The organism is Endozoicomonas arenosclerae (assembly GCF_001562015.1).
In the GTDB taxonomy this organism is placed as follows: domain Bacteria; phylum Pseudomonadota; class Gammaproteobacteria; order Pseudomonadales; family Endozoicomonadaceae; genus Endozoicomonas_A; species Endozoicomonas_A arenosclerae.
The window spans coordinates 1-49353 of sequence record NZ_LASA01000091.1 but is presented as its reverse complement, the minus strand read 5'-3'; the positions used below and the strand labels follow the sequence as shown (position 1 = coordinate 49353).

Genomic DNA, 49353 nt, shown 5'->3' with positions numbered 1-49353 from the left:
GAGGATAAGGAGGTCTTCCGTTGCCACGCTTAGGGTAATAGGGCTCGATTACGGCCTCTAAGCGTTTCCATGGAATCAGAACCTCCATTCTTTCAAGAAAAATTTCCCTACGAGTTCTGCGTCGCTTCTGGCTGAATTCACTGTCGGAAAAAGAGAGTTGTTGGTCCATGACTACCTCTGATCAAGCTGCTGAGATTATTATCTCATGATCAGGGACTTATTCGCAGGTTCCCTATCTGGTTTCCCTTTGTTTTTAGGCATTATTAATTCAGGTGGCTCTACGCAACCTGATAACTCATTTCTTTTTGAGCAAACATCATAGCCAGAGTAGTAAATAGCAAGGATTATTTCATTACCAAAATTCGTTGTTTCAAACCTGATGCTTGCTGAAGACTGACCTGGTTCGCCAGCCCACTCATACGATACATTCGAAATACCTTCAACCGGGCTGTAAGTGTTATTTAATGCAATATAAAAACACTCTTGAACTGTATTTCCATATGTATTTCTAATATTTGATTTTGAATATTCACACTTAAAAGGTTTATCATTAGCCAAAAGATCAAGAGTCAGAAGCCCTAAGACCAGAATTAAAAACACTTGTTTTGAAAATCTAGACCTATTGAAAAGCACATAATTTATTTTCTTATCGGAAAACCAAGACAGACGCAATAAATTTAGAATATTCATAATTCAGTCCATTGCTTATGAAGCATATCTGATAATTATCCAGCAAAATTATTGTATTAATCCAGTTAAAACCCCCTACAATCCTGAACATTAGTCTAATTCGATTCTTGCAAATCTTATAGTGCCTCCCCCCCCATATCATAAACATTTATTACTCAGGAAATATATTACATGGGCTTTGATGGAAGCTCTCGTTAAAACTCTCTAACCCAATTCTTATAAGTTCACCCAACACCTGATACAAAAAAGCCGCTGAATAACAGCGGCCTCCTTTAAGGTCTTAATTTGGAATTAACTCAAGCCCACATTATTCTTCTGTAGCACCTGTTCTGCACGGTAGCTGGAACGAACCAGTGCACCGGCTACTACTTCTACGAAGCCTCTTTCCAGACCCCATTGACGGTACTTTTCGAACTCTTCAGGTGTCACGTAGCGATCGATAGGCAAGTGGTTTTTGGTAGGCTGCAGGTACTGACCCAGGGTCAGAATGTCACAACCTATAGCCCGGAGATCATCCATGGTTTCAATGATCTCGTCTTCGGTTTCACCCAGACCGAGCATCAGGCTGGTTTTGGTTAACACGTCAGGACGATACTTCTTGGAGTGAGCCAGAACATCCAGAGTCTGCTCGTAGCTGGCACGAGGATCACGAACCGGGTGTGTCAGTCGTTTAACAGTTTCCACGTTTTGGGCAAAGACTGCGATACCACTGTCGACAACCGTTTCTACATCGGCCAGTACACCCAGAAAGTCTGGAGTCAGAGCCTCAACGTCGGTTTCAGGATTGACTTCCTTCACACGTTGAACCACTGCCGCATAGTGACCGGCACCACCGTCTTCCAGATCGTCACGGTTAACAGAGGTCAGAACCAGATATTTCAGGTTCATCAACTTAACGCTGTTGGCGGTATGGTCTGGCTCATCCTTATCAAGCCAGCCCTTCGGGTTTCCTGTATTCACGGCACAGAAGCGGCAGGCTCGGGTGCAAACATCGCCCATCAGCATGATGGTGGCGGTACCGGAACTCCAGCACTCATTAATGTTCGGACACATGGCTTCTTCACAAACCGTACTCAGTTTGTGTTCATGGACTGTACCTTTGACCTCTTTGAACTTGCTGCCGTATTTGGGCTTGATCCTCAACCATTCAGGCTTGCGCATAAAAGGCTGAACCGCTTCTTCCGAGCGATTGCTGGCCTTGATGCCATTCTTGATGGCCGTTATGCCTTTTTCATTGACGAATTTCTCGCCGCTTTGAATATTAACAGCAGGAATCTGAACAGTTGGAATCAGGTTGCTATCGGTCATAGAGTCACAGCCATGTTGATCAGTTGTACCGGTTTGTGAATCAGTGCGTTCACTACCTTGTATTAGAGTATGAAGACAGGTTTCTCAGGCCTCTTGAGCCAGAGGAAACTCCGTTTCTTCCTTTACCGTTTGAGCCTCATTATACCCAAGTTCAGCCATAAGGCACTCAAGTAAGCGATTACTCACTTCATCCCATTGTACAGGATTTTTATAATCCCTGAGCTGGGTCACTTGCAGGCCTTCGTAGCCGCAGGGATTGATGCGGGCAAACGGTTCCAGATCCATATCCAGATTGAAACTCAGCCCATGGTAACTTTTCATCTGCCTGAACCTCAGCCCCAAAGCTGCGATCTTGGCACCATCAATATAAACACCTGGAGCATCCGGTCTGGCGTAAGACTCTACCCCATAACTGGAGAGCACTTTAATAATGGCATTCTCAATAGCCGACACCACTTTTCTCGGCCCACTGCCTGAACGGCGCACATCCAGCAGCAAATAGACGACCAGCTGGCCGGGCCCATGATAGGTAACCTGCCCACCACGGTCTACCTTAACCACCGGAATGTCGCCCGGAGCCAAAACGTGCTCAGGCTTGCCCGCCTGGCCCAGAGTGAATACCGGGTCGTGTTCAACGAACCAGAGTTCATCCACCGTTTGCTCATCTCTGCTTGCAGAGAATTGTTTCATAGCCTCAAAAACGGGCTCATAGGGCTGCCTGCCCAGATAGCGGAGATTCAGCTTCATTGGAGCCTTCAGCTCTGATGCTTTTTCGCTCATTGGAGCCCTCAGCCCCGATGCTTTTTCACTCATCAGAGAACCATCTGGACTCGGCCGGTGGCTTTCAGGTCTTCGAAGATAGCCTTCAATTGAGGCTCTCCGGTGGCCCTGATGGTCACCATCACAGAAGTGTATTTGCCAGTACGGCTCTCTTTCAGTCGGAAGTTGCCATCATAATCCGGTGCATGCTGTTTGACGATAGTGCAGACAGCTTCCTGAAAATCCGGAGCGGCATTACCCACGATACGGATCTCGTAATCGCAGGGAAACTCAATCTTGGGTGCTTCTTGATCGGTCATTTTTATCCACTGACAATAAATGAAATACCTTCAGACTCACCAGAGTCTGAAGGTATTTTTGTTTCGCACTCCAGCAAAGTACCCGACAGGCACTCTTACTGGTTGATCAGAACAATCCTTTAAAGAACAGTCTGACGCTATCCCACAGACGCTTGAAGAAACCGCCACGCTCAACCGCAGCCTCAGCTCTCAGTGGCACTTCCTTGATAACTTCGTCATTGATGGTCACTTTCAAAGTACCCAGCTGTTGGCCAGCTTCCACAGGCGCTTCAATCATTGGGTCAATTTCCAGGGTCGCCTTCAGATCTTTACCGGTACCTCTGGGTACGGTCACAATCAGATCTTTGTCGATGGCCACATTCACCTTATCCTGCTTGCCTTTCCAGACAGGCACGGTCTCAAGTGTTACGCCACCTTTTTTGACGTCCACATTCTCAAAGAAACGGAAACCGTAGGTCAGCAATTTCTGCGCTTCTTCCGCACGCTGCTTTTCGCTCCTGGCTCCCAGAATAACCGTAATCAGACGACGTCCATCACGATCAGCAGTAGCGGCCAAACCGAACCCGCTGGCTTCGGTATGACCGGTCTTCAGGCCATCTACATAAGGGTTGGTCCACAGCAAACGATTTCTGTTTGCCTGACGACGCAATGGCTTGCCGGTCTTCTTGTCGGTACCGTACTGATAATACTTCTGAGCGTACAGCTCGTAATATTCCGGGTAGTCCTTAACGATATGGCGAGACAATATCGCAAGATCCCTTGCGGTGGAATAGTGGTCACTCGCGGGCCAGCCAGAAGCATTGACAAAATGGGAGTTAATCATCCCGAGTCTTTTGGCGGTATTGTTCATCAGCTGAGCAAAGGCGTCTTCACTGCCTGCAATGTGCTCAGACATAGCAACACTGGCATCGTTACCAGAAACAATAATGATCCCCTTCAGCAGCTCCTGAACAGGGACTCGCTCACCCACTTCCACGAACATGGTGGAGCCGCCCATTTTCCAGGCTTTTTCGCTGATCAGTACCTCATCATCACGCTGAATGTTACCAGCAGCCAGTTCGACTTCACCAATATAGGCGGTCATCATTTTCGTCAGACTGGCAGGGTGACGGGTTTCATCCGGATTCTCGGAAGCCAGAATTTCGCCACTGTCGGCATCCATCAGGATAAAACTGCTGGCAGAAATCTTGGGCGCGGCAGGAATCAGGGCTCCTGTCTTCGCCTGAGCCACCGGGGCCGCAAGAATAAACAGCATGGACGCCCATCCAACCAGCTTGCGGACAGGACTCAATCGTTTGGTCATTTAGAAATTAGCTCTGAAATTCTCTGTTGCCGGTCATTATAATGTTACCGACCGATGAGTTTAAGGGAAGCATTGAAAATAGAATGTAATATGTTCACATCCTGACCACAAGGAGCTCGCCTGACAGAGCTACATCCTCTCTGCCAGACGGGAAAGAACTATTACAGGCAATTACTCAGCATTCGCATCTTCGTATACCAGAAAAGGCACATCAAAGTTGCCTTCATCCAGCTTGTCCAGCAGTTCTTCCAAATGTTCCGGAGTTTGCACAGGGCCAATGCGAACACGGTAATAAGGGTCTGGCACATCATTGCCTTTCACAACCTTGATATTGCTACCAATGGTTTCAGATATCTGCCGACGCAGCACCTGAGCGTTGTGATAGTTTTTTAACGCTGCAAGCTGAACATAGAGTTCCTGATCGTCCGCTTCTTCTTCACTGGTATTTTCAGCGCTTTTGGCCGCAGCAAAGGATTTAACATCAATGCCTTCCACCAGCACATCGGTGACACCAACATTGGCAAACCCCAACTTAACCGCTGCCGCATAAGACAGATCAATCAGGCGATCGCCATGAAAAGGGCCACGATCATTCACCCGTAGCACCACTGACTTGCCATTCCGGCTGTTGGTCACTTTCACGTAAGAAGGCAAAGGCAGGGTTTTATGAGCCGCCGTCATACCATAGAGGTCATACACCTCACCATTGGCCGTCTGCTTGCCATGAAACTTGGTGCCATACCAGGACGCTGTACCTTCTTCCTGATAACCCTTGGCACTTTTCATGGGTGTATAGGTCACCCCGTTAAGGTCGTATGGGGAGTCCTTGAACTTGCCATCATGAGTGACAGGAACAGCATCAGGAATCTGACTGACGTCTCTTTTCTGCTTGGGAGGACCATCCTGAACGGTGACGCAGCCACCCAGTAGAAGGAGGGTCAGCCCCAGGATGCTCCCTGCAATGGTTTTTGTTCTGATCATGAATCTCATACGATTAGGCGCTTTAAAATTATTCAGTCAATGGCACAAAAGCCAGCCCTGGCGGTGCATTAATAGATACCGGTGTGAAACTGTTTAAGAATGATAAAAAAATCATCTTCTACATAATAGAAAACCGCTTTAACGCCTGATGCGAAAAAGCGGCACTTTAGCCCGGAATCGTCATATTACTCTCAGTGAATCGGAACCGAATCACTGAGAATGGCTACTCAGATTATAGAGGTTTCTTTTCGGCAACCGTCTTCCCAGACTTTGGCACTGATGTTTTATAGCTGGATTTTACATCTCTTGCCAGCTGATAAACGGCCATAGCATAGAGTTTGCTGCGGTTATAGGTGGTGATGACATAAAAGTTATGCATTCCCAACCAGTACTCTGCTCCCTTGTCACCCTCCAGCTTGAACGCTGCAGCCTTGGAAGCCTCAGGCAACACAGCTACAGGCCGCCAGCCAGAACCTTCCAGCTGTTTCAGGGTTTTCTTGGGTCTGACAGAGTCAGAAACTGCTTTCTCATACTTGGTTCCGGTCACTTTCGCCTTGCTGGCAATAGGCTTGCCGGCTTTCCAGCCATTCTCCCGCAGGTAGTTGGCAACACTGGCAATAGCGTCTTCTTCCTGCTTCCAAATGTTGGATTGTCCGTCACCGGTATAGTCCACGGCATAAGCCCGATAGCTTGATGGCATGAACTGGGGAATCCCCATAGCGCCGGCATAGGAACCGGTCAGTTCAGAGACATCCAGTTTCTGCTCACGTGCCAGGATCAGGAACTCTTTCAACTGTTTAGTGAAAAACTTGCTGCGAGGAGGGTAATCAAAGCTCAGAGTGGACAACGCATCCAGAACCTTGAACCCACCGGTCTGTCGGCCATAGTAGGTTTCTACACCGATAATAGCGACGATGATATGAGCCGGTACACCGTACTCTTTTTCAACTCTCGACAAAGTCTTCTCGTGAGCACCCCAAAAGGTCACTCCTCGATCGATCCGCTCCTGGGTCATGAAAATCTTGCGATAGCCTTTCCATTCCAGACGCTTCTCTGCGGGTCGGCTGATTAACTCCAGCACCCGGTCAGACTTGTTAGCCTTACCCAGAACGTCCTGCAGCTCCTGACGAGAAAACTTTTCATTCTTTACCAGATCATCGATAAACGCCTTCACTTCAGGCTGAAGAGCATAATCCGGTTTTTTGCTTACGGTTTTTTCAGCGTCAGCAGCTATAGCTGAGCCTGCCATAAGACAGCCGCTGATTACCGCGCCTGCAGCCATAAGCCGAAGCGACTGCAGTTTTAAAAATCTTTTTTCCATTAAAGCCATATTCATCCCCCTGCTACTACTCTGGATATCCGTTTTCCTGAATGCCGATAGCTCATAAAACGCCATACGGGATAATGCTTACTCTACAGCAGACAAAAAGAGACAACTAGCGTGCCTGTGTAATAAGTTTGTCAGGAGAGAACTCAAGCACACTGATGACCCACTCAATGCCAACCGTCATCTCTGAAACTGCATACACATACAATATGAGAAAGCTGCCATTCGATGGAACTCACAACCAAGCATTCCATCGATTCAATCATGAAAATAGCGCAAGAGATCCGGGGTCGCACTTTCATGATGACAGCTACGGCTTGAGAAGCCTTCTTTCCAGAACTGAAAAGAAGGCTTCAACAAGATTTATCGGCTTTGCCCCAGAAATGTTTTGTGGGTATGAATGGACATCAGAATACCAAAACCTGCCATCAGGGTTGCCAGTGAAGTACCTCCCCGGCTGACCAGTGGTAGTGGAACCCCCACGACCGGAAGTAGCCCGCTCACCATACCAATGTTGACGAAGATATAGACAAAAAACGTCAGAGTAATACTACCTGCCAGAAGCCTGCCAAACAGGGTCTGTGCTTTGAGGGTAATAAACAAGCCTCGACCTAAGATCAGAGCATAAAGTGCCAACAGGACTAGACAGCCCATAAGCCCAAACTCTTCGGCCAGAACGGCAATAATAAAGTCGGTATGACTTTCAGGTAGAAAGTCCAGATGCGACTGAGTCCCCAGCAACCAGCCTTTTCCGTATAACCCACCGGAGCCAATAGCAATTTTCGACTGAATGATATTCCAGCCAGCTCCCCATGGATCACTCTCAGGATTGAGAAAAGTAAGTACCCGTTGTTTCTGATAATTCAACATTACAAAATGCCAGAAGCCCCAGATGGAGGGAACCGCCAGCATAATGGCAGAAAAGATCAGTCGTTTGCGCAAACCTGCCAGCAGCAATACAAACATTCCTGACGCACCAATCAAAAGTGAGGTGCCCAGGTCAGGCTGCTTGGCAATGAGGACTACCGGAATACCAATCATGACCAATACAACAACAATATCTTTCAAGGAAGGCGGCAACTGCCGTCTGGAAAGATAGGTAGCCACAACAATCGGCATAATCAGCTTAATGATTTCAGAAGGCTGAAAGCGAATAAAAGGTAATTGAATCCAGCGTTGGGCCCCCTTGGAGTGGATTCCCATGACCAGAACGGCAACCAGAAGAATGACACCTCCGATATAAATCCAGGGCGACAATCGCATCAAAAGACGGGGAGAGAACTGGGCAATGATAATCATGCCGACAAAGCCAATGAGCATATAAACCGCTTGTCGAATGACAATGCTCATATCCTGCCCACTGGCGCTGTAGAGAACAAACAGGCCTGCCCCACAGACAATGGCCAGAAAGCCAATGAGCATAAAGTCGATATGCAAACGCTCCGACCAGTCCGGAGCCTTGTGGAAGCCCTGTCCTTCATCAAGCTGGCGAACAAAATCCTGGCCGGTCATTGCGCAGTCCTCTTGTTTTCAGCACGGGCTGTTTCCTGCTTAGCTTTTTCCAATTTTGGAAGAAGGTAGTAATCCATAATGTCTCGGGCAACGTTGGCAGCACCATTATTGTTTTCCAGTACCACGGCTACCGCTATCTGCGGGTCTTCGATGGGAGCAAAGGCCACAAACAAACTGTGGTCCCGCTGGAACTCCTTGAGTTTCTCAGCGTCGTACTCTTCGCCCTGTGGAATACTGACAACCTGAGCCGTACCCGTCTTGCCTGCCGTCCGATATTTCAAACCACGACCAATCCGCCAGTAGGCTGTTCCCCGGTTGTAGCTGACCACCTTCTCCATTCCGTCGATCACAAAGTCCCAGTCACGATCATCCAGTTCAATGTCATGACCCCATTCCGGACTCTGAAACTCAGGGATGTCTTCTTTCACCAAACGAGGCTGAACATGCTTGCCCCGGTTAGCAATCAAAGTGACTGATTCGGCAAGCTGCATCGGAGTAGTCAGCATGTAGCCCTGACCAATGATGGCAATTACGGTTTCACCGGGATACCAGGGCTGACCATAAGCACCACGCTTCCACTCTCTTGAAGGAAGAAGCCCAATTCTTTCCTCGTGTATATCAATTCCGGTCTTGCGACCCATTCCGAATTGACTGAGAAAATCATGGAGGCGATCAATCCCTATTTTTCCCGCCATGTTATAGAAAAAAGTATCGTTGGATCGCATAATAGCCTGCTTCAAGTCAATCCAGCCATCACCCCGGCGATTCCAGTTACGGAAACGGTGATCACTGCCAGGCAGCTGGAACCAACCTTTGTCGTAAATTTTGTCATCTCTCTCAACAACATCATTAGACAAAAGCCCCAGTGCTACCAGCGGCTTGATGGTGGAAGCCGGCGGATACTCACCCAACGTCGCACGGTTATAAAGAGGTCTTTCAATATCCGTATTGAGATCATTAAAGGTGGCGTAATCAATACCGGTGACAAACAGGTTAGGATCAAATGCGGGGTTGCTGACCATAGCCATAACACCACCAGTCTTGGGATCCAGTGCAACAACAGAGCCTCTTCGCCCTTTCATAGCCTTGATGGCTGCGTTTTGCAGGTCGGTATCGATATAAAGGTGCAGATCCTTGCCCGGAGAAGGGTTAACCCGACTCAACACACGGGTCACACGTCCGCGAGCATTGACTTCAACTTCCTGATAGCCCGGCTTACCCAAGAGTATGCGCTCGTAAAAGCGCTCCAGACCAATCTTACCTATGGTGTAGGTGCCGGTATAAAGTGCCGGGTCAAGGTTTTTCAATTCCCGATCATTAATACGCCCTACATAGCCCACGCTATGGGCAAAGGAACTGCCTTCCGGATATTCACGAACCAGCTCGGCATTAATCTCAACACCCGGCAGACGAAACTGGTTTACAGCGACCAGAGCTACTTGCTCATCATTCAAACGGAATTTGAGCGGCACTGACTCAAAGGGCCTGCGTCGTTTGATTTGCTGAAGGAAGCGATTGTGTTCGTACTCAGAGATAGGAATCAGCCGGGCAATATCCTCAAGCAGCTGATCAATATCCTCTACACGCTCACGAACAATTGCCAGAGTTTTACTGGAACGGTTAGTGGCTAACAAGTTGCCATTGCGATCATAAATCAGTCCACGTACCGGAGGGACAGTCTGCAGAAGGACACGATTTTCTTCAGACTGGGTGGCCAGCTCATCGTATTTGACCACCTGGAGATAAAAAAGTCTGGATACCAGCACCATGACCAACAGGATCATGAAGACCAGTGCCAACCAGACCCGAATACTGACAATCCGTTGCTCTGCTTTATGGTCCTTTAGGGTATTCACCGGCATCTGTTTTACCGAGAAAGCATTGCTTTCTTCACTTATTCAATTCTTTATCATGAAAATACAGCTTTACCAGGGACAACAACTATTTTCATAGTGAGTGTTGAGGCTGTATTTCGACTTATGGCTGTTTACTGTGAAAACGATATTGTTTGGCCTTTATTCTGATCAAGACCGCCAAAGGCTTTTTTCTTTCACTTTACTCTGTAAATACAGTTATCTTAGATTTCGAAGGCCGCTCCCATAACCTGGATGAACAGCCCCAGCGTATGGCTGTCGGGATATTCATCCGTAGCCATAAACTGGAAAGGGTTCCCACCACCACATCAAGATACTTCTCACTGAGCTGTGCAGAGAGATTTCCAGTGCATCTAAACAGACACTACCTGTCGTTCATAGCAGTGTCTATTTATGATAGGGGTGATTCTTGAGAATACTCCAGGCTCTGTATACCTGTTCAGCAACGACCACCCGGACCAGGGGGTGCGGCAATGTTAATGGCGACAAAGACCAGCGAAGGTCGGCCTGAGCCATAACACTGGCATGAAGACCTTCCGGCCCCCCTACCATAAGGCTGACATTACGGCCTGAGTGCATCCACTCTCCCATATTGTCTGCCAGTTTTTCAGTGGACCAGGGTTTCCCCTTGATCTCCATAGTCACCACCAGGTCTCCCTGGCCTACCGCTGCCAACATCTGCCCCGCTTCTTTTTCCTGAAGACGGTTAACATCAGCGCCTTTGCTGCGTCGATTCAAAGGAATCTCAACCAGATCCAGCTTCAGATCTGAACCCAGACGACGGCTGTATTCCTTATAACCTTCATCCACCCAGCCTGGCATTTTAGAGCCAACGGAGATCAGACGAACACGCATCAGGACTGCTCGGTAGCCTGCTGTTCCTCGCTGGGCTCCCACAGACGTTCAAGATCGTAGAACGCACGGGTAGCTGGCAGCATAACGTGAATCACAACGTCGCCCAGATCGACCAGAACCCAATCGGACTTTTCCTGACCTTCAGTACCCAGAGGGCGAACACCGCTCTTCTTGCACTTATCAATCACATTGTCGGCTACAGATTTTACGTGGCGGTTGGAAGTACCGCTGGCAATGATCATGTAGTCGGTTACGCTGGTCAGCTCAGAAACATCCAGGCAGGAGATATCGTTGCCTTTCATTTCTTCAATTGCATCAATGACCAGTTGTTTCAGTTGTTCAGATTGCATATATCTATTTAGATCTCGATAAAAACCAAAAGCCTGAACATGAATTGTACAGGCTTTTGTTAGAATTGCTTCCTGATTGGGTACTTAGGTACTCATGCAGGGATTTGGGGTGAGATCATTGATCAGCACCCGGCGCTTGGCAATCCGTTATTTCCGGATATGACCGTCGCCCAATACTACATATTTCTGGGACGTCAGCCCTTCAAGCCCCACGGGGCCACGGGCATGAATCTTGTCTGTAGAAATACCTATCTCAGCCCCCAAGCCATACTCAAAGCCATCCGCAAAGCGGGTTGAAGCATTGATCATCACCGAGCTGGAATCCACTTCCCTCAGGAAATCCCGACCCCGGGTGTAGCTCTCGGTAATGATCGAGTCGGTATGATGAGAACCATAACGATTAATGTGACTGATTGCCTCAGCCATATCTTCAACCACCTTGATGGCCAGAATCGGCGCCAGATACTCTGTCTGCCAGTCTTCTTCAGTCGCGGCCAGAGCACCGGAGACAATATCACAGACCTCAGGGCAGCCTCTGAGTTCAACGCCAATTTCCTGATACCTGGAAGCCAGCTCAGGCAGCAGCTCTTTTGCGACTTTTCTGTTAACCAGTAACGTTTCCATGGCATTACAAACGCCGTAGCGATGCGTTTTGGCATTGACTGCGATGGCAATAGCTTTTTCACGATCCGCCAGATCATCAATATAGACATGGCAAATACCATCCAGATGCTTGATCACTGGCACCCTGGCGTCACGACTGATGCGTTCAATCAGGCCTTTGCCGCCTCTTGGAACAATGACATCCACATACTCTGGCATGCTGATAAGAGCGCCTACGGCTTCACGATCCGTAGTTTCTACAACCTGCACGGCGGCTTCCGGCAATCCTTCAGAGGCAAGACCTTTCTGGATACACCGGGCAATAGCCTGATTAGAAGCAATAGACTCACTGCCTCCACGAAGAATGACGGCATTTCCTGATTTCAGGCAGAGACTGGCCGCTTCAATAGTCACATTGGGACGTGACTCGTAAATGATGCCAATCACCCCCAAAGGCACTCGCATTTTGCCTACCTGAATACCACTGGGAACGTATTTCATGTCATCAATAGTGCCCACTGGATCCGGCAGAGTAGCCACCTGATTGAGATTTTCAATCATGGTATCAATCCGGGCATCAGTCAGCTCCAGACGATCCAGAAGAGCGGCATCCAGACCACGACTGCGACCGTTTTCCAGATCAACAGCATTGGCTTCACGCAGTGCCGGTCGAGTCGCTTCCAGCTCAGCGGCAATGGCCAGCAGAGCCTTGTTTTTCAGACCTGTATCCGCTTTTGCCACCCATGCACTGGCTTCCCGGGCTTTCTTGCCCAGCTGATGCATGTACTCTGTTACCTGTTCAGTCACTGCGTGCTCCTTGTACCTGGCCTGCAACAGAATGGTTATTCTGCTAGAGCAAGCCTTCTGAATGCCCCGATCAATAGCTTTTCATGAAAATAGTGACTCATGGTCTTCGCTCTATTTCCTGAGCGCGGCATTATAACCCGCATCCTGCAATACAGGAACGTTGGCCTATTTACAGAAATACCAACGCCTCCGCCCTGACAAGAAAATAATACGCATTATTTTGCAGAAAAATGCATTTACAAGCAGGAAAATGCAAACTAATATGCAACCAGAAATTGAACCCGGAATCTTTTATGTCTGGACAAATTGATCTGAACAGTCCTGATACCCGTCAGGCGCTCATCACAGAAAGACTCAATACGGAAAGGGTGCTGGTCGCAAAAACCATTGCCCTTGAACTCGGGGTTTCTCTGGATACCGTCCGCAGAGATCTTATGGCACTTGAGGATGCGGGGATTCTCAAGAGAGTCAAAGGCGGTGCCGTGCCCATAACCAAAAAACACGCACCGGTTTCAGAACGCATAAAAGACAAAACAAGCTGGATACCCAGAGTAAATGACTGGCTCCCTTCCTTACTTCAAGGTGTGAACACACTATACCTGGATGGAGGCAGTGCCACATTTCACTTGGTAAACAGTGCTGAGTTTCAGTTTGCAGGGCAAGTCATCACCCCTTCTCCCCTGATTGCCACATCCCTTCTGGAGCTCGATATTTCGACCACGCTCATTGGAGGAAAGTTATCTCAATCAGGAGGCATTGCCACAGGAGCAAAAGCGGTAATGGATATTTCAGATTGCCATGCCGACCTTGCCATTTTGGGTACCTGTGGGCTGGAGCTGGCATTTGGCCTTTCAGCAGAAAACCAGCATGAAGCAGAAGTCAAAAGGGCCATGACACAGAACTCAGACAAAACGGCTGTATTGGTCCACCATGAAAAAATGAATATCAGAGCCCCCTTTAAAGTCATTGAGACTCAATCGATCGATCTGATTATTACCAACGCCTCAGCCACTGCGGCCTATCGGGAGTTGGAAATAGAGATTCTAGACGCCTGACGAAAACGTTGTCAGCCAAAAATACCAGTGAGAAGCAGTATGAAAATCGAGCATGTAGCCATCTGGTCCAAAGACCTTGAAAAGCACAAACAGTTTTTTGAAACCTATTTCAATGCCCAGGCATCAGACAAGTACATCAATGAGCACAAAGGTTTTAGCTCATACTTTCTGACTTTTAGTGAAGGCGCCCGTCTTGAGCTGATGAATATGCCCTGCATTCCGGAGTCAAAGGATAATATTTACGAACAGTTCACCGGCTTGATTCACCTTGCCATGTCACTGGGTTCCAAAGAAAAGGTAGACACTTTGACCAAAAAACTGGCAACAGACGGGTTTGAAGTGCTCGATGGCCCAAGAACAACCGGTGACGGATATTACGAAAGCGTTGTATTGGACCCTGAAGGCAACCGACTGGAACTCACAGAGTAAGCATTCTTGGGCGTAGCCCTGAACCCGTTCGGGCTGAGCCTGTCGAAGCCCAACACCACATCCTTTCAACAAGCTCAGGGTGAACGGAATCCGTAGTTAATCGGGAAGTTATTTCGAGACAAATCCTTAGCGATGAGACGGGGCTATTCAGCCCCTGTCTCATGCACTCACCTCAGGCAATAGGCATGGTAAACTCGAAGACAGTGCCACCCTCAGGGTGACGCAGGAAGGTAAGTCGACCACCGTGAGACTGTATGATCGAATGACATACTGTCAGGCCAATCCCCATACCATCGGATTTGGTGGTGTAGAAAGGAGTGAACAGTTTTTCTTCCGCGTCATCAGCCAGACCATAACCGCGGTCGATCACTGAAACTTTCACGAACTGATCGTCCACCTGCTCAGCTTTAACCCAAACACCAATATCACGGGTATCCTGATCTCTCATGGCCTCCATACCATTACGAATCAGGTTCAGGGCTACCTGCTGAATCTGTACCGGATCGACTTTCACCTCTGGCAGGTCTTCCGCCACTTCCGTATGGATTTCCATACTGTTGTTACGGGCATCCACTTCTGCCAGCTTGACGGTGTCGCTGATCAGCTTGATCGGATCAACCCGACCCAGAACATGATCAGGCTTCTTAACAAAAGAGCGAATGCGAGCAATGATCTCACCGGCACGACGAGCCTGGATATTGATCTTATCCATGGCTTCATAAAGAGAGTCATAAATATCGTCATCTTTATGCTCCAGTCTGGCCATCATTCGTTTGGCTACCTGGGCATAGTTGGAAATAGCCGTCAGCGGCTGATTAACCTCATGGGCAAACCCTGCCGCCATCTCTCCCATAATACTGAGACGGGAAACATGGGTAAGCTTTTCTTTCTGGGTTTCCAGCTCATCCAGAGCCTTTTGCAGAGCAGCCTGTCCACGCTTTTTACTGGTAATGTCGGTGAACACAACCACCGCACCATTGGGCTGACCTTCTTCCATGATCGGCGTGCAGGAATAGCTCACCGGAAAAGAAGTCCCATCCTTGTGCCAGAAAAACGCATCGTCCACTCGTTTGCTGACGCCTTTATTCAGAGCAACCTGAATAGGTTCAAGATGCTGGCTGCGTGCTTCATCACCCGCCTCATCGAGCATCAGTTCAATCAGACTTCGGTTGATCAGGCTGTCCATTGGCCAGCCTGTCATAATGGAAGCCGCAGCATTTGCAAAGGTAATATGCCCCCGGCTGTCCAAGCCGAAGATACCTTCGTTCATGCTTTCAAGAATGCGAGCCTTGTCTGCTTCCAGCTGACGGTTACGGGCCGAAAGCGCCTGTTCCAGTCGATGAATCTTGAGCTGGGTCTCCACCCTGGCAATGACTTCCTCGGCCTGGAAGGGCTTGGAGATAAAGTCCACCGCACCGGTCTCAAGACCACGCACCTTGTCCTTGGTGTCATCCAGGGCTGACAGAAAGATCACGGTAATATTGCTGGTATCCGGATCTTCTTTCAGCTGACGGCACACTTCATAGCCGTCCATACCGGGCATCATGATATCCAGCAAAACCAGCGCCGGCTTGGCCTTGTGGGCAATCCTAAGGGCACTTTCACCGTTTTTCGCAATAAGAAGCTTGTAGCCCCGTCCACTGAGGGTCTGCAGCAGCACCTGCAAGTTGGTGGGGTTATCATCCACCAGAAGAATGCGTTCTACATCATCAACCGTTTCCGGAGGAGTGTCTGCCACGTACATATTGTTCGCCAATTCGTTAGTCACAGCTGGAAAAAGCATAGTCGAAGAAACGCGTCATTCTGCCAGAATTTCCCCTGCAGAGCATGGGGTCTTTACATATTTCGCCCGTTACCTTTGCGTGTTTTTACTGCTCTCTCTGCGAAACAGGTGATTCTGGCTAACAATCAGTCTTTTATATCGCTCCAGGAACCTGTCGGACTTAAGAGGCTGTTTGAAAAGTAATAGATCGGTTGAAAACCAGTAGAGTGAGTCCGACTCTGTTCATACCCTGACAGTCATGCTTCAATAGCCAGTTATGAATTAACCGCCCGAGATATTGGAACCCAAGTATGAAAGTACTGGTCATCGGTCAAACCGGCCAGGTCGGCTATGAAGTCTGCAGAATCCTGGAGGAGAAAGGCATCTCCTGGCACGCTCCGGACAGAGAAGAACTGGATCTCGCCGAACCAGAACAGATACAGACCTGTCTGAACCGCCACCAGCCCGATCTGGTCATCAATGCTGCTGCTTACAACAACCCGGTCAAGGCAGAAAATGAGCCTTCCCGCTGTTTCAGTATCAACCGGGATGCGGTGGCCGAACTGGCAGACTGCTGCCAGCGACAGGGCATTATCCTGTTTCAACTCTCCAGCTACCGGGTGTTTGATGGCACCAAGCAGGAACCCTATAACGAGAAAGACCCAACCAATCCGATCGGTGTTCTGGGCAACAGCCGACTTCAGGCGGAACAACAAATCCGTGAACGTTGTGAGCGCCACATTATTCTCAGACTCTCATGGATCATCAGTGAACGTAGACCCAATATTCTGAGAAGGCTGGCGGAGCAGATGCTGGTCGAGAAAGAAGTCTATGTGACACCGGACCAGCTGGGCTGCCCAACTCCCGCTGATGATGTGGCTCGAGTTATCGTCGCGATGGTCCAGCAGCTGGATTGTGGCGCTGAGTCTTGGGGCACTTATCATTACTCTACGACAGAGTCAGTATCTGAAAGCAACTTTGCCGAAGTTCTCATTGCCGAAGCGTCTCAACATAAGGAACTGAAAGTTCGCAAGTTGATCATGGCCAAGATTGACTCAAGGGAAGGCATTAAACCACCTGCAAATGGCACACTGTCGTCCAATAAAGTACTGAATACTTTCGGAGTACACGCCCGCCCATGGAGAAGTGCGGTTGCCCGGATCATCCGGGAAGTCTACAACGTAAGCAAGCCCTCTAAATAAGTGAAACCTGCGCACCCGATGATGCCGTTAGACCTTCCTTCCCTTCCTGTTACCGAGATTCTGCCAGAGCTGGCTGACCGATTGACCCGGCATGACCGGGTCATTCTGCAAGCCCCCACCGGCGCCGGAAAAACGACTCTGGTTCCTCTATATCTGCTCCACCAGATGAATTTGCCAGGCAAGATTCTGATGCTGGAACCCCGACGACTGGCTGCGTCTGCTGCTGCTATCAGAATGGCGGACCTGCTTTCTGAGCCTGTTGGCAAAACTGTGGGTTATCGAATGCAGCTGGAGAATAAAGTCAGTAAAGACACCCGGATTGAAGTGGTCACTGAGGGCATCCTGACTCGCATGCTGCAGGATGACCCCGAACTCTCCGGTGTTTCACTGGTGATTTTTGACGAATTTCACGAGCGCTCACTTCAGGCCGATCTTGGTCTGTCTCTGTCGTTGCAATGTCAGGAGTTTTTCCGTGATTCACCTCTGAAGTTGTTAATTATGTCAGCAACGCTTCAAACAGAAGCTCTGACCAAGGCTCTGGATGCACCGTTAGTTATCAGCCAGGGCTTCAGTCACCCGGTAGAAATCATTTATCGCGACCAGCTCATCAGGGATCGCAGTTTTTTTGCTCTTTGCCAGGAAGTTTGTCAGTCCATTCTCAACGCCCTCAATGAACAGGAAGGGTCGCTGTTGGTCTTTCTTCCCGGTGCAGGTGAAATCCGGCAGGTGAATACCTTACTAAACGACAAAAACCTGCCACCTGAAGCTGAAATACTCCCACTGTTTGGTGATATGAACCTGGCCAACCAACGGAAAGTGATTCAGCCAGCAAAAGCTGGAACACGGAAGATCGTTCTGGCGACTAACATTGCTGAGACCAGCTTAACCATTGAAGGCATTCGTATTGTCATTGATGCCGGGCAAGTTCGAAAAGCGGTTTTTGACCCTGCCAGCGGAATGACCCGACTTGAAACACGGCGTACCAGCAAAAGCAGCGCTGACCAGAGAAAAGGTCGTGCCGGGCGACTGGAGTCAGGTGTCTGTTATCGGCTCTGGACTGAATCTGAGCAGGAACGACTGGCAGCTGCCGACACGCCTGAAATAGAGGAAGCTGACCTTTCTCAACTGGCTCTTGAATTGGCCGCCTGGGGAGCATCTCCCGAAGAATTATTCTGGCTGAACACACCGCCGGATAGACGTTATCAGGAAGCAGTCTCTCTTCTGGAAAATCTGGGCGCACTCTCCAAATCATCAGGTGGACTTACTGCGACGAAGCATGGTCAGGAAATGTCCAGACTCGGAGCTCATCCTCGCATTTCCCACATGCTCATTGTTTCTGCTGAAAAAGGCTTGCTGGAAGCAGGTTGCCAGTTAGCGGCTGTCCTTTCTGAGAGAGATTTGTTAAGAGGCGATAGAGACCGCTCTGTTGATATTTCCCAGCGACTCAGACTTATCACAGGAGAGTCATCAAGCAACAACAATCACTCCGTCCGAAAAGCCAGACAGCTGACACGACAATGGTTTCAGAGACTTAAAAGCAGAGAGGTTAAATCCAGTTCTGACAATACTGATGCCTACCCCCGACTCTTGCTGGCTGCTTATCCGGATCGAATAGCTCAACGAAGAGGGCAGTCCAACCAATACCTTCTGAGCAGTAGTCAAGGCGTAGAGTTAGATCCGCAAGATCCTCTCACTTCTTTTAGATACCTTGTTATTCCTACGCTCGGCGGTGCAGGAGGGCAACGTAATGCCAAGGCGTTTCTTGCCAGCCCTGTCGATCTGCATACTCTTTACGACGAATTGCCAGAACTGATTCTGGAACAGAAAACCGTGACCTGGAGTTCTGAAAAGGAGCGGGTTATAGCTGTTCAGCAGGCGAAACTGGGGGCATTGGTACTGGAAGAAAAGCGTCTAACGTCGCCTGATCCTGAATTAATTCAGGCCGGTTTGATGGCCGGTATTCGTCATAAGGGCCTGAATTGTCTGCCATGGGACAAGGACTCACTGCAACTCAGGGAAAGAATGCAGTTTCTCGCCCACTTCCAACAAGCCAGCGAAACCGGCTGGCCAGCAATGACAGAATCTGCGTTGCTGAATGAACTGGAGGAATGGTTAGGTCCCTATTTGACGGATATGTCGAAACTGGACCACCTGAAAAAATTATCCTTGACCAACATACTCTTAAGCAGGCTGGACTGGCCCCAGCAACAGCTGCTTGAGTCAGAAGCCCCTGAGCGGTGGCAAGCCCCCAGCGGATCCAGGATTCGTATTGACTATTCCACCCCTGAAGAGCCCAAAATATCACTTCGACTTCAGGAACTGTTTGGTGCCCTGGAAACACCCGTCATTGGTTTTGGTCAGCAACCCCTGACCATTGAGATGCTTTCTCCCGCTCAAAGACCTGTTCAGATCACCCGTGACCTGCACAGTTTCTGGGAAAGCACCTATCAAGAGGTCAAGAAAGATCTCAAAGGCCGATACCCCAAACATTACTGGCCGGATAATCCTCTGGAAGCCGAAGCCACCCGATTTGTCCGGCCCAGAAAGTAAAGACGACTAAACTGCTGAGAACCTTATTGAAGGAGTTCAAAATGCCTCGTCCACTCTACCCTGCAACGTTAATGGCCAAACAACAGATCAGCCAGAATACGGTTCAGCTGGACTTCAGGGTAGAGGGTGATTTTGATTATCAGCCCGGGCAGTTTGTTCAGCTGCATTTCACTTTTCAGGGGCAGGAGTACAAAAGAAGTTACAGCATTGCCAACTCCCCGGAATCTTTCCAAAAAAACCAGCAGATTGAGATTGCCATCAGCTTTGTTGAAGGGGGAATAGCTTCTTCCCTGTTCAGTGAGGCAGAAGCCGGTCTGGCACTGTCTGTGGGTGGCCCATTCGGTATTCTGACAGCGCCTGAGCACTATGATGGTCGCATTATTCTGGCAGGAACAGGCACAGGACTGGCGCCGTACCGAGCCATGATCCCGGCACTGAAGAAGTTGGCTGACGAAGGTACCCAAATTCTAGTCATGATGGGTGTAAGACACAGGGCCGACATGATTTACGAACAGGATTTTCGTGAGTTTGCCCAAACATCGGACGCCATAGAATATCGCGCCTGCTACAGCCGTGAGGCATCACTGGATGAGTCTGATCATGAATACTCGGGTTATATCCAGAACCAGTTTCCATTGCTCAACCTCTCTGTAGAAAAAGATCTGATTTACCTGTGTGGTAATCCGTCCATGATTGACGACGCTGCGGCAGAACTCAAAGAGCTGGGTTTTGGTCCAAGACAGGTGAAACGTGAGAAGTACGTTTTTTCAAGCTGAAAAGCCTGGTCACTGAACTGATTAACCAAAGGTCTATTGTCGGTTATTAAAGCCCAATCCTCTCTACCCTTCCTTAAGTCATGCGCTGATCAGTGACCTCTTGTTGCTTTATAAACAAAGCTCGAACAAGTTAATACACACTCACTTTAAACTTATGTATGCTTAGAGACGACTCTTTTGAAGGGCACCTGACATTCCTACTTCAATTGAGATCAATCCAATAAAAATAAAAACAGGAAATCCTATGTCTCACTTTCGAATCTCTCACCTGATTCTCTACCTGTCGTTGTCTCTTTTCCCGGTACTTTCACAGGCCAACATCAAACCGTTATTTCAGTTTGCTGCTGGGTTGCTGAATAAAGGGCAGTTCCCGGAATCGGACCGCTATACCACGGACGATGATATCGTCATCCTGACAAACGACGGAGTGGAGTTAACGGCTAATATTTTTGTACCCACAAACCTCAATGGCCCGGCACCGGCTGTAGTATTTATAAACAGCTGGGGGCTTAATGAATATCAATATTTGCAGCAAGCCGCTGACCTCGCAGAAAAAGGATACATAGTCCTGAGCTATGCGACACGAGGCTTTGGTAGTTCTACCGGGCAAGTAGGTACAGCGGGTCCAAAAGACATTTCTGACTACAGTCAGGCCATCGATTATCTGCTGAATAATTACCCCGTAGACCCAAACGCCATCGGTACCGCTGGCATTTCTTACGGCTCAGGTATCAGCCTTCTGGGAGCTGCTCAGGATGAGCGGGTGAAAGCGGTTGCCGCTATGAGTAGCTGGGGCAGTCTGGTTGACGCCCTGTATGGAAACCAAACCCCCAGACTCGCATGGGCCGAAATACTAACCCTGACAGCTGAACTCAGAGGCAACCCTGATCCTGTGATTGCTGAAAACTGGGACATCATCAAAAATCAGCAATTGTCCCGGATTCCGGAAGTTCTGGAGTGGGCTGAGGTTCGCTCACCTATCAATTATGTAGAGCAACTGAACCAGAATAATACTGCCATTTATTTTGCCAAAGCCTATGGAGATAACCTCTTCCAGCCCAACTCCCTGTTGAAGATGTACAGCCAGTTAACCACTCCCAAACATATGGACCTGCTAACTGGCACCCACGCAACTGCAGAATTACTGCCATCTCTTTTAGGCATCGGAGAAGATCGGGTCTGGAATAACGTGTACCAATGGTTCGACATTCATCTGAAAGGAGAAAGTAATGAGCTAAGCCAGTCCAGTCCATTGCAGATGAAAGTGAAGTTCCAGGACCGTTACGAAGGCTTCAGCAGTTTCCCCATTCCATCGGCTTCAGCAGATACTTTCTACCTGCACCCAAGAGGTGCTTTTGATAATGGAGACCTGGAAAAGTCGCCCTACAGCCCGCCTTTCGGGATTCCAAAAGACAATACTATCAACGCTTGGTCCGGCACCCTGTTCAGCACTCAGATACCCGTTCTTTCTCAAATACTGGAACAGCTTGAGATTCCGGTAATGACTAATATTTATGCTGCGTCCGATTTCAGAGGTATCTATTTCAATACTGGCAAGTTAAGCAGCACCATGCAGATTCGAGGCAACCCTGAAGTCAATCTTCAGGTCCAGCCTCATTACGAAAAGGTTCAACTGGTGGGTTATCTCTATGACATGGATCGTTTTGGCAATGCCAGACTGATCACTCACGGAGTCACTACATTGCCTGACGCCAAAAGGGGAGAGAAAATAGCCTTGTCTTTTGAGCTGGTCACAACCGCCTACGACGTGTCAGAAGGTCATCGTCTTGTATTAGCGATTGATACTATGGACCCTCAGTACAAGAGGCCGACAAAAGCCAACTACTTCCTCGACTTCGAATTCAGTAGACAGAATCAATCCACTTTGTCTGTCCCGACCCTTTAAACCTGAAAGCGCTTGAAAAAAGCAGCTTGGGAGAATCCCGGGCTGTTTTCAGCCTGAAGCAAGAAAGCGAAAACCTCTGCCATTGGCATAAACTCTTTCTGCAATCACTGCTGCACTGTACCAGATGCTCCCCAGCAACAAGCCTGCCAGAACATCCCCAAACCAGTGGGCTTCAAGCACCAGGCGAGAAAGCGCCACCATCATAGCTATCAGCATGGCGCAGCTGTAGGCACAGAATTTCACCACCCTTCTTTGTCCGCTGACCAGGTATAACGTTACCAGCAACCAGACAAAAGTTGCCTGCGTAGTATGACCAGAAGGAAAGGAGAACTGTTCAAGTCCGTCGTAATTAGCCGGTCTGGGCTTCTCTATACCCCACTTCATCAACCAGAGCGTAACTTCCATACCAGCTACACAGGCACACATGATCAAAAACTGTTTATAGCGTTTGATCCAAAGGAAGTAGATGCCACACAACAGCAAGGGAAACCATAAATCCACGACACTGCCCAGCCAGGTCACCAGAGCCAGAATATGTTTAACAATCGGCACCGAAAAACTGACAACAAAAGCCTGAATTGCTGCATTGTGATCATCCAGTTGACCACTGACGTCCATAACGGTAAGCAGAAGCAAACTGATATGACCCACCACAACAAAAGCGACAGGAAGCACCAGCAGCATTTTCTTTCGACAGAGCGCTCGATCCAGAATCAAGCCAGTATAGGGAATCAGCAAGGCAACAACCGTTATGCCTGCCAACAATAAATAAAAAGTCTCAGGCACCTCTATCTTAAGGGCTGCTCCGGTCAGGTATCCTGGCATCAGATAAGCTACAGCCCAGGGAACCGATGAAATCAGATTGATGGTATAAAAGCGCAGGGGAGACATATCCATCATTCCCGCTACGGCAGGTATAACCGGTCGAATAGGTCCTATAAAGCGTCCCAGAGCGACGCTGAAACCACCAAATTTTTCAAAAAACTGTTCGCCTTTTTCCAACCAGCCCGGATGTTTAGAGAAAGGCCAGTAACCACGAATTCGGGCATGCAGGTGGTGGCCCACCTGAAAGCTGATACCATCTCCCAGAGCAGCACCTGCAAAAGCCCAGATCAACATAGGCAAAGGCTCCATCAAGCCACTGCCAGCCAGCGCACCCAGAGCAAACAGCACAGCAACACCGGGTATAATAAAACCGATTGCAACCAGCGACTCCACAAAAGCTGCAAGAGCAATAAACGGGCCCAACCAATGCCCATGTTGTTGAAGCCATGCATGTACTGCTACAAAGCTGTCAAATTCCACAGAAGGCCTCTTTCAGAGTCATCATAGTTTTTTACCATGAAAAACATTTCAGAAAACACAATTGCAACGGTCTGAACTCTGTTGAAGTTATGGCAATGTCGGCCTAATTTCCAGAAAGACTGAAGCTACAATTTATAGAAAACCGCCAAGACTCTCATAAAAGTCACGGTGCCTGCGACCAGATCTACAAAACTTTACCTGAGCATATACGCCAGAAGGCCTGCGACAGTACGAAGAAAGCAGATCAAGTCATGTGGATAACGGTAATTTGCGTCATATTCTCAGTCTGACACTTTCTTCGGTGTAGAATGAACCCAATAAAATTCTCACATCATGTCGTATTCAGAGAACCATCATGACACCGGAACGTTACCAAAAATTTAAAGACTTGCTGGATCGTCGCCAACCTGACCTGACTGTACTGACCGATCAGGTCCATAAACCCCATAACCTTTCAGCGATCATTCGTACCTGTGATGCAGTCGGCATCCCTGACATTCACCTCAGCCAGCCCAAGACGGGATATCGAAACTTTCGCGGCCGGGCTGTTGGCAGCCATAAATACGTCAATGTCCACCACCACAACAGTGTTGAAGCGGGCATCTCAAAACTGAAAAGTGACGGCTTTAAAGTGTATGCAGCTCATTTTTCTGATGAAGCCATTCCGTATTCAGACGTGGATTACACGATTCCTGTGGCTGTTATGATGGGGGCAGAGAAAAAAGGCATCAGCGCTGAAGCAGCAGAGCTTGCCGACCAGCACATCATCATCCCCATGCAGGGCATTGTTGCTTCATTTAATGTTTCTGTGGCTGCGGCTGTCATTCTGGTTGAAGCCCAGCGTCAGCGCCTGTTGAAAGGCATGTATGACCATCCCAGCCTGCCTGAAGAGATCTACACTCCAACCCTGTTTCGCTGGGGCTACCCGGAACTGGCCAGGTATTGCGACGAACGCGGGCTTAAATACCCTGAAATCGATGAGAATGGCCAGTTGGTAGATCCTTCCTCCTGGTACTCCAGAATCAGGGCTAAGACCTAAGTCGTAAGGCAGATTCAGCCATCCGAATATAGTCTTTTGAATGTTGGTCATTGAAAAGTCGTCGCCTGAAGGTCCTACCAATCCTGAAGGATGACGCACTCCCCCTATGGATCTAATTGATCGGGCGCCCTTGAGGCGCCGTTTTTTTGTCCTCAGGTTACAGTTCTTGCCAAACATACCGTAAATGTCTTAGTTTCAGGTTTTAAAACTAACCATAAGCGGATCTCAGTCTGCATCTCTTTCCACCCTACATAAAGAACAGAGACTTCATGACCCGTCGCATTGCTTCATACTCCCGACAGCTTCTCCGACCCCTTAAGGGAGCTTTTGCCCTGGCAGCAATGCTGCCCTCTCTTGTCATGGCCGCCGACAGCGCTGTCTTCCTTCAATATCATCATGTCAGTGATAAAACACCGGCTGTCACCAGCATTTCACCTGAGATGTTCCAGCAACACCTGGACTATCTCGATAAAAATGGTTTCAAGGTAGAACCCATTGAGGAAGTCATTAAAGCCATTCAAAGCGGTCAACCTGTCCCTGACAAAACCGTTGTGATCACCTTTGATGACGCCTATAAAAACATCTATGAAAACGCCTTCCCCATACTGAAAGCCAAGGGCTGGCCGTTTACGATTTTTGTCAGCACCCAGCCTGTGGATAAAGGCTTTGGCAAGTTCCTGACCTGGAAACAAATTCAGGAGATGACCCGTTCAGGCGCCACTATTGCCAACCATACAATCAGCCACCCCCATATGCCGGAAAAAAAACCGGGTGAGTCCAACGAAGCCTGGCTGGAACGCTCTAAAAAGGAGATCACTGATACCGAACAACGTATCAAGGAAAAGACAGGACAGAGCGTAAAAATGCTGGCCTGGCCTTTTGGTGAAACAGCTCCCGAGCTCAGGAAAATGATCAAGGACATGGGGTACGTGGGATTTGGCCAACAATCAGGCGCCATCGGGCCTCTGTCTGACTTCACCCGACTGCCTCGCTACCCAATGTCCGGCAACTACACCGATATGAGTGGCTTCAGAACCAAAATAAACAGCAGACCACTGCCTGTAACCCTGCAAGAACCTGACACTGCCATTATCGACCCAAAAGACCTTATGCCTTCTCTGACCATGACGCTGGCAGACGGTGCCTATCAGAAGAAACAGCTGAACTGCTACGTTTCCGGGCAAGGCAAAGTAGAGCTGGAATGGCTGGATAAAGAGAAAACCCAATTCCGAACTCAGGCTAAATCCCCTCTCCCTGTGGGCCGCAGTCGCTATAATTGCACAGCCCCTTCTATGGATGGGCGTCATTATTATTGGTTTTCTCACCAGTGGCTTCGCTTTACGAAAGACGGCAAAGCTCTGGATTAAACGGCACGTATCATGACAAAACAGGCCTTGTTGCTGAGCAGCCTGACAGCTGCTCTTTTACTGACTGGATGTGAACAACAATCCGGCAACGGGTTCCGCCCGGTTGAGATGACACCAAAGTTGGAAGCTGCCAGAAACAAGGCTCTGGTGCTTTGCTCGGGCTGTCATGGCCCGGAAGGTATAGGCACGGCAGACTTTAATCCCAATCTGGCCTGCCAGAAAAAAGTGTATATGGTGAAGCAGCTGAATGACTACCGGAACGGCCAGCGTGGCAACCATATCCCCATGGTTAATATCGCCAAAATGCTTACGGAAGAAGAAGTAGATTCCATCAGCGAATGGTACTCCCTGCAACGATGCCCCTCAGATACTCTTTAGGAGCTTTCTCAGGCTCCTGACCCCTTTTTATATACAGTTAGTGATTCTGACCAAGACGTCAGTGATCCCTCCTTTAACCCCATGTAATACTGCTTTCCAGTGATAAACCAACAGTTCATGGATTAACAAGGAGGTATGCCATGGCTACAGGAAACGAAATGGGCACAAGCCCTCCTCCCCCAACGGTCATCAATGTGGCCGCGAATCAGTTTGCCCAGGCGACAGCGAATGCGCTTGTAAAAACTGCAGGAGAGGTTGCTGTACAAGCTGGAGAAAGGGCTAAAAGAACCTTTATGGGGCTGTCTGTGGACAGTTTCAGAGTTCCCAACTTCATAAAGGAGAAGTTTAATTCCATCGGAACGTCCAAAACCTGGAAAAGCATTAAGAAGTACTGTGTACGTATTAATGAATCCTGGGGAACCGTAGCCCGTTGGGGAATGGGCGGTGCATTGGCCGGTGGTTATCTCTTTGGCTCAACAGTCGGCGCCGCTTTTGGTATGGGGATTGGCAGTGCTGCTGGCCTCTATTTCGCCGCTAATACCTGGTCGGACACGGCCAAACAACAAGAGCAAGCGGAACTGGATGCCGCAAAGCTGAAGAAGTACCAAGAGCAGTATGGGGATATCAACCCATACGAAGGCGAAATCGTCTGATCAAAAGATAGGATCTACGAATCTTGTCTGACTTCTGAAGAGCCCCTGTCACCAGGGGCTCTTTTATTTGAGCTTCTAACCGAATTTACTGACTGATCACAATGTCGGTCCACACTAGACGATGATCAGATGACACACCTTTACTGTTGCCCAGCTTTTCGTCATACACCAGGTGATAGCCTTCTTCATAGCTGGCAGGCCAGAAGACACCGGACGCTTTAACCTCTAAATTGGCTGATGGCACAACATGATCCAGCCATAAGCCACTGGTACTGGTAATGTTTTCAGGGTTTGGCATATCTCTGTCGCAGTCGCCTGAATCAAGACATTCCGGACCACCACTACTGGCTGGGGCTTTGATGCCAATCGCTGCCTCATTGTTTACCAAAGAATGTTTCAGCAAGTCCTGAATAGCAGTAAGGTCACCATCACCCACTTCAGGATCAGCGTTCAGATCGCCTGCAATAACAAACCTGGCTCCCTGCTCCAGACCACCAAAAACATTATTATCGTCGTATATGTAACTCTGGCCGTCGATGTAATCAACCCAGAAATCCACTTCCGCACGATTGCGCTTGGTATTATGGTCTGCTGGATTGTCGAAGATAAGGGCGCCGGATGAGAAACCAGAAAGTGAACAATTTCTTCTCCCGTTGCAGTTTCTACACGAACCGGCAAATCAACATGGTTTCTGGATGATAGCGGGAACTGTAACCAGGCTTTTTCAGGGTACCATCTATCACCACACTGTTTTCCTCCAGGTAGTGTTACGTTGCACTCATCCACTTTAATATTTTCTTCACCCGGCATATCTTTCCACTTAAAGTGCTGGAAAGTCCAGATGTTGTCTTCATCAAACGGGAATTTAGAGAACACGGCAAAAGCATACTAGCCATGGTATTCACCAAAGCCCAAGGCGTCATCGAGGCCGCCCACTAAGAAATAGTCCTGAAATAATTTCCTTGTGGAACCCTTCTTAAACCCGTTCGGGCTGAGCCTGTCGAAGCCCAATGCCACGACCCTTCGACAAGCTCAGGGTGAACGGAATCTCTATGTAAACCGGGAAGTTATTTTGAGACAAATCCTAAGCCATCCTGATTCAGATCATAGCCACTTTCCAATCCAGTATTAGTCGCAAAGCTTTTTTGATACTGATACTCAATACCTTCCAGAGATTCATCCTGAGCTACAGACAAATAGTTCTTCTGAAAACCTTCCAGTGCTTTTGTGTCTTCACCGGTTCCATCGTTGTTAAACTCTGCCAGAACAAAAACGTCAGGGTTAGTACGCTGAATCACTTCCGCTACATTTCGAATCTGGATCACTTTTTTAGCGGTGTCCTGATTCTCAGACGTAACGCCATCAGGATTATTTTCGTATTGCTCAACCAATTTATCCTGTTGTTCAGGAGTCAGTTCCATTTGATCAACAAGGATTTCATAGGAGGCTCTGTCAAAGGAAAGATTGTAAGTCGCAAAACGAACAGAAGAAGTGACTTCTGTTTCTGAGGAGCTGTTATCATCACACCCGGTAAGTGCAGCCATGGTCAGTACTATTGCGCAAGATTACGCGCAAACTTCATAGTCAGTCCCGTGAACTCAGTGAAGGGAGGCGCGTATTTTACTTAAGACAAAGGTTTTAAATATTCGTTAAAACCGAAAGATCGTTCTGTTTTTTTGAACGAAATATTCTTATCTTGAAATCAACCAGACGAATCAAGAAGTAACGTTTTGCTTTTTGATTCGTCTGACATTGCTTTAATAACCCAAAGCTACTTAAACAGAAACAGCCGCCTTGATATGAGGATGTGCCTGATAATCCACCAATTCAAAATCATCAATGGTGAAGTCAAACAGATCCTTGATCTTGGGGTTCAGTTTCATCGTGGGCGATGGGAATGGCTCACGACTTAACTGTTCTTCTGCCTGTTCAAGATGATTGGAATACAGATGAGCATCACCAAAGGTATGTACAAAATCACCCAGCTCAAGATCACACACCTGGGCAATCATCATGGTCAACAATGCATAAGAAGCAATATTGAAAGGCACTCCCAGGAAAATATCTGCACTGCGCTGATAAAGCTGACAGGAAAGTTTGCCGTCCAGAACATAAAACTGGAACAGGCAATGGCACGGAGGTAAAGCCTGCTTACCCATAGCGGCATTTTCTTTGGGGCTGAATTTCACATCAGGCAGAACACTGGGGTTCCAGGCACTGATCACCAGTCGCCTGGAATCCGGATTGGTTTTAATTTCATCCAGCAGCCACTGAATCTGGTCAAAGGTTTCACCGTTTGCACCTTCCCAACTGCGCCACTGTTTTCCATAGACAGGACCCAGGTCACCCTCATCCGTAGCCCACTCATCCCAAATTCGAACGCCGTTTTCTTTCAGATAGGCAATATTCGTATCGCCTTTCAGAAACCAAAGCAGTTCATGAATGATGGAGCGCAGGTGACACTTTTTGGTAGTGACCAGTGGAAAGCCTTTCGACAGATCAAAGCGCATCTGGTAGCCAAAAACACTGTAAGTGCCTGTACCGGTTCTGTCGGATTTAAACGTGCCCTGCTCTTTCACATGGCGCAGGAGATCCAGATACTGTTTCATGACTTTGATCCTTTATTTCTGCCGCTCATGGCTTTTTTCTTGCCGGGCTTGGGCGCATACTTTTTCAGCCAGGCCAGGTCATCCTGATTCTGACCGTCCACCAACGGGAACTTCTTATAGGCTACCACCATCAAGCCTGCTCCAAGAAGAATCATAGGCACGGTGAGCAGTTGTCCCATCGTCAACCAGTCAAACGCTATAAAACCAAGCTGTTCATCCGGTTGGCGAACAAACTCCACGCAGAAGCGACCGACACCATAGATCAGCAGGAACAAACCGGAAACAGCCATGCGTGGACGCGGCTTGGCTGAGAACCACCAGAGCGCACCGAACAGAATAATACCTTCAATCACAAACTGGTAAAGCTGTGATGGATGCCTTGACATTTGCGTAGGATCGGTAGGGAACACCATTGCCCAGGGAACATCCGTTACCCGGCCCCAAAGTTCACCGCCAATAAAGTTACCCAGACGACCCATACCAAGCCCCAGAGGCACAACAGGAGCAATAAAATCGGTCATCTGGAAGAAGTTCTTGCCAATTTTTCGGCCATAGAGGAATACAGCAAGCAGAACCCCCAGCAAACCTCCGTGGAAAGACATCCCCCCTTCCCAGATACTGAAAAGCCAGAGCGGATTTTGCAGGAAGTAGTCGAAGTTGTAGAACAGCACATAGCCCATGCGTCCACCCAATATGACGCCAACCGCGACATAAAACAGCAGATCTCCAATCTGCTCGGGATTCCATAAACCATTAGATTTTTTAGCTCTCAGGACAGCCAGCCACCAGCCGCCAGCAAAACCCACCAGGTACATCAAGCCGTACCAGTGAACTTTGAGAGGCCCAAGGCTGATCGCTACGGGATCAATTTGAGGATATGGGATCACAGGAGGTCCGGGTGTTTCTAGAAGTTAACTGACATACATTGCGCTGGCGAACCAGAAACAATGCTCATTAAGTATTGGTAGATCAGTGTATCAGCAGGACGCAGGAATGAGCCAGCTTCAAGAGGAAGCTGACTCTAATCTTTTGTGACACATTACATTGAGAAAAGAAATTCACAACCCACTACCAACAGCAGGAGAGCAAACAGCTTTTGCAGTTTTTCAGAGGACAGTTTGTGCGCCAGCTGGGCACCGAAACGGGCAAAAAGCATACTGGTCAGAGCGATACCCAGAAAAGCCGGCCAGTAAACATAACCGGTGCTCATGGTAGGCAGTAAATCATTATTCCGGCCCAGAAACATGTTAGCCGCAGCTCCCATAATCGCTATGGGCAAGCCACATGCCGCAGAGGTGGCTACGGCCTGAGCCATGGAGAGATTACACTTGCGCAAAAAAGGTACAGAAAGCGTACCACCGCCAATACCAAAAATACTGGATGCCCAGCCAATCACTCCACCAGCCGCTACCAGAACGGGTCTTCCTGGAACCTTACTGCTTTCAGACGGCTTAAAGCCAAACCACATTTTGGCAGCAACAGCGAGGGCAAAAATACCAATCACTTTCTGCAACATGGGGCCAGACATTTGAATGGCGGTATACACACCAAACCATGAACCCAGCAGGATACCTACCGTCAAAACACTGAACACTGGCCACTGGACAGCCCCTTTGGAATGATGGGCTCGAATAGAGCTAAGGGAAGTCACCACAATGGTGGCCAGTGAAGTGCCAACGGCCAGATGGGTCAGAATATCAGGCGATAATCCCTGCAATTTGAAACTGAAAACTAACACCGGGACAATCACCAGGCCGCCGCCAATCCCGAAAAGACCGGCCAGAGTGCCGGCCAGTGCGCCGAGCAAGAGGTAGGAAAGAAAAATCATTAAACAGCAATCCAGCTAAGCAGCCACAAGCCAGAAAATCTGTTTTGATTATCCGTGCCTGAGGTCATCATAAATTATCGGATAACACTCCCTCAGGAATGAAGACCAGTCCTTATTCTAAATGAAATCAACAGGTTAATTGACCAGAAAATGACTGTTTAGTTCATATTATTTTTGAAAGAGTCTTGATAGCTCTAGTCATCAAGTTAACTTAATCCATTATAAATAACTTTTATTTTTTAAGCCGCGGGTCGCTGATAAACATTTTATAAAGACGCTTCGCTGCCCTTTAATCCGTTGCTCTGCTTTGCATGAGCGTGATCAATTTACACAGCATTACAAATTATATACTCACATCCACTTAAAAGATGGTTTATTCATCTACTTATATCTTTTACAATTTTTCTTACATAATATAAAACCATATTTATAATGCCTATGAAGCTGAACTGCTGGAAAAACGTAGCAGCTAACTATCTGGTCAGGCTACTGACCAGAATACCCAAAACAGCTTACTCAGCATTTAGCCTGATATTTTCCTATGCTCTTCGTCTTCAAAAAAACCATATCGCCAGAGCGTCCATTCAACAGGCTCTTCCATACCTTTGTGAAAAAAAGATAAAACAGATTATTCGCCAATCTGCCCGGCACACCGTCGATTACGTACTAGCTCTGCCCCAACTGGATAAACAGCCCTATCAATTGAATCATCAGGATGTGTTGACTCAGGCATTAGCAGAGAACAAAGGCGCAATCATTATTTCCCTTCATATGGGTCCTCCCGACTTGGGTACAATGGCAGCCACCCAAATAGGCATTCCGACTACAACATTGATTGGAGCGGGCAAACACTCTCCTCTGACCCATACAGTGGGTAAGGGGCTTCTAAAAAAAGTAGGCATTGATCCCATTGCCAAAGGCGATCCCACCGTTATTTTCCAGTTACTGAAACAGAAAAAAGCCATTTTCCTGTACAACGATTTGCGTTCAAGAGAAATGCCCGTGACATTTTTCGGACATGAAACCCAGGCTCCAGCCAGTGGCATCATGACAGCCCAACTACTGAATGCTCCTGTTTTATTTCACTATTGCACACTTGAACACAATGAATGGCAGCTTCATTTTGAGCGCATTGAATTGAGTAACAGCGGGAACAGGAAAGAAGACGCTCAGCATAATCTGCAGCAAATCATTCACAGAATGGAGCAAGTCATTCGTGAACACCCCGAGCTATGGATCTGGCATTACGATCGTTTCCAACTGAAAAAGAAGGTCAGTCGAATCAAAGGGCTCCTGCTGACTCAGCCCAAACCGGATCTGTCATAAAAGCGTCTGGAGCAGGTAAAGATTATTCAAGATTGGACTACTGAACGACAGCGCTCATATTCAGTTCATGAAGATGACACTAGACTGATTGCGAGTCAGTTACCATCTGATTCGGCGAGCATAACCATTAAGGCGGCCCCCGGGTCCGCCTTTTTTTATCTGTCAAAAATGCAGTCAATCTCAGGATGAACTGTGTCTAATCGCATTTAACCTTTCAAAAACCTCATGGGCATCGGGCCTTTTAGCAGGATCCGGATGGGTACAATCATTTATGATGGACTGCGTTGCCTTGAGAATCTCTGCTTCATAGTCACTGGGCTGCTTTGTCTTGTAAGCAGGAGCGTCCGCTTTCAGATGCCGGAAATATCGGGTTAAGGGCACCTGCTCCCACTGTTTATCTTTATCAGCCACAGACCCTATATCTTCAGAAGAAACACGTTCAAAATGCTGCCATAAAGGCTGGCCTACACGAGAAGCCAGAGCCATTTCATGGCCTACAGGTGTCAAATAAAGTGCTTCAGCCAACATCATTCCGAAAGACCAGACATCCCCTTCCAGTGTCGCATGGGTATATTTCCACTTTTGACCAAAGCCATTGGGATATCGCAACTCAGGCGCATGATATTCATTGTTGTAGAAAGTGAATTTCTTTCTACCCAACTTCTGGGCACCGGATTCAGCCGAGACATCACTGGAACGCTCAAAGTGTGTCAGCAGAACCTGCCCCTCTTTTAAATAAACATGCCCCAGTCTTATATCACCATGGGCAATAGAACGTTCATGAGCATGCTTCAGGGCTGAGGCCAGGCTCGTCATATCTGCCAGCGTCTGGTCAAGGCTTCTGGGCGATGCTTCAAAAGCATCCTGATAGTTTTTACCCGGTAACTCCAGTACGGGTATAGAGCCCGTCTGGGAAGGATCATAGGCCAGCTTGAGAATCACAGGGTGATCCAGCCTTTTTAGTACAGGTACCTGGCGAGCAACACCACCCAGCAATTCCAGAAATTGATGGGGCGCCCCTGATTGAGCATGATCCAGATTCACCATATTCACGATGCCATTCATGATCACAGGCACATTGGTTTTTGTCGTCAGAGTGACTTCAGGATACTGATTGAACCAGCTTTTCCCATATTCATTGAATTCAACCGATAAGTCCTTTGTTTCAAAACTCGAAGACTTATACACAACCAGGTGATACTCCTCATCGGAATCCATATCGACTCTACCTGGATTAGCTGCACGAGAACGGGCAATGCGATAATACTCGCGATCATCCACACGTCCCAACAGGCTTAACTCAATACTCCCTTCCCCTAGCTTCATAGTGGCAATGGATTGACTCAGTTTGGGAATAAACTGATCTTCCATGTCCAGAATATAAGCAGTAAACGTTTCTTGCCCGGGAGCCGCAAAAAGGCTGGAGACAAAACCAAAAAAAAGAGAAATTATTGCAAAAACAACAAGATAGAATTTATTCGATCGATTCATAGAGTACTCCCTGACCATGAATTTATAGAGATAACCAGAGAATTAGAGCTTATTTTCCTGCTTAAGTTCCTGCCTGAATAGTTATGGGCCTGGAGAGCTTTGTCTGAAACAAAGACTCAAACGTTCAACTGACCAGGCAGCTCATTCTATCCGCAGGAAAAAAGATAAGTATTTTCACCTACAAATACTTAGAAAAGGCTGGCAGAATAGCCCACAGAAAAAGCTGAAAGCTGTCGTAGAGTTTAGGGAAGGTACTCCACTGTTGTTTAATTAACAGTCAATCTCAGGGCGGTAGCGTGCCTTTAGTCTGAGAATTTTTCTAATAGCATACATACTATTAACTTCTTTCATTAGCCACACTATAAACAAACTTAAGTAATTAAAAGTTATTATTTCATATGACACTTCTCTACAAAGAAATAAAAAAGCACACAATCTTATTTTTTATACTCCTTTCCTTCACGTACTCCAGCATTGCCTCTTCTTTACTCTCTGAACAAAATGTAAGGCAGTTTGTTCAGCAAGTTGATGATGCAGTTAAGGCTAAAAATATAGACGAATTCTCCAAACACCTTAGCAGTGATGTTGAGATAACGATGTCAGACCCTCTTTTTGGAAGCAGCGAGGAATTAACTTTAAACAAGGAAGAATACATTTCACTAGTCAGAAAAGGGCTAGCTTCTGCCAAAAACTATATTTATCGTAGAAAAAGTCTTGATGTTACTATCAATAATGACAAAGCATATATTTCAGGAAAAGTCTTTGAATCATTCCTTTTTTACACAGCATTTGTGTCAGCAAATACTCTAGAAGAAGCAACAATAGAAATGAAAGATGGCAAGCTGGCTATTACAAAAGTCACAGGAACCCTCACCAGATAATTATGTTTCTAACTAGAAAAACCAACGGCTACCACTTCAGTGAAAGTGACTCAAAGAATGAGGTTTGAATTAGCCACTGAAAGGCTGCTTCTTCGAGACTACAACAAGGGCGATCTCGAAGACTTTGCAGCCATGAGTTCTGATAGCGAATTCCAAAGGTTCTATAGCGAAAAGGACTGTTCGCCAGAACATTGGAAAAAGCTTTTAGCCATGTTTATCTCAGAAGCCAATGAGCAGCCCAGAACAAACTACAACCTGGCTATTTGCCTGAAATCGGATCACAAGCTGATAGGCTCCGTAGGCATCAGATTAGAAGACAACCGACAGGCCTCTGTTGGTTGCAGCCTGAACAGAACATTTCAGCAACAGGGTATTGCTCAGGAAGCTATGCAGTCAATCCTGAACTTCGGCTTTCAGGAGCTGAATGCCCACAGGATATACGCAGAAACCATTTCTGAAAATCGGGCTGCCATTGCTCTCTGTGAGAAATTGGGCTTCAGAAAAGAAGCTGAATTCATAGAGCACCGCTACTTCAGGAATCGATGGTGGAATACCAGCATACTGGCCCTTTTATCCTCTGAGTACCTTTATAACCAACCGTCCGATGATCTATGAATAATACCGTTCTGATGCGCTCCAGAATCTACCTCACTCTTTTGGTTTCAGTATCCATTTGGGCACTGCTGAGCTGGCAGTTTTTTCATGATGGCATACCTCGTCATTACATCCTGCATCGATCCGATATGCCGGCCATCTCTAACCTGTGGGGAGCTATCTTTTTACCGTTTCTCACATGGTTTCTAACAGGAAAAGTCATTCAACGGGAAGCTGGCGTATATTCCTATACTATTGCTATTGGCTTTTTTAGCGCTTTCCTCTACGGAGTGACTCTGTCAGCAGCCTTTGTGAGTGGTTTCAATCAAGTAGCCTCTTTTATGGGACCAGGCATGTTGCTGCTCGCCTTGTTCTTACCTATTTATAGAGCAGAATATTTCCTTGGCTTTGTTCTGGGCATGACATGGACTTTTGGTGCAGTTTTACCGACAGGGTTTGGAACAATAATCACCGCTCTGTCTTTTCTCATTTATAACTTTATTCGTCCCGTCCCCTTTTATCTGCTTCGTAAGCTCAGGGCTTTGGACAATAGTTGAGAAAAACCTATAAGTTATTCAGGCCCTATGCATCAGATTACTGTCATGATTTATACACCAGAGTGGAAAGCAGGTCTGGACTGGTATCGAGTATTCGTGGCCCCTTAAAAACACCATAACTCCAAATCTCTTTCCTTATTCCTCTCCGCCCTTCTTTTCAAATAGCCTCTTCTCCAAAGATCTTTCTTTAATTTGATGGAATCCAACCGATCTACACTGAATAGAGGAAGACAACACGAGCTGAGGAAGTCCCATGAACGATGATACCGTCAAAAAACTGGCCCTGATGATCGCAGCAAACTGTACCCGTAACTCGGTTATGGATGATGCGTTAAAGGCCAAAGCCATCACTTCCGAGCAGATGGAAGCCTTCAACCAACAGATGTCCAACCGCATTTATACCTTCCTGACCTACCTTCTGAACAAGCCCGCAGAAGAGTACTCGGTCATGATTGATGAGCTCTCCAAGAATTACCCAGAGGCCTGGGCGCTTCCCGATCTTGATCAAAGTCTGATTCAGGCTGTGGCGAAGTCGACGCCCCCTACCCTGCCCCACTGAGCCAAAAACTGATCTATTCTGAAGTCTTTTAAATGGACTCATGAAATAACAATGATGCTCAGCACGTACCGATGGTTTAAGCCCTTTCTCCCAGGGCTTTTCCTGACTGTTTTCCTTGCTTCCCCTGTTCAGGCCAATCATCCCGCTCTCAGTCAGCAGCAGCTTGAAACCCTGTCTGCTCTGCTGACAGCAACCGACACCCCTCACCAGAAAGAATTCAACTCTATGGTTGAGGCAACCCAGCAGTGGCGCAGAAGACCCGATCAGGAGCGCTGGGAGGTCAAAGACCTGAAACTCTCACAAGAGCAAAGAAAAAAAGTATTCAACTATTTGGAAGCCCTGGGATTAATCAATGAGTCCAGACCTGAAAAACAGCAGTTTGATTACGCACTGGTATTGGGTGGCACAGCTCCCAGAATGAGTGCCCGCCTCCAGCATTTAATCAAGCTTTGGCATGAAGGAGTTCGATTTAACCACATCATTTTCCTGTCCGGCCAGCGACCCACTCTTGATGATATTGATCAGACCGAGCTGCTGGTTGCCAAAGTCATTGGCAGTGATGCTTCAGAAGACAGAAAACGAAAAGCCCGCCCCGCTACAGAAAAAGAAGCTGCTGAGATGGTCTATATGTCCAGCAACATGCCTGAGGCAATGCGCAAGCTCAAGGTGACCTTCTTCTCAACCGACCGTTTCTGGGAAGTGGATCGCTGGCAGCGTGGCAACACTCGTGACAGCATTAAAAACTGGGTGAGCAGCCACCCCAAACCTGGTTCTGCACTGATCGTATCCAACCAGCCACATCTGTTTTATCAACAGGAAGTGATCAGGCAGGAGCTCCCCAAAGGTTTCGTGACAGAGGCAACAGCTCAGGCATCCGGTGCCAACGACCAGCTGATCATGTACCTGGATGCCATGGCGCTATGGCTTCATAACCTTCAACAAAGAATCGCTCAAGCTCAATAACCCACCTCACCAGAAAAGCATCTTTTTTAAACTTGAGGAGCTTTGTGAACATGCATCTCTCCTCTAAATCACCTTCCTGCCCTGCCGAAAAACTGCATATCTCTCCAATTCTGGACTTCATTCTGATTGATTTCATGGAAGGACGTTATGCCCCCTCGTAATAGCTTCTCTGACCACCTGCTTCTTGATTCTGGCGCTGTCATGAACAACCTGAAGCTGTCAGGCTTATCAACATTAATGGACGAAGTCGGCATCTCTCATTCCGGCTCTCTGGAATCCCTTATATCGGCCTCACAACTGTGGCGCAGAAAGCCCGGTCAGGAACGTTGGGAAATGCAGGACCTGGCGCTTACAGATGATAAGCATCAGGTGGTTATGAATTCACTCAGAGAGCTAAATCTTGTAGATGAACTGTTGCCGTCTTCAGACCATTTTGAATATACCCTGCTGCTGGGCGCTACGGTTCCGAGAATGGAAAGACGGCTTAAGCATCTGGCCAGACTTTGGGGCGAAGGCGTGCGATTTAACAAAATCGTCTTTCTGGTGGGACAGCGTCCTCTGAACGATGGCATTGATAAAATAGACACGTTGATTGCCAGCAGTATTGGGAAGCAGGCGAAGGGAGAAAGGGCAGAAGCAGCACGCCCTATTACCGAGACAGAAGGCGCAAGACAACTCTTTGAAGCCATGGATCTTCCTGAGGCGATGAAAGCTCTGCCAATAGAATTTATCGACTCGCCCCGGGTCTGGAAAAACCAGCACTGGCAAAGGGCCAACACCAGAGACACCCTGATTCACTGGATGGAGGCAACTCCCAAACCGGGCAGGACACTGGTCATTTCTGATCAGCCCCATGCCCAGTACCAGCTGGAAGTCGTCAAGCAGGAAATCCCAGAAGCCTTCGAGCCAGAAGTGGCAGCCCAGTCAGCTGATCCGGATACCCGAGTCATACTTTATCTGGATGCCTTGGCTCTCTGGCTCCATAACCTTCAACAAAGATTTAATTGATGTAGGCCTCACCCCATCTGGGCATGAGCTTTTGCTCAATGTCCAGCTGGCTCAGGATTCTGGCCACAACAAAGTCCACCAGGTCTTCCATGGTCTCGGGCTTATTATAAAAACCCGGAGAAGCCGGTAGGATAACAGCGCCCATCCGAGTCAACTTAAGCATGTTCTCAAGATGAATTTCTGAATAAGGTGCCTCTCTGGGCACCAGCACCAACTTTCTGCGTTCTTTCAAAGCAACATCTGCCGCTCTTTCAATCAGATTATTACTGGCTCCGTAGGCTATGGACGACAAGGTGCCCGAACTGCAGGGACAGACAATCATTTTGCTGGGAGCACCGCTGCCGGAAGCCACAGGTGACATCCAGTCTTCATGGCCTAATAATTTAATCTGTCCTTGTCGAGCCTGACAGTAATCCAGCAGAACCGCTTCCGCCTCCCGATCATCAGAAGGCAAGTGCAGAGAAGTTTCCGTTTCAATGACCACTCTTGCTGCCCTTGAGATCAGGCAGAAAATCTCTGCCTCCGCAGCCACCAGACATTGCATCAGCCTGAGTCCGTATTGGGCACCCGAGGCCCCGGTGATAGCCAGAGTAATTCGCTCAGCCAAGTTAAAAACCTTATTCCAATGCTGCTCTTACGCCTTTTTCAGCGCTTGCAGCAGCCGTTGATGAATCCCCTCAAAGCCACCATTACTCATGATGACCAGATGATCTCCACTCTCTGATGTCTTGAGCAAATAGTCGATAATATCTTCTGTGGAAGACATGACCTGCGTGGGTACCGGACTCTTGTTGATGAATTCGTCCAAAGACCATTTTACTGCCCCGGACTGAAACCAGATCACTTCAGAAGCATCCCGAACACAAGTCGACAAGGCATCTCCGTGATACCCCATCTTCATGGTGTTCGAGCGTGGCTCAATCACCGCTCTGATTCGATCATTGCCAAATCGAGCCCGCAGTCCGGCCAGGGTTGTTTCTATGGCTGTAGGATGATGAGCAAAATCATCATAGATTTTGATGCCATTAATATCCCCCAGTAATTCCATCCTGCGCTTGACGCCCTTGAACTGATTCAGAGCTTCGCAGGCCTGGGCTGGCAGGACTCCCACATGTCTGGCAGCCGCTATAGCCGCCAAGCCATTAGCAACACTGTGACCACCGGTTAATGACCAGTTAACCTGCCCAACTGCCTTGCCCTGATGTAGAACATCAAACTGGCTGCCATCCGCTTCTTTCAAGTGGGTAGTCCAGTCTGTACCGAACTGTTCCAGCTCTGACCAACAGCCCATCTCAAGCACTTCCTGCATGGCCTCTGAGTTGGCTGGTGCAAGAATGCGACCTTCACCAGGAATGGTTCTGACCAGATGATGAAATTGTTTCTGGATGGCAGCAAGATTCTCAAAAATGTCGGCGTGATCAAACTCAAGGTTGTTCAGAATGGTCGTGCGGGGATGGTAATGAACAAATTTGGAGCGTTTATCAAAAAAGGCCGTATCGTACTCATCCGCTTCAACAACAAAAAACGGAGTATCCCCCATTCTTGCCGAGATACCAAAGTTAGCCGGAATACCGCCAATCAAAAACCCCGGTGACATGCCTGCATGTTCCAGTATCCAGGCCAGCATACTGCTGGTAGTGGTTTTGCCGTGAGTTCCAGCTACGGCCATGACCCACTTATCCTTGAGGATATGTTCAGCAAAAAACTGGGGGCCAGAGGTATAGGGCAAGCCTTTATTTAGCACATGTTCAACTACCGGGTTCCCACGGCTCATGGCATTACCAATCACCACAAGATCAGGCTCGTCCGCCAGGTGCTCAATGTGATACCCCTGCTTCAGCTCAATACCCTGGGCTTCAAGCTGGGTGCTCATTGGTGGATAGACATGCTCATCAGAACCGCTGACGGTGATGCCAATATCCCTGGCCAGGAGAGCCAGACTCCCCATAAATGTGCCGCAGATTCCCAGAATATGTATGTGCATATCACCCTTACTCATCAATGATCACGGTACGAAGTTTATTTCTGACAGAATTAACCTGTGACGAATGCCTGACATGGTCATCATCTTTTGGCGCCTTCCCTGAAATGGCATCGTTTTTGCTGATGCTAATAATAACAGACTCCCCAGTCTATCAGGATGTTTACCTCAAGCAGATGATTGTAGGGCGGAGGCAACGAGTTAGAATGGTGCACAAACAGCGAAAAAAGTTACTTTTCCGTCACTTTTTTCCCTAAAAAATTTCACGCTAAATAAACGGACAAAGTGAACGGTTTTAAGTATCATTCACTGCAAAACCTGTTCTACCATAAAACAACATAAACTCACAAAACCAAGATCACTCATTCAGCGAGAATCACTCAGGATGTCAATCAAGCATGCATTTTATGCACAGTCAGGAGGCGTAACAGCTGTTATCAACGCCAGTGCCTGCGCCGTTATCGAGACTGCTCGTCGCTACCCGGAAACAATTGGTAAGGTCTATGCGGGTCATAATGGTATTCTGGGCGCTTTAAGGGAAGAACTGATCGACACCAGCCAGGAATCTCATGAAGCCATTGGTGCGCTTCACAGGACGCCTGGTGGCGCATTTGGTTCCTGTCGCTACAAGCTCAAGTCTTTTGAAGAAAGTGAAGCGGAGTATCGCCGACTGATCGAAGTATTCCAGGCTCATAATATTGGTTACTTCTTCTATAACGGTGGTAACGACTCCATGGATACCGCCCTGAAGGTATCCCAGCTCAGTGAGAAAATGGGTTATCCCATCACCTGTATCGGTATTCCCAAAACCATTGATAACGATCTGGCCGTCACCGACAACTGCCCGGGCTTTGGTTCTGCGGCCAAGTATCTGGCGGTATCCACCAAGGAAGCGAGCCACGACATTGCTTCTATGTGCGATACGTCGACCAAAGTCTTTGTCATGGAAGTTATGGGACGTCACGCTGGCTGGCTGGCCGCTGCAGCTGGTCTGGCAGCCCGTCAGGATGGTGATCCACCCCATATTATCGTGTTCCCGGAAACACCGCTGAACAAAGAGAAGTTTCTGGCCAAAGTTAAGAAAACCGTGGATGAAGAAGGTTACTGCGTCATCGTGGCTTCGGAAGGAGCCAAATACGCTGATGGCAGCTTTGTCTCAGCTTCTACCACAGTTATTGATTCCTTTGGTCACCATCAGCTGGGTGGTGTTGCCCCGGCGCTGTGCACCATGATTAAGCGGGAGCATGGCTTTAAATATCACTATGCGGTCGCAGATTACCTGCAACGCTCAGCCCGACATATTGCTTCAAGAGTCGATGTTGAACAGGCTTATGCGGTTGGCAAGGCTGCGGTTGAACTGGCGGTTACTGGCAAGAATGCTGTGATGCCAAGCATTACCCGGGAATCCAACGCACCTTATCGCTGGTCCATTGGCGAGGTTCAACTGGAAGAAGTGGCCAATTTCGAAAAGAAAATGCCTATGGAATTCATAGATGAAGATGGCTTTGGTATTACGCCGGTTTGCCGTGAATACCTGGAGCCTCTGATTGAAGGTGAGGAGTATCCTCCTTACCTGAATGGACTACCTCGGTTTGCCAAGCTCAGAAAAGTATTGGTTGAGAAGAAACTCGGCGATTCATTTGATGTGTAACCGTTAATCATCAGGGCAGCTTCAGCTGCCCTGTTCGGCCTGTGCTTTCTCTTCACTGTTTAACTCGGATGCCAGACGGTAATCATTTCTTCCGTTTTTCTTGGCAACATACATCGCTTCATCAGCTGCCTTAAGCAAAGCTTCCGCGTCGGAACCGGTATCTTCAGAAGTTGCGATACCAATACTGGTACCCACATGTCTTTCCTCACCATCAAGGTCATGAGGCTCACGAATTTTAGTGAGGATTTTTTCCGCAATCAGTTTGGCATCGGAAGCTTCCGCCACATCGTCCAGAATAATGGCAAACTCGTCACCACCCAATCGTGCCACCAGATCACCTTCACGGACACATTCCTGTAACCTTTCGGAAACACTTTTCAACAACAGGTCACCGGCATCGTGACCCAAAGTGTCGTTTATTTCCTTAAAGTGGTCGAGATCAAGGTACATGACCGCAGTGCTCTTATCACGTCTCTGACTCCTTGCCAGCGAGGCACTGAGAAACTCTCTGAACAAGGTACGATTCGCCAACCCTGTCAGGCTGTCGTACTTGGCCATTTGCACCAACTGTTCTTCAAGCTTTTTACGCTCGGTAATATCCTGAAACAGCAGTACTCCGCCCTGTACTTCCTGCTTTTCGTTGACGATGGCGGCCATATTGTATTCAGCGGCAAAGTTGCTTCTGGAAAGGGTCCACAATTGACGATCGGATGTTTTGAAAACACCCCCACCTTCCATACAATCCTGCCTGATCTGGGACTCTTGCCATTTTTCCAGAGCCTGCTCCCCTTCAGCATTGAAGACAAACTGGCTTATGTGTTCTCCCAAAAGAGATTCTTCTGTCCCACCCAACATGTCACAGGCAGTAGGGTTGATAAAAGATATCCTGCCATCCCTATCCAGCCCGGCAATGCCCTCTCCGGCATGATCCAGCAACAACTTGTTCTTGCGACTGATCCAGCGTAATTGTTTGGACACAGATTCAAGTTCGATTCTCTGCTCTTCAAGCTGCAGGAATACCTTTACCTTGCCCAGCAATATTTCAGGATTAATAGGCTTGGGCAGATAATCTACGGCACCCGCCTGATAACCTTTACTGATGTAAGCCTGATCTTTATTGATGGCGGTAACAAAAATGATAGGAATGCTGGAGGTTTGCTTGTTACTGTGCAGGAGGGTTGCTGTTTCAAAGCCATCCATGCCCGGCATCTGAACATCCAGCAGAATTACAGCAAAGTGATGGTGCAAAACTTCAGACAACGCAGCCTCACCGGAATCCACCTTGTGTACCTCAGCACCCAGAGGTTTGAGCAGCTTGCTCATCGCCAGAAGGTTCTCCTGACGATCGTCAACTACCAGAATTTTGACTTTAGGCTTGTCATCCATGACAGCTCCCCTGATTTATTTTTCGAGCTTGAACTCCAGGTCTTTCAAGCAAATCGCAATATCATTCAAATCCAAAATATAATCCACACAGCCGGTACTGATGGCTGACTTGGGCATGATAGGGACTTCCGATGTTTCCGGATTCTGAACAACGGTTACCCCACCGGCCTGTTTTATCGCCTTGATACCTTCAGCACCATCCCGATTGGCTCCGGTTAATACGACACCCAACAGCTTTTTTCCGAATACGTCAGCAGCCGATTGAAAGAGTACATCCACAGAAGGCCTAGAGTGGCAGACTTGTTCATCCACACTCAGACTCAAAGTATCTTTGTCTTCAATCTGCAAATGGTACCCACCCGGTGCCAGATAGACATGATTCCTTTCCATTGGCTGTTTGTCGCAGGCAATGGAGACCTCCATTGGAGAAGTCTTACTCAGGACTTTATGCAAACCCTCTTCGTCTCCAGAAGCCAAATGTTTGGTGACAACAATAGGTAATGAAAAGTTTTTACCTAATTCATTCAACAAGCTTTCCAGTGCCGAAAGTCCTCCTGCAGAAGCTCCTATCACCACCAGCGAGCGCGCCATCAGATTTTCTTCCTGTAAATTTTCTGATTTCTATCTGCGACTTCCAGCTGATCACCAATGGAACTGAACTGAATGTTTTCCCGCTTGCCAATACAGAGAATGCCTCTGGAACAGAGGCTATCAAACAATAATTGCAACACCCGGTTCTGCAAATCCTGGTTGAAGTAGATAAGGACATTGCGACACAAAATCAGGTTCATCTCACCAAAGACCCCATCAGTAACCAGATTATGATTAGCAAAGGTAATATGCTCGGCCAGCCGACCATTAAACTTAACGGAGTCATAACCCCGGTGGCAGTATTTAGACAGCTCTTTCGTACCACCTGCCTGACGATAATTTTCCTCATAGAGCGCCATATCCTCTTCAGGATAAATGCCGGTTTTGGCATGACGCAACGCCTGGTCATTAAAGTCTGTGGCATAAATCTGACAACGATCGAGCAAACCTTCTTCATCCAGCAGTATGGCCATGGAGTACGCTTCCTGACCGCTGGCACAGCCTGCATGCCAAACTTTGATAAAGGGGTAGGTCTTTAATATAGGGACGATGTTTTCCCGGAGCGATTTAAAGAAGTCTGGATTTCGAAACATCTCAGTCACAACCACAGACATATCTTTCACAAACGCAGCAAAGGCAGATTCATCGTGCAGAAACAAAGGAATCAAATCACTGATATGCTCCACACCAGACATCTGCATATGCCTTCTTACACGACGCATTAAGGACGCTCTGGCATAACTGCCAAATTCATAGCCATACTTCTCTTCAACTGCTGTCAGCAAAAGCTTCAGCTCAAAATCCTGATCCGTTTCCCTGGGTTCTGTCATTTGAATAACCAGACCTTGATCATTTCAACCAGTTTGTCGATATCCACTGGCTTGGTCATGTAATCATTGGCTCCGGCATCAATGCATTTGGCCTTGTCATCAGACATGGCCTTGGCTGTCAGGGCAATGACGGGCATTTCTTTGAGGCGATCAATCTCCCTCATTTTCTGCATGGCCTCGTAGCCATCCATAACCGGCATCATGATATCCATCAGAACCAACTCAATGCCTTCTTCCTCATCCAGCTTTTCCAGAGCATTCTGACCGTTATCTGCAATCACCACTTCCAGACCGAGTGACTGAAGCCCCTTAGACAGAGCAAAGGTGTTTCTCAGATCATCATCCACCAGCAAAATTTTGTGCCCATCCAACGACTTGTTGCTGACAGATTCTGTGGCCGGTTTCATTTCTTCCGGAGCAGACTTCTCAATGGAATGGATGAACAGGCTGACTTCATCCATCACACGTTCAGACGCATAGTCACCTTTCATCACCAACGCACGGGTGTATTTCTGAAACTCCTTCTGATCGTCCGGGGTCAGCTTCTTATCGGTATGAATAACGATGGAAGGCATTTTGTCTCCCATCTTTTCCTGAAGCTGTTGCAGAAACTCCAGACCACTGGAATCCGGCAAATCAACGTCCATCACCAGACATTGCCAGTGTCCTTCCTCCAATAATGAACGGGCCTCCTCAGCAGAAGCCACCTCAGCGATATTCATGCCTTTATCCTTCAGCATTTTCGCCATGTGAGAGCGACTTTTTTCATCGTTGTCTAACAACAATGCATGTTGAATGTCTTCTGACAGCACCTCTTCCAAAGTACTAAACACAGTTTCGAGATCAGCTACTGTGACAGGCTTAACCAGATAGCCGACAGCCCCCGGTCTTTCAAACTCATCGGGGTCACGACCAGAAACAATATGAACCGGGATATCTTTGGTTGAATCGTTTTGCTGGAGCTGCTTAAGCACATCGCCACCATCCATATCAGGCAACCCAAGATCAAGGATAATAGCCATAGGCTGTTCATCCAGAGCAAGCTGAATGCCCTGTTTACCGGTAGCGGCCACCAGACATTCGTAGCCATGATTGCCGGAAAGTTGTTTTACAATGTCAGAGAAGTGCTGATCATCTTCAATGATGAGAATATTCTTACTGCCTGAAGATTTAGGTTTTTTTACGGGTATCGCTTTTTTAGTCTCCGCTGGCTTTTGCGCAGCAGGTTTGGAAGCTGGTTCACTCCGGGTCTTTTTTTCAGCACTATTTCCGCTACTCACTCCAGGAGAAAAACTCTCTGCCATGACTTTTTCGCCATTGAGAGAGCAAACCGCGTTATCAGGCAGATAAACCGTGAAGGTAGTCCCTTCCCCTTCCGTACTCTCTATGCCAATGTAACCACCCAGCATGGACGACATTTCTCTGGAAATAGCCAACCCAAGCCCTGTACCACCATATTTTCTGCTGGTTGAACCATCAGCCTGCTGGAAAGCTTCAAAAATGGCTTCCTGTTTGTCTTCAGGTATGCCTATTCCGGTATCTCTTACTGCGAAGGCAACATAGGTTTCATCACCATGATCCGTAGTACGACAGCTGCTGAATACCTTGATATAGACCCCACCCTGCTCGGTGAACTTGAAGGCATTGGAAAGGAAGTTCTTGAGAATCTGCATCACTCGCTGTGAATCAGACAAAATGACCTGTGTCGTTCCGGGCTCAATATCGACAGCAAAGTCCAAGCCCTTGTTGTCAGCCAACGGTTTGAAGAGTGTTCTGGCACTGGAACACAGTTCTTCAATATCCATGTCATCCAGATTGATACTCATCTTGCCCGCTTCAACCTTAGAGAGATCAAGGATATCGTTTATGAGGTCCAGCAGTTCCTTACCACCGCTGTAGATGACCTGGGCCGATTCAATCTGGTCTTCTGTCAGGTTGCCCTCATCGTTATCTGCCAGCATCTGAGCCAACAGTAACAATGAGTTCAACGGTGTCCTCAGTTCATGAGACATGTTGGCCAGGAATTCAGACTTGTACTTACTGGCCTGCTCCAGCTCTTTAGCTTTTTCTTCCAGCGTTTTTCGCGACAGCTCAATATCAAGATTCTTTCTTTCAATCTCCGTCTTCTGCTGCTGAAGCAGTTCGGTTTTCTCTTCAAGCTCAGCATTGGACTTCTGCATTTCCTCACTCTGGGCTTTCAATTCTTCCTGAGATTCCTCCAGAACTTGTGCCCGGCTTTCCAGCTCATCATTTACTGACCGAAGCTCTTCCTGTTGCTCTTTCATCGCTTCTGACTGACGGGTAGTTTTATCGAGCAACTGATTGACTCGAGTGCGGTACTGGGCAGAATTAATGCCTATCGCGACATTCTCCAGAGCATCTTCAAGGAAGTCTCTCTGCTCTTCAGAGAGTTCTCTCAGCAAAGCAAACTCAAGCACCCCTTTTATCTCATCCTCATAGATCAGAGGAACGGTAATGATGACTCTGGGAGGTGTACTGCCAAGGCCTGACTCAATATTCATGTAATCTTCTGGAAGACTGGTCAGCTCAATAGACTGCCTCTCCATGGCAGCCTGACCGACAATACCTTCACCAATCTCAAAACTGTTCTTACTCTGTTTGCGACGCTTCCAAGCGTAGGAAGCCATTAACTGAAGTCGCTTTTCATCGTCCATGACATACATGGCCCCGGTCTGCATATCCAGATAACGAGCCAGATAAGAAACAATATTTTTACAGACTTCAGAAAGTTCCAATTCCCCCCTCATACAGTTGTTGAGGCCCGCCTGTCCTTCCTGCTGCCAGCTTTTCCTGTCGTTATCGCTGATCACATTCCGCAGCTTTTCCGTCATTTCAGAGAAACTGCGGCTCAGATCACTGATCTCATTATGACCACTGAGCACCGCGCCCTGAACATAATCTCCCGAGGCTACCCTGTTAACCCAGGCGGTTATGGTTCTAATAGGCCTGACTAACCTTCGAGTGATCACTAACGCTATCAGAATTACGATCAAGGCAGTGATTGCAGAGATATAGACCAGACGGTTTCTGAACTGGATAACAGAGGCAAAAGCATCCGCCTGACTCACCTCAGAGACCAGAGACATAGGCGTATCGGCCACTTCTATGGCATGGTAGGTGCCAAGCACCTGTTCACCGTATACATTGGTGTAACTCTTGATATGTAAAGTTTGCTCCATTTGAGCACTTTTCGATGAGCCTACTTGCAAGTCAACATCTTCACCAAAGAGTTCATTCAGCTCGGCATCACTATCAAGACTCTCATAAGCCTCTTCCATTTCCATGTCATGATCATGATCATGATCATGCTCGCCTTCATGAATCTCATGGAACTCCCCCTCGCCATCGATATGAGCCAACCAGTCATCGATTAAGGCATTATCCGCTTTGAGCGTCATGGACTGCGTTGAATCCAGATCTGTACCGTAACGAATGTAACCATCATCCCCAACCAGATAGGACTTCAGGCCACCACCAAATTGGCTGTCACTTTCGAAAATATTCTGAACGTTATAAGCCAGAATCTGGACCGCAAGAAAACCGGTGGTGTTTTCGCGCTCATCCACCAGGGGCAAGATAAAGAAGCTGACCTTTTGATCCCCGATAGGTGGATACATGGCCACATCAGCGTACTTGGGTATGACCTCTTCAAGACTTTGCCTTGCGGCTTTTGCAAATGCGGTATTAGCCAGAGCCCCTTTGAAGAGATTTTTACCCAGGTCCCCATAGGCGTTCACGGTGTACAGAATATTGCCGTCTGCATCGGCCAGAATCAGGTCGGAGTAATCGTAATAACGCAGAAAGTCGACAAACTCGCTGGAGTATTGATCCAGTACCAGGTTGTAACTGAATGAGTTAATGAACTCTTCCGGGGACTTTTTGAGTGCTTCATGACTTTGAATCAGGTGAGACAGGAACTCCTGAGCCACCCCAGCCTTGATAAAAAGATTGGTGACCACAGAATCA

General features: G+C 47.9%; 45 protein-coding genes. 18 read left to right on the top strand and 27 right to left on the bottom strand.

All coding sequences use genetic code 11. The features are described from left to right. The 13 genes from WG89_RS32150 to WG89_RS14760 form a co-directional block, all read right to left on the bottom strand. A partial coding sequence (locus tag WG89_RS32150; RefSeq protein ID WP_062260605.1) for a transposase occupies nucleotides 1-169 on the bottom strand: 169 nt, incomplete at its 3' end. A gap of 29 nt (nucleotides 170-198) precedes the next feature. Continuing rightward, nucleotides 199-690: a hypothetical protein gene (locus tag WG89_RS14815; protein WP_062267457.1), complete on the bottom strand. Its 492-nt coding sequence runs from the start codon at nucleotides 688-690 to the stop codon at nucleotides 199-201. Between the two features lie 291 nt (nucleotides 691-981). Further along, nucleotides 982-1998 carry a lipoyl synthase gene (gene lipA, locus WG89_RS14810; RefSeq protein WP_062267455.1) on the bottom strand — a complete coding sequence of 339 codons (1017 nt, stop codon included), beginning with the start codon at nucleotides 1996-1998 and terminating at the stop codon, nucleotides 982-984. Between the two features lie 84 nt (nucleotides 1999-2082). Further along, nucleotides 2083-2778 (bottom strand): lipoyl(octanoyl) transferase LipB, encoded by a 696-nt coding sequence (lipB, locus tag WG89_RS14805; RefSeq protein WP_079253853.1) that lies wholly within the window; start codon nucleotides 2776-2778, stop codon nucleotides 2083-2085. A gap of 32 nt (nucleotides 2779-2810) precedes the next feature. Further along, nucleotides 2811-3077: an HP0495 family protein gene (locus WG89_RS14800; RefSeq protein WP_062267452.1), complete on the bottom strand. Its 267-nt coding sequence runs from the start codon at nucleotides 3075-3077 to the stop codon at nucleotides 2811-2813. Between the two features lie 106 nt (nucleotides 3078-3183). Continuing rightward, entirely contained in the window at nucleotides 3184-4380 is a 1197-nt protein-coding gene (locus WG89_RS14795) for a D-alanyl-D-alanine carboxypeptidase family protein (RefSeq protein ID WP_062267450.1), read from the bottom strand. Between the two features lie 171 nt (nucleotides 4381-4551). Next, a complete protein-coding gene (locus tag WG89_RS32720; RefSeq protein WP_281177701.1) occupies nucleotides 4552-5361 on the bottom strand; it encodes a septal ring lytic transglycosylase RlpA family protein in 810 nt (269 codons plus the stop codon). A gap of 232 nt (nucleotides 5362-5593) precedes the next feature. After that, nucleotides 5594-6691, bottom strand: coding sequence for a lytic murein transglycosylase B (gene mltB / locus WG89_RS14785; protein ID WP_245662923.1), 1098 nt, complete (start codon nucleotides 6689-6691; stop codon nucleotides 5594-5596). A 360-nt stretch (nucleotides 6692-7051) separates the two neighbouring features. Then, a complete protein-coding gene (gene rodA, locus WG89_RS14780) occupies nucleotides 7052-8200 on the bottom strand; it encodes a rod shape-determining protein RodA (protein ID WP_062267446.1) in 1149 nt (382 codons plus the stop codon). Beyond that, a complete protein-coding gene (gene mrdA / locus WG89_RS14775; RefSeq protein ID WP_062267444.1) occupies nucleotides 8197-10062 on the bottom strand; it encodes a penicillin-binding protein 2 in 1866 nt (621 codons plus the stop codon). Before mrdA ends, rodA begins: the two co-directional genes overlap by 4 nt. Nucleotides 10063-10461: 399 nt before the next feature. Beyond that, entirely contained in the window at nucleotides 10462-10929 is a 468-nt protein-coding gene (gene rlmH, locus WG89_RS14770; protein ID WP_062267442.1) for a 23S rRNA (pseudouridine(1915)-N(3))-methyltransferase RlmH, read from the bottom strand. Continuing rightward, complete coding sequence (gene rsfS, locus WG89_RS14765; RefSeq protein ID WP_062267440.1) at nucleotides 10929-11279, bottom strand: ribosome silencing factor; 351 nt, start codon at nucleotides 11277-11279, stop codon at nucleotides 10929-10931. Before rsfS ends, rlmH begins: the two co-directional genes overlap by 1 nt. Before the next feature lie 147 nt (nucleotides 11280-11426). Continuing rightward, nucleotides 11427-12689: a glutamate-5-semialdehyde dehydrogenase gene (locus WG89_RS14760; RefSeq protein ID WP_281177700.1), complete on the bottom strand. Its 1263-nt coding sequence runs from the start codon at nucleotides 12687-12689 to the stop codon at nucleotides 11427-11429. 293 nt (nucleotides 12690-12982) lie between these two features. On the opposite strand from WG89_RS14760, the gene WG89_RS14755 reads away from it, so the two are divergent. Together WG89_RS14755 and WG89_RS14750 are read left to right on the top strand one after the other, a co-directional pair. Next, nucleotides 12983-13744, top strand: a complete 762-nt coding sequence (locus WG89_RS14755) for a DeoR/GlpR family DNA-binding transcription regulator (RefSeq protein WP_062267436.1) — start codon at nucleotides 12983-12985, stop codon at nucleotides 13742-13744. Nucleotides 13745-13783: 39 nt separating this feature from the next. After that, nucleotides 13784-14173 (top strand): VOC family protein, encoded by a 390-nt coding sequence (locus WG89_RS14750; protein ID WP_062267434.1) that lies wholly within the window; start codon nucleotides 13784-13786, stop codon nucleotides 14171-14173. Nucleotides 14174-14345: 172 nt separating this feature from the next. Here WG89_RS14750 and WG89_RS14745 read toward each other — a convergent pair whose 3' ends face one another. Next, nucleotides 14346-15917 carry an ATP-binding response regulator gene (locus tag WG89_RS14745; RefSeq protein WP_062267463.1) on the bottom strand — a complete coding sequence of 524 codons (1572 nt, stop codon included), beginning with the start codon at nucleotides 15915-15917 and terminating at the stop codon, nucleotides 14346-14348. Between the two features lie 329 nt (nucleotides 15918-16246). Between WG89_RS14745 and WG89_RS14740 the strand changes: the two genes are divergently transcribed. The 4 genes from WG89_RS14740 (at nucleotide 16247) to WG89_RS14725 (ending at nucleotide 22369) form a co-directional block, all read left to right on the top strand. Then, nucleotides 16247-17137 carry an SDR family oxidoreductase gene (locus WG89_RS14740; protein WP_062267432.1) on the top strand — a complete coding sequence of 297 codons (891 nt, stop codon included), beginning with the start codon at nucleotides 16247-16249 and terminating at the stop codon, nucleotides 17135-17137. An 18-nt stretch (nucleotides 17138-17155) separates the two neighbouring features. Beyond that, the gene (hrpB, locus tag WG89_RS14735) at nucleotides 17156-19687 is read left to right on the top strand and encodes an ATP-dependent helicase HrpB (RefSeq protein WP_062267430.1); all 2532 of its coding nucleotides are present in this window, start codon (nucleotides 17156-17158) and stop codon (nucleotides 19685-19687) included. Nucleotides 19688-19728: 41 nt separating this feature from the next. Beyond that, complete coding sequence (locus WG89_RS14730; RefSeq protein WP_062267428.1) at nucleotides 19729-20463, top strand: FAD-binding oxidoreductase; 735 nt, start codon at nucleotides 19729-19731, stop codon at nucleotides 20461-20463. A 244-nt stretch (nucleotides 20464-20707) separates the two neighbouring features. Next, entirely contained in the window at nucleotides 20708-22369 is a 1662-nt protein-coding gene (locus tag WG89_RS14725) for an alpha/beta fold hydrolase (RefSeq protein ID WP_079253848.1), read from the top strand. 48 nt (nucleotides 22370-22417) lie between these two features. Here WG89_RS14725 and WG89_RS14720 read toward each other — a convergent pair whose 3' ends face one another. Further along, complete coding sequence (locus WG89_RS14720; protein WP_062267426.1) at nucleotides 22418-23674, bottom strand: VTT domain-containing protein; 1257 nt, start codon at nucleotides 23672-23674, stop codon at nucleotides 22418-22420. 355 nt (nucleotides 23675-24029) lie between these two features. Between WG89_RS14720 and trmH the strand changes: the two genes are divergently transcribed. The 4 genes from trmH (at nucleotide 24030) to WG89_RS14700 (ending at nucleotide 27111) form a co-directional block, all read left to right on the top strand. Next, nucleotides 24030-24713: a tRNA (guanosine(18)-2'-O)-methyltransferase TrmH gene (gene trmH, locus WG89_RS14715; protein ID WP_062267423.1), complete on the top strand. Its 684-nt coding sequence runs from the start codon at nucleotides 24030-24032 to the stop codon at nucleotides 24711-24713. Nucleotides 24714-24982: 269 nt separating this feature from the next. After that, nucleotides 24983-26080, top strand: a complete 1098-nt coding sequence (locus tag WG89_RS14710; RefSeq protein ID WP_062267421.1) for a polysaccharide deacetylase family protein — start codon at nucleotides 24983-24985, stop codon at nucleotides 26078-26080. A 12-nt stretch (nucleotides 26081-26092) separates the two neighbouring features. Next, nucleotides 26093-26458, top strand: coding sequence for a c-type cytochrome (locus WG89_RS14705; RefSeq protein WP_062267419.1), 366 nt, complete (start codon nucleotides 26093-26095; stop codon nucleotides 26456-26458). Nucleotides 26459-26598: 140 nt separating this feature from the next. Next, nucleotides 26599-27111, top strand: coding sequence for a hypothetical protein (locus WG89_RS14700; RefSeq protein WP_062267417.1), 513 nt, complete (start codon nucleotides 26599-26601; stop codon nucleotides 27109-27111). Between the two features lie 85 nt (nucleotides 27112-27196). On the opposite strand, the gene WG89_RS31695 is transcribed toward WG89_RS14700, so the two are convergent. The 5 genes from WG89_RS31695 to WG89_RS14675 all read right to left on the bottom strand — a co-directional run bounded on the left by WG89_RS31695 (nucleotide 27197) and on the right by WG89_RS14675 (nucleotide 31548). After that, nucleotides 27197-27670, bottom strand: coding sequence for an endonuclease/exonuclease/phosphatase family protein (locus WG89_RS31695; RefSeq protein ID WP_062267415.1), 474 nt, complete (start codon nucleotides 27668-27670; stop codon nucleotides 27197-27199). 508 nt (nucleotides 27671-28178) lie between these two features. Next, nucleotides 28179-28655: an endonuclease/exonuclease/phosphatase family protein gene (locus WG89_RS14690; RefSeq protein WP_062267413.1), complete on the bottom strand. Its 477-nt coding sequence runs from the start codon at nucleotides 28653-28655 to the stop codon at nucleotides 28179-28181. Nucleotides 28656-28886: 231 nt separating this feature from the next. Then, the gene (locus WG89_RS14685; protein WP_062267411.1) at nucleotides 28887-29720 is read right to left on the bottom strand and encodes a thymidylate synthase; all 834 of its coding nucleotides are present in this window, start codon (nucleotides 29718-29720) and stop codon (nucleotides 28887-28889) included. Beyond that, entirely contained in the window at nucleotides 29717-30607 is an 891-nt protein-coding gene (gene lgt, locus WG89_RS14680; RefSeq protein ID WP_062267409.1) for a prolipoprotein diacylglyceryl transferase, read from the bottom strand. The genes WG89_RS14685 and lgt overlap by 4 nt, the downstream gene beginning before the upstream one ends. Before the next feature lie 152 nt (nucleotides 30608-30759). Further along, entirely contained in the window at nucleotides 30760-31548 is a 789-nt protein-coding gene (locus WG89_RS14675; RefSeq protein ID WP_062267407.1) for a sulfite exporter TauE/SafE family protein, read from the bottom strand. Between the two features lie 432 nt (nucleotides 31549-31980). Between WG89_RS14675 and WG89_RS14670 the strand changes: the two genes are divergently transcribed. After that, a complete protein-coding gene (locus tag WG89_RS14670; RefSeq protein WP_062267404.1) occupies nucleotides 31981-32874 on the top strand; it encodes a lysophospholipid acyltransferase family protein in 894 nt (297 codons plus the stop codon). Between the two features lie 180 nt (nucleotides 32875-33054). On the opposite strand, the gene WG89_RS14665 is transcribed toward WG89_RS14670, so the two are convergent. Further along, nucleotides 33055-34365: a protein kinase domain-containing protein gene (locus tag WG89_RS14665; RefSeq protein WP_062267402.1), complete on the bottom strand. Its 1311-nt coding sequence runs from the start codon at nucleotides 34363-34365 to the stop codon at nucleotides 33055-33057. A 398-nt stretch (nucleotides 34366-34763) separates the two neighbouring features. Here WG89_RS14665 and WG89_RS14660 point away from each other — a divergent pair, with 398 nt between their 5' ends. The 6 genes from WG89_RS14660 to WG89_RS14635 all read left to right on the top strand — a co-directional run bounded on the left by WG89_RS14660 (nucleotide 34764) and on the right by WG89_RS14635 (nucleotide 38927). Continuing rightward, nucleotides 34764-35246: a Cif family virulence factor gene (locus WG89_RS14660; RefSeq protein ID WP_062267401.1), complete on the top strand. Its 483-nt coding sequence runs from the start codon at nucleotides 34764-34766 to the stop codon at nucleotides 35244-35246. Between the two features lie 57 nt (nucleotides 35247-35303). Next, entirely contained in the window at nucleotides 35304-35861 is a 558-nt protein-coding gene (locus WG89_RS14655) for a GNAT family N-acetyltransferase (RefSeq protein WP_062267399.1), read from the top strand. A gap of 14 nt (nucleotides 35862-35875) precedes the next feature. Further along, nucleotides 35876-36397, top strand: coding sequence for a hypothetical protein (locus WG89_RS14650; RefSeq protein WP_153301611.1), 522 nt, complete (start codon nucleotides 35876-35878; stop codon nucleotides 36395-36397). A 253-nt stretch (nucleotides 36398-36650) separates the two neighbouring features. Further along, nucleotides 36651-36956, top strand: a complete 306-nt coding sequence (locus WG89_RS14645) for a hypothetical protein (protein WP_062267395.1) — start codon at nucleotides 36651-36653, stop codon at nucleotides 36954-36956. A gap of 51 nt (nucleotides 36957-37007) precedes the next feature. Continuing rightward, nucleotides 37008-37919 carry a hypothetical protein gene (locus tag WG89_RS14640; RefSeq protein ID WP_062267393.1) on the top strand — a complete coding sequence of 304 codons (912 nt, stop codon included), beginning with the start codon at nucleotides 37008-37010 and terminating at the stop codon, nucleotides 37917-37919. Between the two features lie 147 nt (nucleotides 37920-38066). Next, entirely contained in the window at nucleotides 38067-38927 is an 861-nt protein-coding gene (locus WG89_RS14635) for a hypothetical protein (RefSeq protein WP_062267391.1), read from the top strand. On the opposite strand, the gene WG89_RS14630 is transcribed toward WG89_RS14635, so the two are convergent. Both WG89_RS14630 and mpl read right to left on the bottom strand, forming a co-directional pair. Beyond that, the gene (locus WG89_RS14630) at nucleotides 38920-39471 is read right to left on the bottom strand and encodes a flavin prenyltransferase UbiX (RefSeq protein ID WP_245662924.1); all 552 of its coding nucleotides are present in this window, start codon (nucleotides 39469-39471) and stop codon (nucleotides 38920-38922) included. The genes WG89_RS14635 and WG89_RS14630 overlap by 8 nt on opposite strands. Before the next feature lie 90 nt (nucleotides 39472-39561). Then, nucleotides 39562-40911 (bottom strand): UDP-N-acetylmuramate:L-alanyl-gamma-D-glutamyl-meso-diaminopimelate ligase, encoded by a 1350-nt coding sequence (gene mpl / locus WG89_RS14625; RefSeq protein WP_062267459.1) that lies wholly within the window; start codon nucleotides 40909-40911, stop codon nucleotides 39562-39564. 382 nt (nucleotides 40912-41293) lie between these two features. Here mpl and WG89_RS14620 point away from each other — a divergent pair, with 382 nt between their 5' ends. Then, nucleotides 41294-42559, top strand: coding sequence for a 6-phosphofructokinase (locus WG89_RS14620; RefSeq protein ID WP_062267386.1), 1266 nt, complete (start codon nucleotides 41294-41296; stop codon nucleotides 42557-42559). A gap of 21 nt (nucleotides 42560-42580) precedes the next feature. Here WG89_RS14620 and WG89_RS14615 read toward each other — a convergent pair whose 3' ends face one another. The 4 genes from WG89_RS14615 to WG89_RS14600 all read right to left on the bottom strand — a co-directional run. Further along, a complete protein-coding gene (locus WG89_RS14615; RefSeq protein ID WP_062267384.1) occupies nucleotides 42581-43945 on the bottom strand; it encodes a two-component system response regulator in 1365 nt (454 codons plus the stop codon). Between the two features lie 15 nt (nucleotides 43946-43960). Continuing rightward, entirely contained in the window at nucleotides 43961-44536 is a 576-nt protein-coding gene (locus WG89_RS14610; RefSeq protein ID WP_062267382.1) for a chemotaxis protein CheB, read from the bottom strand. Next, nucleotides 44536-45366, bottom strand: coding sequence for a CheR family methyltransferase (locus WG89_RS14605; RefSeq protein WP_062267380.1), 831 nt, complete (start codon nucleotides 45364-45366; stop codon nucleotides 44536-44538). The genes WG89_RS14610 and WG89_RS14605 overlap by 1 nt, the downstream gene beginning before the upstream one ends. Next, nucleotides 45363-49353: response regulator (locus tag WG89_RS14600; RefSeq protein ID WP_062267378.1), on the bottom strand; the 3991-nt coding region annotated here is incomplete at its 5' end. The genes WG89_RS14605 and WG89_RS14600, both read right to left, overlap by 4 nt.

Coding starts and splice junctions, on each gene's coding strand:
- WG89_RS14815 (WP_062267457.1), bottom strand. CDS start 690: ATGAATATTCTAAATTTATTGCGTCTGTCTTGGTTTTCCGATAAGAAA.
- WG89_RS14800 (WP_062267452.1), bottom strand. CDS start 3,077: ATGACCGATCAAGAAGCACCCAAGATTGAGTTTCCCTGCGATTACGAG.
- WG89_RS14665 (WP_062267402.1), bottom strand. CDS start 34,365: ATGAATCGATCGAATAAATTCTATCTTGTTGTTTTTGCAATAATTTCT.
- WG89_RS14690 (WP_062267413.1), bottom strand. CDS start 28,655: ATGGCTGCACTTACCGGGTGTGATGATAACAGCTCCTCAGAAACAGAA.
- WG89_RS14730 (WP_062267428.1), top strand. CDS start 19,729: ATGCCTCGTCCACTCTACCCTGCAACGTTAATGGCCAAACAACAGATC.
- trmH (WP_062267423.1), top strand. CDS start 24,030: ATGACACCGGAACGTTACCAAAAATTTAAAGACTTGCTGGATCGTCGC.
- WG89_RS14650 (WP_153301611.1), top strand. CDS start 35,876: ATGCGCTCCAGAATCTACCTCACTCTTTTGGTTTCAGTATCCATTTGG.
- WG89_RS14620 (WP_062267386.1), top strand. CDS start 41,294: ATGTCAATCAAGCATGCATTTTATGCACAGTCAGGAGGCGTAACAGCT.
- WG89_RS14700 (WP_062267417.1), top strand. CDS start 26,599: ATGGCTACAGGAAACGAAATGGGCACAAGCCCTCCTCCCCCAACGGTC.
- WG89_RS14605 (WP_062267380.1), bottom strand. CDS start 45,366: ATGACAGAACCCAGGGAAACGGATCAGGATTTTGAGCTGAAGCTTTTG.
- WG89_RS14705 (WP_062267419.1), top strand. CDS start 26,093: ATGACAAAACAGGCCTTGTTGCTGAGCAGCCTGACAGCTGCTCTTTTA.
- WG89_RS14750 (WP_062267434.1), top strand. CDS start 13,784: ATGAAAATCGAGCATGTAGCCATCTGGTCCAAAGACCTTGAAAAGCAC.
- WG89_RS14610 (WP_062267382.1), bottom strand. CDS start 44,536: ATGGCGCGCTCGCTGGTGGTGATAGGAGCTTCTGCAGGAGGACTTTCG.
- WG89_RS14755 (WP_062267436.1), top strand. CDS start 12,983: ATGTCTGGACAAATTGATCTGAACAGTCCTGATACCCGTCAGGCGCTC.
- WG89_RS14640 (WP_062267393.1), top strand. CDS start 37,008: ATGATGCTCAGCACGTACCGATGGTTTAAGCCCTTTCTCCCAGGGCTT.
- WG89_RS14745 (WP_062267463.1), bottom strand. CDS start 15,917: ATGTACGTGGCAGACACTCCTCCGGAAACGGTTGATGATGTAGAACGC.
- WG89_RS14685 (WP_062267411.1), bottom strand. CDS start 29,720: ATGAAACAGTATCTGGATCTCCTGCGCCATGTGAAAGAGCAGGGCACG.
- rsfS (WP_062267440.1), bottom strand. CDS start 11,279: ATGCAATCTGAACAACTGAAACAACTGGTCATTGATGCAATTGAAGAA.
- WG89_RS32720 (WP_281177701.1), bottom strand. CDS start 5,361: ATGATCAGAACAAAAACCATTGCAGGGAGCATCCTGGGGCTGACCCTC.
- hrpB (WP_062267430.1), top strand. CDS start 17,156: ATGATGCCGTTAGACCTTCCTTCCCTTCCTGTTACCGAGATTCTGCCA.
- WG89_RS14740 (WP_062267432.1), top strand. CDS start 16,247: ATGAAAGTACTGGTCATCGGTCAAACCGGCCAGGTCGGCTATGAAGTC.
- rodA (WP_062267446.1), bottom strand. CDS start 8,200: ATGACCGGCCAGGATTTTGTTCGCCAGCTTGATGAAGGACAGGGCTTC.
- WG89_RS14795 (WP_062267450.1), bottom strand. CDS start 4,380: ATGACCAAACGATTGAGTCCTGTCCGCAAGCTGGTTGGATGGGCGTCC.
- rlmH (WP_062267442.1), bottom strand. CDS start 10,929: ATGCGTGTTCGTCTGATCTCCGTTGGCTCTAAAATGCCAGGCTGGGTG.
- WG89_RS14660 (WP_062267401.1), top strand. CDS start 34,764: ATGACACTTCTCTACAAAGAAATAAAAAAGCACACAATCTTATTTTTT.
- WG89_RS14655 (WP_062267399.1), top strand. CDS start 35,304: ATGAGGTTTGAATTAGCCACTGAAAGGCTGCTTCTTCGAGACTACAAC.
- WG89_RS14645 (WP_062267395.1), top strand. CDS start 36,651: ATGAACGATGATACCGTCAAAAAACTGGCCCTGATGATCGCAGCAAAC.
- WG89_RS14710 (WP_062267421.1), top strand. CDS start 24,983: ATGACCCGTCGCATTGCTTCATACTCCCGACAGCTTCTCCGACCCCTT.
- mltB (WP_245662923.1), bottom strand. CDS start 6,691: ATGGCTTTAATGGAAAAAAGATTTTTAAAACTGCAGTCGCTTCGGCTT.
- lipA (WP_062267455.1), bottom strand. CDS start 1,998: ATGACCGATAGCAACCTGATTCCAACTGTTCAGATTCCTGCTGTTAAT.
- WG89_RS14615 (WP_062267384.1), bottom strand. CDS start 43,945: ATGGATGACAAGCCTAAAGTCAAAATTCTGGTAGTTGACGATCGTCAG.
- WG89_RS14635 (WP_062267391.1), top strand. CDS start 38,067: ATGCCCCCTCGTAATAGCTTCTCTGACCACCTGCTTCTTGATTCTGGC.
- mpl (WP_062267459.1), bottom strand. CDS start 40,911: ATGCACATACATATTCTGGGAATCTGCGGCACATTTATGGGGAGTCTG.
- mrdA (WP_062267444.1), bottom strand. CDS start 10,062: ATGCCGGTGAATACCCTAAAGGACCATAAAGCAGAGCAACGGATTGTC.
- WG89_RS14630 (WP_245662924.1), bottom strand. CDS start 39,471: ATGCAATGTCTGGTGGCTGCGGAGGCAGAGATTTTCTGCCTGATCTCA.
- WG89_RS14670 (WP_062267404.1), top strand. CDS start 31,981: ATGCCTATGAAGCTGAACTGCTGGAAAAACGTAGCAGCTAACTATCTG.
- WG89_RS14675 (WP_062267407.1), bottom strand. CDS start 31,548: ATGATTTTTCTTTCCTACCTCTTGCTCGGCGCACTGGCCGGCACTCTG.
- lipB (WP_079253853.1), bottom strand. CDS start 2,778: ATGAGCGAAAAAGCATCAGAGCTGAAGGCTCCAATGAAGCTGAATCTC.
- WG89_RS14725 (WP_079253848.1), top strand. CDS start 20,708: ATGTCTCACTTTCGAATCTCTCACCTGATTCTCTACCTGTCGTTGTCT.